Consider the following 57,671-nt stretch of genomic DNA (forward strand, 5'->3'; position numbering starts at 1 on the left):
CATAGACGGATCGACCTTCCTTCACTTCTACTATAAAAAAATAGTAGCACAAACCATGGCCTTGGTTTGTGCTACTAATGTTAGTATGTTTAAGCTTTTTTTAATACAAATTACGAATTAAGCGGAATTTCTCCCCCTATTAATCATTCAGGTGCTTAACCTGATCCCCCAACCGAGAAACTTTGATAAATAGACAAAAAGACGCTTGCCAAATCATACGTCATTTATGTGTCTTTTAATAAGAATTCACCCGAAAAAGGACCCCTTTTTAAAAACTTGGGCACCCTTATTTTGCAAATAATAACCCACTAACCTCTTAAGAAGCCCCCTTCAGAATTCAATACCTGCCCTGTAACCCAAGCTGCCTCTTCACTAGCAAGGAATGCAACGAGGCGTGCTGCATCTTCAGGCATTCCAATACGACCTAACGGAAACTTTGGCAAAATCCAATGCCTTATCTCTTCGTTCATCCATCCAGTATCCGTTGGTCCTGGGTTTACTGCATTAACTGTAATACCAAGAGGTGCAACTTCTGCGGATAAGGAAAGGGTAAACGCCGAAATGGCCCCTTTGGTTGCCGCATAAGCTAATTCACCAGGCATTGGCCCAAGTGCTTGACCGGATGTCAGGTTAATAATTCTGCCCGCACGCATGGAGGATTGTCTAAACCGACGGGCAAATTCTACAGATAATAGGAAAGTAGCTCTCATATTTACTGCGTAATGGTCATCTAGGGTTTTTGCGTCTAAATTCATATATCCATCACTTGTAGAATGAGCTGCATTATTAACTAGAATAGCAGGCAACCCCAATTCAGCAGTGACGATCTCCAGCACATTAAATGGTGCACCCGGATCAGCCAAATCTACTTCTATGTTTCCACATCGAACACCATACTCACGAAGACTGTCTTCAAATTTTTTTACCCAATCAGTATTGGCACCCCAATGGGTAAAGAAAATATCTGCACCTTCTGAAGCTAATTTTGTACATATAGCGGCTCCAATTCCATTTTCACGACTGACACCAGTAATTAATGCAACACTGCCATTTAAATGATAGATAACATAACCCCCCAAAAATGATTAGTACCAAAAAGCACATTAGAATGAAATCCAATGTGCTTTTAAATGTATAGTTTATTTTTTCAATTTAGCCCATGTTGCGTCAAGTGCTTTCATGGCTTCTTCTTTAGACTTTTGGCCGCCTACATATGCTTGAAGGGTTGCGCCAAACTCTTGACCTGCTCCATCAGGATATTTCATGAACTGCCATTGATATGCCTTACCTTCTTTAGAATATTTAAGAAGGTCCGCACCTAGAGCACCGATATCTTCAGGATTGGCGTCAATTGTTTTAAAGGCTGGAATGTACTTGAATTCCTTGGTTAAAGCTGTTTTTCCTTCTTCAGATGTAACCATCCAATTTAAGAAATCTTTTGCTGCTTCTTTGTCAGCATCTGGTGCTTTGTTGTAAATAACCCAGTTACTAGGAACGTCAATCATTAATTTATCAGATTGAGCCGGATCATCGCTAAGTGCTAACGGAATGAAACCAACTTCTAAGTTAGGATCTAATTTATCAAGCATTGGCTGAATCCAGTTACCTTGCTGGATCATAGCCGCTTCACCTGTAGCAAATAATGTTACTTGTGTATTGTAGTCAGTTGTTAAAGGATTCTTGTTGCCGTATTTCATTGTAAGATCTAAAAGCTTAAAGTAATTATCGAATTCTTTATTGCCTTCAATTTTAGCTGTGCCTTCATTTAGTCCTTTGATAAAAGCATCTGGATCTTCTTGATAAGCAAACGGTACGTTCATGCCGTGGTTTGCTAATACCCACCATTCAGCATAACCGATGGAGAATGGTGTAATGCCGGCAGCATCTAGCTTTTTCGCTGCTTCTTCTAACTCTGAATATGTGGTCGGAAGTTCCTTAATCCCAGCTTTTTCAAATAATTTTTTATTGTAGGCAAATCCGTACCCTTCCATATTAAAAGGCATACCGTATACTTTACCATCAAGGGTCATTCCGTCTAAAGTACCTTCAAAGGCATCCTTGATCCAAGGCTGATCAGATAAATCTTCAAATTTATCTTTCCATACTTGAGCTTCCTGGTCACCGCCGTTTGTAAAAATATCAGGTGCTTGGTTAGAGGCGAATTTTGCTTTTAGAGCTGCAGCACCATCCGCACCGCCGCCTACTGTTTCAATGTTAAAGGTAACATCTGGATGCTGTTTCGTGTATTCAGCTGTTAACGCTTTCAATTGGTCTGCAATTTCAACCTTCCCTTGGAAGATATCAACGACTACTTTATCGTCCTTACCACCGTTGCTTTTTTTATCTCCAGAAGTACTGTCGCTCGAACATGCGCCTAAAAGAAGTGAAGCGGATAGTACACCTGCAGCCAATGAATACTTTTTGATTGCCATTTGTTTTTCCCCCTAAAATATTAATTATATATTTTTAAATCCCTGCTGTCTGTATTTAGACAGCAGAGTGTGTTCCCCCTAAAGAAATCACTTGATAGAACCGCTGGTAATTCCTTGGATAATGTGTTTTTGCATAGTGAAGAAGAAGATTAATAATGGAATAATACCGATCACTAATGCTGCAAGTGCTAAATCCCATTGCTTTGTATACTGCCCAAAGAAGAAGAACGTTGCCAATGGAATCGTTCTTAATTCTGGATCCTGAAGCACCAAAGAAGGTAATAGAAAGTCATTCCATATCCATAAGCTGTTTAAGATAACAATGGTGACCGTAATTGGTTTTAATAGCGGGAAAACAATTCTCCAGAAAACGCCAAACCGTGTACAGCCATCAATAATTGCAGCTTCTTCAAGCTCTAATGGAATACCTTTGATAAAACCGTGATACAAGAAGATGGTCATACCCGATCCAAAGCCTAAATACATGAAGACAAGTCCCCACATGCTGTTTAATAGTCCCAAGTTACCAGCCGTTTTAATAAGTGGAATCATGAGCGATTGGAACGGAATGATCATCGCAGCCACGAATGTCATGAAAATAATATTGCTGATTTTCTTTTTTGTTCGAACTAACATGTACGCTGCCATCGAACAAAAGATAACGAGAACGATATTACTGCCGATGGTAATAATTAACGAGTTTTTAAATACAGTTAGAAAGTTTAATTTTTCAAATGCGTTAACATAGTTATCAAACATCAACACTTTTGGCAGGGCCGAAGTGTTGGTTAGAATCTCTGCAAATGGTTTCAAGGAGTTTGAAATCACATAATAGAATGGGACTAAAAAGACTAGACCGAGCAGGAGTGCAAGAATTTCAACGATTGATGTTCTCCATGTATACCTGTTCCCCATTAGGATTCAACCTCCTTTTTCTTCGAAATCGTAACTTGAAGGACGGTAATCGCTGCTACGACAATGAAGAAAATTAATGCTTTTGCTTCACCGATACCATATCGATTATTAACGAATGCTTCTGTATAAATGTTAAGCGCCAGCATTTCTGTTGATTTAAATGGACCGCCGTTTGTCAATGACAGGTTAGCATCAAAGACTTTAAAGGATGAAGCGGTTGTTAAAAATAAACAAATCGTTACAGCTGGTGCAACAAGCGGCATTGTAATATGACGCAGGACTTGGAACCTATTCGCTCCATCAATTCTTGCTGCTTCAATTAATTCCTGCGGTACATTCTGCAGTGCTGCAATATAGATAATCATAATGTAACCTGCACCCTGCCAAACACTGACAATGACGATTCCCCAAAACGCTGTCTTTGCATCTCCTAACCATGCCAGCTCAAAAACAGAAATTCCAGTTAACTGACCGATGGAAGCAAATCCTTTTACAAAAATAAACTGCCAGATAAATCCGAGTATTAATCCGCCGATTAAATTAGGCATGAAGAAAACGGTCCGCAAGACATTTTTAGTTTTCAACTTCTGAGCTACCAATAAGGCTAATCCGAATCCGATTAGGTTAGTTAAGATAATGGCTACGACTGTATATTTGGTTGTAAGAATGAAGGACGTTTGAAATTGCTTGTCCTCTGTAAATAAGTATTTGAAATTATCAAGTCCAACCCATTTGACGGATCCTGTTACCCCGTTCCAATCGGTAAATGCATAATAAATACCTGTAAAGAAGGGGATTAAAACAATTAGGATAAAAGCTAAAAGGACTGGCCCGACAAAAAGGGTAAATAATCCAGCTTCTTTCCATTTCTTCTTATTCAGAAAAGAAACAGAGTGAGAAACTTTCGTGCTTTTCTGATTTGTGAGGGCTGCCCCCTTAACTGTATCCAGCTTACTTTCGTTATTCATTCCCTGCACCTCCATAACCCTTATTTTAGTGATTATAGAAAATTATGAAACGGCTTACATTGACCACTAGGGTGGAAAATATTGAACACTCAAAAAAATGCTCTACAAAATTAAACTTGTGCTACAATGTTCTAAAAATGCTGCAAGGGAGGACAGGTTAGTTTTTTTCAATAAGACAAGACTAACCAGGATTATATGCGATGGGGTATTCGGAAAAAGCTTATTATCTTTTTATTACTTGTGACAGTTCTTCCTTTTGGGACAGCCATCACCGTTACTTATTTTTATACGACCAAGTCACTTAATGAACAATCTGTTTCAACGAATTATGATTTGATTGTGAAAGGCAAGGAAGAGCTCACGGTTTATTTGAACGATGTGGCACAAATGTCATCGGTCCCTTATCGATATACCCCTTTTATGAATGTCATGCGAAATGGGGTCTCCTCCAACTTGGCTGTTAATCAGGAAGAAGTGCGCAGAGTGCTTGCCTATTTATTTAATACTCGTCCCGAAATTGAACAAATGCACCTATATATACATGAAGGAAAGGAATCCTACACCAACTATCATTCAAGAATCAGCGGAAGGGCAACATATGAAAATATATTTTCTCACCTTTACTATGGGCCGTTAACAGCCATTGAGGGCTATTCCCTTATTGAACCGCCGCATGAGATTTATAGCTATAATAATATTTCTGTTATTCCAAATTCCCAGAAGGTGAATGTATTAAGTTTCCATAACGTGATTCGCGATGTCCCGTTAGCGGATGTTTTAGGCTTTTTATCGATCGATATTAATCTTTCTAGGATTAGTGCCATTGCCGATCGATTATATACCAAAGATGTCGAAGACCTTTATATCATGAATGAAAAGGGAATGATTATCTATTCCTCCAATGGAAATGAGATTGGAAAGGAAAATAAACAAAAGTGGTTTGAGCAAGTGAAGAGGGAGCCGGAAGGAGGGAAAAGCTTTGAGTGGAAAGATGAGCAGTTCTCGGGTGTCATCGTCCATGAAAAATTTACAGATTCGTTTAAAGACTGGTCAATCGTGAAACGAACCCCTTATGATGTCCTTTATAAAGGTGCTAGAGAAACGGCTATCATTAACATTTTGATTGGATTGGCTACACTTGTATTTGCTTTACTGGGGACCATGTTTGTTTCTTTTAAGCTTACAGCCCCTATAAAGTTGTTAATCGGCAACATGAAAAAAGTGGAGAAGGGTGAATTCAAGGCTGATTTCGAATCGTTAGGTACCGATGAAATTGGTATGCTGGGTAGGCATTTTAAATTAATGATTGCTAAAATAGAAGAGTTAATAGAGCGTGAATATAAATTGGAGATCGAAAATAAAGCCTCGCAGCTCCGTGTATTACAATCGCAAATTAATCCGCATTTCCTTTATAACGCCTTTCAGTCTATTGGTACATTGGCACTGAAATTGAATGCGGTTCCGGTCTATTCTTTGCTGACATCATTATCAACCATTATGAGATACAGTATGAATATGAAGGAAGATATAGTTCCGTTTGCAGCAGAGCTGAACCATGTGAAATCTTACCTATCCTTACAAAAGCAGCGATTTGACGAACAGTTTGAATTTGAACTGTATGTCGAGGAAGCGGTCAAGGAGGTACATGTCCCGAAAATGATTTTACAGCCTATTGTAGAGAATTGTTTTAAGCATGGCTTTGATCAGCGCATAGAAAAAGCATGGATTCAAATTGAGGCGTTCCACGAGAATGACAATAGGGTCCAAATCAATGTGAAGGATAATGGAATGGGTCCTAGTGAGGAGCAGCTTGAAAAAATCCGTCAGGAACTGTTCCATGGTATTTCAAAAGAAGACAAGCAAAGAGAAGCAATTGGGTTAAAAAATATTTATGACCGATTGCAGATTTATTATCATAATCAGGCAAATCTGTCCGTTAACCGGAATGAAGAAGGTGGTTTTACGGTTACCATCCTAATCCCAACGGTAATACCAAAAGAGGTGGAACATTCATGAAGGCGTTAATCGTTGATGATGAAAAACATGTGCGAGATGGAATTAAGATACTAGCCGACTGGGAACAAAATGGAATACGAGAAATATATGAGGCCGCAAACGGTGAAGAAGCTATTCAGCTTATTAAAACCATCCGTCCTGAGATCATTTTCTCTGATATGAAAATGCCAAAAATGGATGGAACGCAGCTTTTAGAGTGGATTAAAGAAAATCAGCCAAACAGTAAGACAATCGTGGTGACAGGTTACGATGACTATCATTATATGAGAAAAGCGATCCATTTTGGCAGTTCTGACTATCTCTTAAAGCCTATCGAACCAGAAATTTTAAATCAAACATTGGAAAAAGCGGTAAATGAATGGAACAAAGAAGAGGTTGACAGACAGAGAAAAGAAACTAGCTCACAGTTGATTAATGAAATGACTCCTGTTTACAGGGATCGTAAACTAACACAGTTAGTGAATAGTGATTATTCACAAAAAGATTTATTCGAAGAATTTGGCTGGTTAAAGCAGTCCCGAGATTATATAGCGGCTCTTGTCCGCGTTAATGGAAAAACAATCTCGGCTTTTCAAGGTGATCGAGATTTAACGTACTTTACAGTTTTGAATATTATTAATGAGATAATTAAGAAACAGCAAGGGTGTGGAATTGGTTTTCGTTACTTATCTAAAAAGGGTGAGATTGTTCTGATTTTTTGGGATAAGTTCGAGTTAGTAGAACAGATTTTAGTCGATATCTATAAGACACTAAAAAATATGTTAAATATCTCTTGTCCAATTGCGGCCGGGAAAACGGTAAACAATAGTTCCAAGTTGAAAGATTCTTATCACCATGCGAGAAAGGTTTTATTAAATAGAAATATTTTCACTGAAAGTGAAATAAGAGTCTATATGTCGGAAATAGAGACAGTTCCTTCATTAAAGAGTTTGATTGTATATTCTTCAGATATAGAAATGGCTATCCAAACGGGAGAAATTGGGGCTTTTGAAGAATTAATGGATCGAATCGAAAAGGACATTACAGAAAAGAAATATTTATCTGTAAAACAGGTGATAAATTTAGAAAATGAGTATATGGTGATTAGCAATAAATGGTTTAAGCATTACGATATTTTATTTAAGACACCAGAAGATATCGAAGAGCGGATTGATTTATTTTTCGATTCAAACGGCACGTTTAGTCTAGAAGAGTTTAAAAAGAGGAAAAAGCGTGAAATCACCATATTTTTGAAAAAGGTAAAGAAACGCACACTGCAAAAAGGTAATAATATCATTACCGATATTGAAAAGTATCTCCAGGAAAATTTTGACCGGGATGTGAAATTACAGGAGATTTCAGAACATTTTTATATCAGCAGAGAATATATCTCCAGGAAATTTAAACAGGAATTTAACGAGAACATTTCCGATTACATTGTAAGAATAAGAATGGATAAGGCAAAATCCTTATTGAAGAATAGTCAGTTAAAAATTTATGAAATTGCTAATATGATTGGCTATCAGGATGACAAGTATTTTCGAAAGGTATTTAAAAAGGTCGAGGGAATTACTCCAAATGAATATCGAGCAGAATATGTGAAACGGTGATAAGCGGAGAGGGGAAACATTTCTCTGCTTTTTTCAATGGGAAAAAGAACGGATTTTTTGTAAATTAAACTATGAATATTTCACTATGTTTATTTACATGACTTTAATCAAGTCTAAATGGTAACTACATATGTACTAAACAATTCTCCCTTACAATTTTAATTGTAGTATTAATAAAAAGGGAGATGGAGAAAAATGAAAAAAGCATTTGTGATTGGAGCAGGCCTGGCGTTTAGTTTATTATTTAGTCCTTTTCAACAGGCTTTTGCAGCAGAAACAACTGGGGAGTTACGAAAAGTAGATAATGTGGCTCACCGTGGTGCAACCGGTTATGCACCGGAAAATACGATTGCCGCTTTTGATAAAGGCGTCGAAATGAAAGCTGATTATATTGAAATCGATGTCCAAAGAAGCAAGGATGGGGAATTAGTTATCATTCATGATAATACGGTTGATAGAACAACAGATGGTACAGGGTATGTGAAAGACTTAACCTTTGAACAGATTAGAAGTCTTGATGCTGGCAGCTGGAAGGGCGAACAATTTACAGGTGAGAGAATTCCTACATTCGATGAGATTCTTGACCGCTATCATGGTAAAACTGGTATTTTGATCGAATTAAAATCACCTGAGCTTTATCCTGGCATTGAAGAAGAAGTAGCACAAAAATTAATCGAACGAAATCTGGATAAGCCTCAAAATGAAAAAATTATCATTCAATCGTTTAATTTTGATTCTATGAAAATAACAAACAGCTTGCTTCCAAAGGTGCCGATTGGTGTCCTTACATCCAATAGAGCCCACACAACAGAACAAGCTTTAAAGGATTTTGCCACTTATGCTGATTACTTTAACCCAAGCTACGGGATCGTATCAAAAGAATTGGTTGAACAAGTGCACGCACTGGGAATGAAAATTCAATCCTGGACGGTTCGCAGCCAAGCAGCTGCTGATTTCCTTTTAGAAATGAACGTAGATGGCATTATTACCGATTATCCTGATTACGTAGATCCAAGAAAATAGGACAAACTATCGCCAAAAGAGGGAAAGCTGTCATCCCTCTTTTTTCTAGTGTTCCAGACGTCTGTATACCCATGGAGCTACGCCATACCTCTTACGAAATATTACCGATTATCCGGATTATGTAGATCTGTGAAATTAAAATACTTCTAAAAAAAGGCAAATGAAGTGTTTACCATGGCACCTATGATTTGCTGCTAGCCGATCACACTTAGATTTATGCCTATAGATGGATGCTGGAAAAGGAAAAGGAAAAGGTGCTCGTCATTGCAAACCTATCCTATAGTTTTAAAACGGGCTCCATGCTATCTATTGGCAATGCAAGCTCCTACTAGCTAAAAGTTTTAGGCAGTACGTTAGAATGTGTAGTGGAAGATGCGACTAATTCTAAAAAAATGAAATAGGCTCACCGAACTTAGAAAAATATTAAAATAGCAAAATAAGAGATGTTTCAATTATATGATCTATGTTCATTGCAAGTCTCATATTGTAAGCTGAAATCAAATTAGTAATGTTTTTAATTTGAATAGAAATGAAGGACTGAGAAAAAATGAGGAGGAACATGAAGATGAGCACATTAAAAGTAGGAGTTATCGGGTGTGGAAGTATAGCAAAATTTCGTCATTTACCAGAATATATGGCAAATAAAAAAGTAGAGATTGTTGCGGTTTGTGATATTGTCGTAGAACGTGCGGAGAAAATGGCTGAGGAGTACTTTGCCCGAGCATTTACAGATTATAGGGAAGTATTGAAGCTGGAAGCCATTGATGCAATCAGCGTCTGTCTGCCAAACTATCTGCACGCACCTGTATCCATTGATGCTTTGAATGCGGGAAAACATGTTATTTGCGAAAAACCAATGGCTACTTCCAAAGAAGAAGCGGAAGCGATGATTGAAGCTGCGAAAATAAATGATAAAAAGCTTATGATCGCACATAACCAACGTTTCGTTGCTTCTCATCAAAAAGCTAAAGAAATTATTGAAAGTGGCAAGCTTGGAAAAATCTACAGCTTTAAAACTACTTTCGGCCATCCGGGTCCTGAAGGCTGGAGTGTTGATGGAGCAGGAAGTTGGTTCTTTAATAAAGAGAAGGCCTTTATCGGGGCAATGGGCGACCTTGGAGTTCATAAAGCAGACTTAATGCGTTATTTACTTGGAGAGTTTACCGAAGTAGGAGCATTCATTGAAACGAGTGCGAAGCAAAACACAGATGTGGATGACAACGCAGTTTGTATTTTACGTACTGAAAGCGGAATCATTGGAACGCTTGCTGCAAGCTGGGCTTATATGTCTGGTGGAGATAATTCGACCATTATTTACGGTGAAAAAGGCACCCTTCGTTTAGAAGCCGATCCGGAATACTCACTGATTGAAGAATATCGTGATGGAAGCGTCGTTTATCATAAGCTCGATAAGATCCAGACTAATGAGGAAGGCGGACAGTCTACATCACATGTCATTAACCATTTTGTTGAAAGCATTGTAGAAAATAAAGAACCACTTATCAACGGTGAAGAAGGTATGAAATCACTGCAGATTATTTTAGCAGCACTTGAATCACAAGAAACGAGACGAATTGTTTCCTTAAGGAAGAAAGTGTTTGCGTAATGAAATTTGGTGTCTTTACTGTTTTATTTGCCAATAAAACTTTTGAAGAAATGCTTGATCATATGAAATCTTCTGGGCTGGAGCAGTGTAATATGTGGTGGGTAATACAACTTCGTGGGAAGAAGTTTTGGGCAGCTCTAACCAATAAAGCCCAGTTTAGAAGTACTCACTCTATATTAGCTGGAAGGAAGAGGTAACAATTACAAGGCTAATTAAACAGTAAGATATAGAAATATCAATTTTGGACACAAATGGGTTGATAGGTGCACTTTCTTTTTCAGATAATTCTTATAATATTATTGTTAACGGTAAATTTATAGAAATGAGGGTGAAGTATTATTATGTTTGAATCTGTAACTTTTAAACGTACATCGCCATTAAGTCCTGAACAAGTAAAACAATATGAAGAAGACGGCTATTTAGTGATTAGGAATGGTTGTAGCAATGATTTGATTGAAGTATTTAATTCTCATATTTACACCATTCGTTCAGCTGAGAAACTTCCAGATTGGGCACATCCGCGAAAAGGGCATGAAATTAGTGACAAACTTCGTTTCTCGGTGCGTTTGTTTAACCCTCATTTACACGATGGTTTTTCATTACAAATGATGAAATTGCCAATAATTCGCGATACATTAGCACAGCTATTAGGAGATGAAGCGGTAGGTATTCAAAGTATGTACTTCTATAAATCTCCAGGCTCTCCGGGACAAGCGGCCCATCAGGATTATTATTATATTGATAACAAGCCTAATACGTTAACAGCTGCATGGATTGCGATGGAAGATGTTGATGAGGAGAACGGTTGTTTATGGGTCATTCCCGGAAGCCACAAGGAAGGATTACTGCCTCATGGAAGAGTAAAGGATGTTAGCGAGCATGAAGCATGGACTGACGAAACGGAAGGCGCAGATTTGTCGAAACAAATACCCGTTGTAATGAAAAGCGGAGATATCGTTTTCTTCCATAACTTACTGATTCATTCCTCTAAGAAAAACCGTACAGAAAACAGGTGGCGCAGATCTTATGTGTGTCACTATATTCGACATGATTCCACGATTGAAAGAGAAGATTTAAAGAATAAAATTTCTTTATTATAATTTAATTTTATCGAAAAGAAGGAATAGTATTAGAATTTATCAACCTTTTTCGGCTTCTATTTAGGTGTCAGTTGTCAATTATTGGAGGAAAAACGATGAAAATTAAACTAACTGAGCAAGAAAAAGAAACCAAGCAATTAAATCCGGAAACACTGGAAATTGCAGTGGAGCAAGTTAGAGCAAATGGTTACATCATTTTTGATAGCGTTATTTCGGTAGAAAAGATCAAACAAATTCGTAACAGCTTTGACCCATTGTTTGATGAATTCATTGATCGAAAAGGGTACAATACAGGAACAAATCGCGCTCAAATGTTTTTACCTTTTAAAGAGCCTTTTATTGATGAAGATATTATCTGTAATCCAATTGCCACATCCGTCATTGATCAACTTCTTGGTGAATGGAACCATTGTAATTACTTTGCGTCTGATACTCCAATGCCTGGATCAGATTATCAAAATTGCCACTGTGATATAATGCCGCTCTTTCCAGAGCTGGCCATTCCATTGCCGGTTTTCAGTCTAGTTTTAAACATCCCTTTAGTGGATGTAACCGAAGAGAATGGACCAATGGAAATTTGGCCTGGTGGAACGCACCAAAATCCGGATCGTTCCAATCATGACACATTGAATAACACTGTTAATCCGCATTTGCACATTGTGCGAGCGGCAGAACATATGTATTCCGAAAAAGTGTTTATGTCGGCTGGTTCAATCCTAATCCGAGATATTCGGATGTGGCACCGTGGCACACCGAATCTTTCAAATGACCGTCGGACCAATCTAGCGATGATTTTCAACAGAAGCTGGTATGGCGGAGGATCCACCATCCCAATTCCGCAAGAAACATATGACAGTCTATCACAAAAAGCGAAAGAGCTTTTCAGAATGGAGAAAATTGGCAGCTCTGTGAAAATGCCTTGGGAATGATATCAGATTCAGATTAATCTAGACCATATGAAGGGGAGGGATCACAAACATGATTCGTGTTGCAATTCTAAGCTTCTGGCACGTACATGCCAATGATTACGCTAAAGAAACTCTAAATCATCCAGATACGGAAATTGCTGCAGTATGGGACGAGCTCCCCTCGCGCGGCAGAGAGAGTGCAAATAAGCTCGGTGTTCCATTCATAAAAGATCTAGATGAACTTATGCAGAATCCAGACATTGATGCAGTCATTGTGACGACGCCTACTACTATGCATCATGAGGTCATGGTCAAAGCTGCGAAGGCGGGTAAGCACATTTTTACCGAGAAAGTGATCGCTCCTACAGTGAAAGAAGCCAATCAGATTGTAGCTGCCGTTCAGGAAACAGGAGTTAAATTAACCGTTTCCCTTCCAAGACTCAATGATAGTTATACTTTGGCAGTTCAAAATGTGATTCGCGAGGGTTTGCTTGGGGATCTAACACTTGTACGTGTTCGGTTAGCACATAATGGCGCGATTTCGGGCTGGCTTCCTGAGCACTTCTATAATTTAGAACAATGCGGTGGAGGAGCGCTTATTGATCTTGGTTGTCATCCGGTTTATCTCAATAGACTGTTCCTAGGTATGCCTGAAAGTGTAAGCGCTAACTACGGCTACATTACTGGAAAAGAAGTAGAGGACAATGCCGTATCGGTTTTCCGCTACGCCAATGGTTCTATTGGGATTGCAGAGACCAGCTTCGTCAATAGCTACTCTCCTTTTACTGTGGAAGTTCATGGGACAGAGGGCACCTTGATGTATGGTACGCCAGAACCAAAAATGTTCATCCGCAGTACCAAAAAGAATGCGGCCACTTGGGAAGAGATCACTTTGCCGCAGCCACAAGAATCCGCCTTCTGCCAATGGATAGGCCACATTCAGAATGGAACGGAAGCGGAGGAGAATATCAAGTTGGCTTTAGATTTAACAAAGCTGATGGATGCCTCCAACTTATCCATGAAAGAACAACGATCAATATTGATCAGTGAACTGTTAACTGCTTCGATCAGATAAGTACGTGAAATATGAAATGTGAAATATTCACTCCATAGTTTGTATACAAAAGGCATCCGATTGGGCACATTCGGATGCCTTTTGTCATATAAAAACTACCAAGATTTATCATAATCTTATTTTTGTCGGAGCAACCCCCATCCATTTTTTGAAGGTGCGATTAAAGTAAGCTTGATCACAATACCCAAGATATTCGGCCATTTCACCTATTGTCATTTCAGTATTTTCAAGCAAATTTACAGCAGTGTTAATTCGTGTTTGATGCAAATATTGAATAGGTGTACTGCCAATTACTTCTTTAAATACAACAGTTACATAATTAGGCGAGTATCCTGCTAATTCAGAAAGCTCTTCAATTGTAAGATTCTTGGTGAAGTTTTGAAGAATGTAACCCTGAATTTTTCGAGCAATTTGTTCTTTTGCAGGAGAGGATTTCCTCTCTGCAAGCTCCTGAGCAATTAAGGTCAAAAGTTCAAATAAAATAAACTGTGACATTTGCTCATAATAAGGTCTTTTTCCTAACCACTGAATAAACAAAAAGGCAAAGCGTTGTTCATAATAAGCTGCATTCCGTAGTTTCATTCGAGTGATTTTAGTTGGCTTTGCAAATGGGAGATCGTTTTCATTAGAAGTACGTGAGAATACAGCAGTATACTTTTGATGTGCGTTATCTGGATGGCTTTTCCATGCACGATCTAAACAAAATGGAATATGTAGTACTTCACCCTTTTGTACCTCTAACTTATGATCATCAATCCAGTAATAGAGTTTTCCCTCTGTAACAAAAACGATTGTATCGCAGCCTCGGCTTTTTCCAATATTCCATTTCGGATCAACATCATGATAAACCCCTTTAATATCGATCAAAAGTTCGCCACCCCTTAAAAAAATAATTGATGAAATATTCAAATAGCTTGTTTTTGTTAATTTTATCATTCTGGTTCAACAAATATAATAAAAACAGGGAAAAATAGTTTGCTAATCATTAAAAGTGGAGGTTAGAAAATGAAATATTCAATTGCTTCGTATTCTTTTCATGGAATGTTTAATGAAGGTAAAATGGACATATTTGGATATCTCGAAAGTGTTAAGTATCGCTATCATCTTAACAATGCAGACATTTGGAATATGATGCTGGCAAGTTTTGATGATGATTATTTGAAAAAAGTGAAAGAAGCTATGGATGAAAAAGACTTGTATTTAGCAAATCTGTGTGTGGATTGTGCAGAGGTATGGGATTGCAATCCAGAAGCAAGGAAGAAGTGGTATGAAAATGGGCTTAAAAATTTAAAAGCAGCTGAAATATTAGGTGCTAAAACTGTTCGAATTGATATGGGTGGCAGGGATTTAGACATGTCAGAAGAGCAGTTTGAATATACAGTCAAGCGCTATAGGGAATATGCGGACATTGCCTATAATTGTGGATTTATGGTTGGACCTGAAAACCATTGGGGCGCATCTAGAGTGCCGGAAAATATAAGGAAAGTTTTTGAAGCAGTAGATCACCCATCCTTTGGTATTCTTTTGCACTTTGATAACTGGGACGTTGATAAGGAAAATGGAGATCAGCTTTGTGCGAAATATGCGTTCCATACCCATCTGGCAGCATGGGTTATACCATATTGTGAAGAGAAACTTCAAATTCTAAAAGATGTTGGTTACAAAGGGCACCTGGGTATAGAACATCATTCAAGCAAGAATGAATACAGTCAAGTTGCATGGCAGTTAGCAACAGCCCGAAACACTTGGAATGCTATGAAAACTTGCAGTGAGATGGGGACTGTAGTTTTATGAGAAAAATTAGAATTGGAATCATTGGTGTAGGAATCATTGGTAAAGTTCACTTGGATAATTATGCAAAACTAGAAGGGGCAGAGGTGGTTGCAGCTTGCGACTTAAATGAAAGCGAGCTACAACAAGTTGCTGAAAAATATAATATCCCTTATACGTACACGAACTTTCGTGAAATGCTAAATCGTGATGATCTTGATGCAATCGATGTATGTCTTCATAATAATCTTCACGCTGAGATTACAATTGAGGCCTTAAAAGCTGGCAAACATGTATATTGTGAAAAACCAATTGCCGGTTCTTATATAGACGGCAGGCGAATGGTGGATATGGCGATTGAATGCGGAAAGAATCTGCATGTCCAACTTAGTTTTCTATACTCCTTAGAAACAAAAGCAGCTAAACGCTTAATTGATGAGGAAAAACTAGGGAAATTATATCACGCTCGCTCTACTGGATATAGAAGGCGCGGTCGTCCATTTGTAGATGGCTATGGAACGAAAGACTTTAACCAAAAGAAAATCGCTTCCGGGGGTGCCCTTTTTGATATGGGAGTATATCGTATCTCACAGCTGCTGTACTTAATGAACACGCCTCAAGTCAAAACAATTACAGGAAAAACATATCAAGAGATGGATATGGATGAAAAACGCAGACAAATAAGCGGTTTTGATGTAGAAGAGCTTGGTGTAGGTTTTGTAAGATTCGAGGATGGACTTACCCTGGATATTATAGAATCATGGGCCATTCATCTAAATGGATTTGAAGGAAGCAGTATTGTTGGTAATCAAGGGGGCATTAGATTTCCAAGTCATTCAAATGGAGTGAATGTACCATTCAGCTTTCATACATCTGTTTGTGATATGGATATGGACAGTACATTTGATTTAGGTGCAGCTGATTACCGTTGGCATCAGTTAGATGAAAATCCAGATGCTTATGATTCATCGCAGCATCATTGGATTGCGGCACTTCAAGGCAGGGTAGAATTATTGCCAACTGCAGAAATTGCACTTCAAACGATATTAATTAGCGAAGGAATTTATCTATCTGATCGGTTAGGAAGAGAAGTAACTGCCGAGGAAGTCGTCTCTATGTCAGAAACACATGCAATAAAAGTTTAAAAATAGACGACTTTCACACAAAGAGAAGCAATCTGCTAGAGAGTTTTTCTAACAAGAAAATTGTTTATGTAGTAAATGCAGGGCTGTCACTTAAAAAACTAGTGACAGCCCTGATTCCAATTATAATTATATTGGACTAGAATGTTAGGAAAGTATTATCTCCTGTTATATACCTGTGGATTCAAATGACTCGCAGCTAATTCACCTGGTTTAACATCTGGTAACCATTGGGCTAAGTCATTTTTACGAGCATTGCTGTCTGGCTCCGCAGCTATAGAATCGTCAGCATAATATATGATCGTCATGACCTCTCGCATACGGTCTGTTGGATTTCCAGGAGCATTGTGCATTGTCCAACCGGCATGAAATGTTGCGTCGCCGGCATCCATTGCACCATATGTCACTTTTTCGAAACCTATACCTTCAATATATTGCTCTAATGTCCGGTGAGATTCATCCGATATCTCTATTTTACTGACATACCCCGATTTGTGAGAACCAGAAGCGAAAGTCATAGATCCCATCTCTTCTGAAATAGGTACGATTGGCATCCACATTGTAATCGTTTTGTCTGTATCAAACGGCCAATAAATTTGATCCTGATGCCAAGGTGTGTGCCCCCCATTCGGTTCTTTAAACAATGCTTGATCATGATAAATTCGCACTCCATCAACACCCATCAATTCAGCAGCTACTTTTGCAAATCTTCGAGCCATGACAAAGCGTTGAACAATTTCACTTTTTTCCCACACGTTCCCTATCTGAATGAATGCTTTTCCATAAGTGGTCCGTTCGTGAATTGGTGTCTTTTGATAGTTTAGTTCTTTTACTACCTCCCGAATGGCTTGTCCATAAATGTTGACTTCTTCTGAGGAAGCTAGACCTCTCAAACAAACGTGACCGTTTTTTTGATATTCTTCAATTTGACCTGAATTCAATTCATAACTATCTTTCAAAGTTGGAAGCATATCAAGATTCTTCCCCATCTAATTTACCTCCGATATAATCAAATTTTTACAATGTGAGATAAATCTCATCAATTAATATCATTTTATAGAAAGACCGCCAACTTTTCCTTGTATCTCCTAACGAAATTTTTTGTCAAAAACAACTGAACTTTTACGTTTATACCCTTATATTAAGAGAGTTTTTTATCAAAAAAGACTGTGAAATTAATTTGATATTTGTTATGTTTGAATTCAATTGACCTAGATGGAGGTTGTAGAAATGAATTTAAACGAATTACTCCAGATTAATCCATTTTCACCTTATATTCGAGAATGCGATTATGCTGTCCGCCCTCCATGGTATTTCCCAGAAAGACGGCTGCTGGATTATTTGCTTGTATATTTTCAGGAAGGGAATTGTTTGTTTGAAATCGATGGAGAAGAATACCATTTTTCCCCTGGTGATTTTTGTTTTGCTCAACCAGGAAGTTTAAAAGTAATGCGCGGTCTGACTCCTACTGTCACCCCTTTTGCACATTTTGATATGTTTTATAACCCGCTCCGTGAAGAGAGCTTTCCTACTCGCGCAGGACAAACTGATTTAAAGGACTATTTGCATCTAATACAACCCTGTCTGAATGACATTGACGGAATCCACATTCCCGTTCGTTTACATCCGAAGGATCCTGAAAAATTTAGAATGACAATGTTGAGGATGGTCGAGAGCTGGCAAAACCGGGATCCATTACGACAAATGGAAGCACAATCACTCGCATCAGAGTTAATTGTCCGCATAATTTATGATCATAACGGTATTCGTTTCAGTGAAATGGAGACACTGCCGTCCTTTAATTGGTTTCCCTCCTATCTTTCTTTGCATCTATCTGAATCCGTCACCGTTGAGGATATGGCTCGACGTGCGAATTTATCTGTTTCTCGGTTTAGAGAAGTGTTTAAAAAAACTTTTGACATGCCGCCGCATAAATACTTGATGCATATACGCATACAGCATGCCAAGGAATTACTTATAAACACCGAATACTCCGTAGAAAAGATAGCCGAGTACTGTGGATTTGCCGATATTCATCATCTTTCCAAAACCTTTAAGAAAATGGTGGGTATCACTCCGAGTTTCTTTAGAAACAATCACAATACCACTACGAACCTAGCGAAATCGCGGTATAGTGAAAATCTTTTATAAATTGACTCTATATTCACCTGCAATTTTTGTGATTATAAAGAGGACTTTAGAATAACTGGAAAGTGATCGGAGGGAAAACTACCATTTATTTTACATCTATCCACAATGGTGTTATGTAACTGAACCTCTTTTGCAGCAAAGATGTAATCGATTGGATGGCCCTCTGTTTCACCTGAAAAACTATGAAAAGTAGAACCGATTTCACCTTCCAATATGGTATAGGCATCAACCAGCTTTTCTTTACTTTTTAAGTATGTAATAACACTATTTTCAGGCGTTGCATTCAAATCTCCTGTTAAAAAAAAAGGTCTTTCCTTTAGTTGATGAGTTCCTATTACATCCCATATCATTCGAATTCCTTGTTCCCTTGCTTCCTGACTAATATGATCTAAGTGAGTATTATAAATAAAGAATTCCTTTTCAGGATAATTTTTTAATTGAAAATGTCCCCATGTACATACACGCGGATAATCAGAGCCCCAACTTTTGCTGCCAGGAACAGAAGGTTGTTCGGATAACCAAAATTGTCCTTGATTAACAACATTTAGTATATCTTTTTTGTAGAAAATGGCTGAAAGTTCTCCCTCATTTCCAACATCACGACCACGCCCAAGATATTGATAGTTACCTAAACGGTCTTCAATGTCAGATAACATATAAGAAAGCCCTTCCTGTATACCGATAATACCCGGGTCATGTTTTTTGATTACTTCAGCAGCCCTATCTGCTCGGTTCTTCCATGAATTCTCATTGTCACTGGGGACATCAACACGTAAATTAAATGTCATTATTGTTATTTCCATCTTTCCACATCCCTGCCTTTTTGATATCTATTAAAATATTATATATCAAAATTGAATTATAGCCTCACCATCAGAGTTGGTGCACTGTTGAACTGCTGTAAGCAAAACAATTTTATTTTAAGTGGAAATTAATATGTTGGAAAATTAAAAAATCTTTATATTTAGTATTGAAAACGATTTCACTGGGGTTTATTATAAACTTAGTGAAACGTTTCGATTAAATCGTTTATTTTTTTTCTTTTATTTGAAACGTTTCAAAAAGGAATTTTCAGTAGAGATAATGGCAATGAAATCATGGAAAGATTGAAAATAATTGAAAGGGGATGGTTTTCTAAGTCACCAATAACTCTAGTAAATTGAAATACTACATTATAAAAATAGTGAGAGGGAGATTACAAAATGAAAAAGAAAATTACAATGTTAATGATAAGTCTTGTTTTAGTTTTAAGTGTATTAGGAGGTTGTTCATCTAAAAGTGAAGAGACATCAACAGATGGAAAAACGACGATCGAAGTTTGGGCAATGGGAGATGAAGGGAAACGGTTAAGCGGTGTAGTAAAAGACTTTGAAGCTAAAAACCCTAAAATAAAATTGAAAGTTACTGCAATTCCTTGGGATAGTGCACATGATAAATTGGTTACTGCAGCAGCAGCAAAAGAAGGTCCAGATGTAATCCAATTAGGAAGTTCATGGGTAACAGAGTTTGCAGCAGCAGGTGGATTATTAGACTTAAGTAAGTATGATAAATCAGAAGATTATCCAAATATTAATTCAGACAAATTTTTTACAGGAGCATCAGAAGGATCCAAATATGATGGTAACCTATACTCAGTACCATGGTATGTAGAAACACGTGTACTTTATTACCGTAGCGATTTATTAGCTCAAGTAGGATACAAAGAAGCTCCAAAAACACAAGCAGAATTAAAAGATGCAGCAGAAAAATTAGTGAAACTTGGCGGAAAGGATCATTATGGAATTGATCTTGCTATTACAGATCCTATGTACCCACAAGTATTCAGTTGGCAAAATGGAGTAGACCTTATTGATTCGAAAAATCGAAAAGCAAACTTTAATGATGCAAAAGCAATTTCTTCTATGGAATACTATGCTAGTTTTTTTAAAGAAGGCTTAGCTGCTGGCCCAGATGTTCAAATCGATATTACACAAGCATTTGCAGATGGGATTAAACCAATGTATATTAGCGGCCCATGGATGATTAATATTATGAATGATGCAAAGGCAACAACAGGTGAATTTGAATGGAATATTGCACCACTTCCAGCAGGGGATACAGACAATACTTCGTATTTAGGTGGGGCTGGATTATCAGTTTCTGCATACTCAGATAATCCAGAAGAAGCACTTACATTTATAAACTATATGGCTGACCCTGAAGTTCAAGTAAATTGGTATAAAACTGCTAACGGTTTGCCAGCAGTTACGTCAGCTTGGGAGGATCCAAGCTTAGCAGATGATAAAATATTATCAGTTTTTAGAGAGCAATTAGATCACGCCAAAGTACCACCAATGATTGTCGAATTAGAATCAATTAAACAAAATATTATAAAAATGGTTGAAGATGTTGTAGTAGGCGGAGCAGACGTAAAATCAGAAATGAAGAAACTAGAACAAACTGCACAAGAAATCTTGGATGGAAAATAAGATAGTTCAATTATAAAAAATAGAATATAACAAATTGGTAATATCGAAAATTATGACTAACTTTGGGTTGAAATATCACTTTGGCAAGGAAATCTACATGAGCTTATAGCTGCTCTTGTGGGTTTCCTTACAAGCTGAAAGTTGGAAGGATGGTAGTATGAAATTTAGATTTTTTTCAAATAGACCCTACATGATATTTATTTTGCCAGCCTTAATCATATTATCTGTATTTTCAATATTTCCAATCTTTGTAGCTCTTGGAGTTAGTCTGACAGATATGAATTTAATTGGTCTTCTAAATTGGAATCAAGTTCAGTTTGTTGGATTCGAGAATTATATGGACTTATTAGCAGATAAAGAGTTTAGACAGGCTTTTTTTAATACGATTTTTTACGTTGTATTTGGTGTACCATTAGTAGTAGTAGCTTCACTAGGTGTTGCCTTATTGTTAGATTATGGGAAGAATAAGTTCTTCACTGCAGCTCGTGCATTGTTTTATATGCCATCAGTAACTACATCTGTTGCAATAGCTGTAGTTTTTGGATATTTATATAATAATCATTATGGATTATTTAATTATGTGCTTTCCTTATTTGACCTGCCGAAGGTACCTTGGCTAACACATCCGATTATAGCGAAAATTTCATTAATTCTAATGGCAGCTTGGAAATCCATTGGATTTAATATGATCATATTTTTAGCAGCATTACAAGGAATTCCAAAAGATTATTATGAAGCAGCGGAAATAGATGGAGCAAAGAAATGGCAAAAACTATTATATATTAAAGTGCCATTATTAGGATTTGCAACATTTTTTGTTGCATCGACAACCTTAATCGGCTGGTTCCAATTTTTTGAAGAGCCAATGATTATGACAAAGGGTGGTCCAGTAGGGTCAACAAATTCAATCGCTTTATTCATCTACGATAAAGGATTTAAATTGAGTGAATTTGGATATGCGGCAGCAGGATCTTTTGTCTTGTTTTTAATTATTTTGGCACTTACTTTAATACAATTTAAATTGAGAAAAAAGGATAATGGATATAATTAATATCCCTTAGGAGGCAGGTTATATGAATCAACAAAAGTTGTCTGCAGAGCGACTCTTAGTTTATATCGTATTGCTAGCAGGTGGAATATTAATGACGTTGCCATTATTCTGGGCAATATTTACATCGTTTAAAACAGCTGCTGAAGCAATGCAAACACCACCATCTCTTTTTCCAAATGAATGGTTAATAGATAATTATAAGAAGTTATTTGTTGAATTGAATTTTGGTACATATTTAAGAAATACACTTGTGTTAGTGGCATTTTCCTTTCTCGGGTTATTTATTAACATGATGGCAGGGTATGGATTTGCAAAATTCAAATTTAAAAACAAAGAGAAGATTTTTTACTTAGTTTTAGCAACTATGATGATCCCGGGTCAAGCAACAATGATACCGAATTATTTAATATTAAATAAAATGGGACTAACAAATACAATGGCAGGAATTATATTACCAGGTCTGGCAGGAGCTTTTACAATATTTTTATTCAGACAATTCATGGAAACGATTCCTGACGATTTAATTGAAGCGTCAAGAATAGATGGAGCAGGGAATATTAGAATATTTATGCAAATCGTGGCCCCTATCTGTAAGCCAATAATAGCAGTACAAGCTATTTTAGGATTTATTCATGCATGGAATAGCTTCCTATGGCCATTAATTGTTGCAAACTCAGAGGATTTATATACGTTAGGTGTAGGGCTTTCACTTTTAAAGGGGCAGAACGTAAGCGACTTTGCTCTCCAAATGACTGGTTCATCATTGATGATTGTACCCGTAATTATTTTATTTCTATTTTGTCAGAAATATATTGTGGAAGGATTTACTACATCTGGTCTTAAATAATCTAGCAAAAGTAGTTACTACAAAAAGAAGTGATAACTTGGTGGGAAGTAACATGTACGGGGAAGGGGAATTCATATTATGAGAATGTTAGTTTTGGATTTAGATTCGTTGAGACCAGATCACTTAGGCTGCTATGGATATCATCGAGAAACATCACCAAATATTGATAAAATTGCAGCAGAGGGAGTTCGTTTTACAAATTATTATACGTCAGATGCCCCTTGTCTTCCGTCAAGAACAGCCCTAATGACAGGACAATTTGGGATTCATAATGGAGCAGTTGGTCACGGTGGTACGGCAGCGGATTTACGTCATGAGGGACCAAAACGTGCTTTTCAAGACCGCTTAGTACGTGAAAGTTTGCCTGGATTTTTACGTTCTGAAGGATTAAGAACTGTCCTTATTAGTCCTTTTGCAGAGAGACACTCTTCTTGGCACTTTAATGCAGGATTTAATGAAATTTACAATACTGGAAATTGTGGGATGGAATCGGCTGAAGAAGTAACGCCAACGGTTCTTGACTGGGTGAAACGAAATGCGAAAGAGGATAATTGGTGTTTATATGTAAATTACTGGGATCCGCATACGCCGTATCGTGTTCCATCAGATTTTGGAAATCCATTTGAAAATGATGCTATACCAGAGTGGCTTACTGAAGAGGTATTAGAGAATCATAAAAGATTAGTTGGCCCTCATAGTGTCCATGAAATAGATATGTATTGGAGTAATCCAATACCGCAATTTCCAAGATATCCGGTAGAAATCAAAAATATGATAGATATGAAAAAAATGATTGATGGATATGACTGTGGTGTTAGATACATGGATGAACATATAGGCAGGATTTTTAAAGAACTTGAAAATCAAGGATTAATGGAAGAGCTAGTCATTGTCATAACAGCCGACCATGGAGAGAATATGGGGGAATTAGGAATCTATGGTGAACATGGAACAGCGGACCATGGAACATGTCGAGTCCCGATGATTATTCGCTGGCCAGGAATGAATCAAGGTCATGTGGATAACGGCTTACATTATAGCTTAGACCTAGCCCCTACTTTAGCAGAAATGTTTAATAAACCAGCAAAAACAAGTTGGGATGGAGCTAGCTATGCATCCGTTCTTAAAAGTGGGGAAACTAGCGATAGAGAATTTTTAGTGATTTCACAATGTGCACATGTTTGCCAGCGTGGAGTTCGTTTTGGTGATTGGTTGTATATTCGCACATACCATGATGGTTATCATTTATTTGATAAAGAAATGTTATTCAACTTAAAAGAGGATCCTTATGAACAGAACAATATTGCGAGTGAACGAAAGGATATTTGTAAAGAAGCCGTATATTATTTGAACGAATGGCACGATGAAATGATGAAAACAATGGATTATGATATTGATCCACTATGGACGGTAATGAAAGAAGGCGGACCATTCCATGCAAATGGTCACTTGAAGATGTATGCTGAAAGGTTAAAACAAACGGGACGTGAAGATGCAATACCAAAATTAAAAAAACGTCATCCAAAAGAATTTGAATAATTTACATCGAGAGAGAGGTTGGCTATGACTTGTTTTACATCTAATCATGGAAGTATAGGTGTCATGTGGAAGACGGTTTCAGAGGCTTGTAATTTGGCTTGTGATTATTGTTATTACAGCCGCTGCGGAGGGAAACCTGGGAAGATCAATAGAATCGATGATGCGGTACTTGAAAAATTTATTAAGGAATATATGGCGATATCCAACGGTGCAGCAAAATTTGCCTGGCAGGGTGGGGAACCTTTATTGGCAGGGTTAGACTTTTTTGAAAAGGTTGTTGAACTTCAAGCTAAATATGCCCCTCCTCATACTATGATTAGCAATTCCTTACAAACAAATGGGACATTGTTGAATGATGAAATCGCTCGATTTTTAAAGAAATACAACTTTTTAGTAGGAGTAAGTCTAGACGGACCGAAAGGAATCAATGACGCTAGGCGGATTACTGGGTCTGGAGCAGGGAGCTTTGAACGAGTAATGCGTGGGATTGATTTTTTGCGTAAACATGAGGTTGATTTTAATATTTTAACGGTTATTCATGAGAACAATGTAAATATGGCAAAAGAGTTAATGGAATTTTACCAACGAGAGAAATTTACGTTTGTGCAATTTATTCCATGTATGGACTTTCGGGCACAAGAGACTGATGCTAAGGGTGACTACTTAATTACACCAGAAGAATATGGAGCATTTCTTTGTGAAGCATTCGATATCTGGTACAACGATGGGAATCCGATCACATCTGTCCGCTTTTTTGATAACATGCTGAATGTATATGTGCATCGTGAAGCAGAATTATGTGTTCACCGCAAATCATGTCCCAAAACACTAATTCTTGAGAAAAATGGTGACGCGTATCCATGTGATTTCTTCATTAATGACCAATATAAGATTGGCAATGTAGGAACTGATAGCTTAGTTGATATATTAAATAGTCCAGTTTACGAAGAATTTCTCAAGCTAAAACCCAACCTGCCGAAACAGTGTCAAAGCTGCCAATATATCGATCTTTGTCACGGTGGTTGCCCTCGTAATCGGACATGGAGTTTTGGAGAAGACGAAACGCTGGTTGACGTTGATTATTTCTGTCAAAGCTACAAACAAATCTACGCTTATGCTCATGAGAGAATGGAAATCGTTGCTGAAAATATCAAGAAACGCTGGCTGCAAGAGTATATAAATACGGGATTAAAACTGCCGAACAGAAATGACTTATGTATTTGTGGAAGTGGAAAAAAATTCAAAAAATGTTGTGAAGCTTTCCAAAATGTTATCGGAACAAAATAACAAAAAGCATCGGATCATCTCCGATGCTTTTTCTTTTCTTGTAATCTATTTAGAAGAATATTAGTTATTAAACTTCTCAGGTCGGTAACGGCGCTCTAATCTTTCTGCGGCAGCATGACGATTTTCTTTGCGAAGTTTATTCAAATATCCATCAAGGGCATAATCTCCTCTTGTATGGAATGGTCCACCCTCATGAATAACGTTCCACATTGGGTCAGATGGATATTCCGAAGATTTCAATTGTTCAGCGACCCATTGATCAAGTAGTCGCAATCCTTTACCGACGATATCAGGTCGTTCATCTACTAAATTCGTTGTCTCATGAGGATCAATTTCGATATCAAACAGCATCAATTCAGGGAATTCCTTCAATCCATCATGATAGGTACGAATTAACATCCAATTATCAAAACGTACTGCACGTTGACAAGCCCATGCCTGTTGACTAACGACAATATACTCACGTCCTGCCGATTCTCCATTTGTTAATGCAGGTAAAAAGCTGACACCATCCCATCTTTCGCTTACCTTACCGCCAACTAGTTCAGTGAACGTAGGGCCAAAGTCGATCTGATAGTGGAAGTCATCATCCACATGCCCTTGTTTAATACCAGGTCCTGCAACAATACATGGAATCCGGCTTGTGATGTGATCAGCGGTTTGATGATCTCCATACACATTCAGTTCACCTTGGTTTTCACCATGATCGGCTGAAATAATGATAATCGTTTCATTCAATATACCTTGTTCTTCAAGTGCATTTAATAGTTTTCCAACATGATCATCGACATGACGGATGGCTGTATCATACCCGTCAATCCATTTTTTGAAATCTTCACGAGAAGCGATTTCATCTGGAAGGCCAGGCCACTGTTTCACTTGTACTAAATCACGGGCCCCCATCGGTCCATAGCTTTCCCGATGCTTGGCAATTATTTCTTCCGTTAACCATTTAGGCGCGGGGTCATCCTTGAAAGGATTACCATATTCTGCAGGTGTGCGATACGGAGTATGCGGATCCCAGAAATTTAGATACAAGAACCAGTTTTCTTTTTCACTGCCTTTTTCCTTTATCCAGCGTACGGCTTCCTTTGCTACATCTCCTGCAGTTTCACCTGCATGTTTTCCTGTGTCGTGTACTTCAAGAAAACCTTCTGTTACGTGCCATGCAGCATGACGGCCTGGGAACGGGCTAATCATCGCTGTATGGAGACCTTTAAATCTTAATTTATCCACCCATGCTTGATACGGAGTATGGTGATGGTTAAAAGGTCGATTAGTACCAATCCTCCTCATGTCTCCTTCAGTTCCTCCATGATTTACTACACCATTATGTATACCATATCGAGAACTAAACAAGGCAGTTCGGGAAGGTGCACAAGGTGCATCTGATGCATAGTAATTGGTAAATCTTACTCCGCGTTCTGCAAGACTATCGATATTAGGTGAAGTATTGCGATGATATCCATAAACTCCTAAATGATCAGGCCTAAGCGAATCGACATCAATATAAAGAATTTTCATTTGATATTCTTCCTTTCTTAAATATATTTGTCTATTAATTAATGCGTGAAACAACGAAAAAGAGTAGATTTTTGTGACTTTTGTCATAATATGAATAATTTTTAAAAAAATTTTATTTTTTAATATTGAAAACGATTTCAAATAGAATTATAATAAATCCATTGAAACGTTTCAACAGAATTAGATTTGGTAGAATATATTTTTTTATCTATCTATTGAAACGTTACAAAAAAATTTAGTCTTTTTTTGAAACGTTTCAAAGAAGGGAGGATAGATGTGGTTAATTTAAAAGATGTAGCGAAGCGAGCGGGTGTAAGTGTTTCGACAGCCTCCTATTCAATAAATGGAAGCACATTAATCTCAGATGATACAAAAAAGAAAGTGTTAGATGCTGCGAAAGAAATTGGCTATCGCCCCAATGGCATGGCAAAAAATTTAAAAAAACAAAAGACTAATATTATTGGTTTGTTTTTGAGTGGTTTTTCTGGACCGTTTTTCACGGAAATGATGGAAGGCATCCAGGATGTGGTGATGAGTAAAGGATATGAACTTGTTGTGTGCGCATCTGCCGATAGACATCGGCTTCTTGTCGAAAGTTATGTGGATGGGGCAATCATTCTAAATTATCATATGGAAGATCATTTGCTAGAGTCCCTTGCAAATGAAAAGCTGCCAATTATCATGCTTGACCGAGAGCTAAAGGGTCCTTACATCAAAAATGTTTTGCTCCCAAATAAGAAAGGTTCTGCGATGATGGTTAATTATTTGATCTCAAAAGGCCACAAGAGGATTGGTTTTATCGCAGGGTCAATAGAATCGTATGATGGAGAATCTCGATTAGAAGGTTTTATTAAGGAGTTAAACAATCATAATATAAGCTTTTTAGAGCAGGACCTGCTTCGTGCGGAGTTCACAGAATTAAGCGGTCATTATCAGATGAGCAGCTATTTGGAAAAGATGGGCAATGATTTACCGACTGCAATGGTTTGTGCAAATGATGAGATGGCATTGGGTGCTATCAGAGCGATACAGGAAAATGGATTAAATGTGCCGGATGATATTGCAATAGTTGGATTCGATGATATTTACGCATCTCAAAATAACAATCCACCACTTACAACAATCAAAGTCCCGAGAAAACAATGGGGGACCATTGCGGCACAATCATTACTGCAAATGCTCGATAATCAATTTGACTTTGAACCGGAACAAATATTGGTTGAATTAATAAGCAGAACTTCAGGTTAACGAGGTGTATGATGATACTGATAAAGGATGAGAAAATATGCATTAATGGTAAGGATGTCCTCCTATTTGGCGGAGAGCTTCATTACTTCCGTGTACCGAAAAAGGAATGGAGAACCAGGATTCGTCAGGTGAAACAAGCAGGAGCAAACATGATTAGCACCTATGTTCCATGGATTTTTCATGAGATTGAGGAAGGTGTTATTGATCTAACAGGGGAGACAAGGCCAGAAAGAGATCTTCAAACATTTCTTCAACTCATTAGCGAGGAAGGGCTATATTGTCTTGTAAGACCAGGACCATATGTTATGGCAGAAGTTGTCGATCATGGTGTTCCAACATGGTTCATTGAAAATTATCCCGAAGCTGTAGCAAAAACAAATCAGGGAGAAAATCATCCTACTCGAGTGGTTAGTTATATGCATCCTGCTTTCTTAGAAAAATGTGAAAAATGGTATCAAGCGGTATGTGCCATTATCGAACCATTTCAGGTTTCAAACCATGGGCCAGTTATATTATTCCAACTTGATAATGAAGTAGGAATGTTCCATTGGGTAACCAATAAGCCTGATTACAATCAGGAAACGCTAGCACAATTCGAAGAATATCTAAGAAAACGTTATTCTCATGAAGAATTTGAAAAAACCTTTCGTATTCCCTTTGATGAAATAAATGAATTCGCTAGTTTAATGGTGAAAAAACCTGAATCGATTTATGCACATGCACTTCGAAATGAATTTGGATTATTTTTCCGTGAACATTACCGAATATTCATTGAGCATTTGAAGCATTCAGCGGAGGGCAAAGGGATTAACGTACCATTCGTGGTAAATATTCACGGTTTCCATACAATCGATCTGACAAAAAGAGGAACGATGTATCCTATAGGGATTTCTCAACTACTTGAAACTGCAAAAATTGAGAATGTCTTAATGGCTGGAGATTATTACATTGGCAATATTGAATACGATAACTACATTGATATTGTTCTGGCGAATGCCTTCACACGAGCGATTCAATGGAAAGAGCAGCCGTTATTTTCTGCAGAATTCCAGGGTGGAAGTATCCATGACAAGCCAAGGCTTCAACCGACCGCATTTGATTTAACAACAAGGCTGTGTATCGCTGATGGGATGAATGGTATCAACTATTACATGTTCGCTGGGGGAGAGAATTACGAAAACATAGGATTGTTTGGAAGACGTCATGAGTGGCAGGCACCTCTTTCAGCAAGTGGTGATAAAAGACCGCATTACTTCGTAATTCAGCACTTAGGTGAAATGATTAAAGCATATGAGAACACTCTCGTTAAGACAAAGCCAGTTGCCGACACTTCCATTGGGTTTTACCCCGATTATTACATGACTGAATTTTATGATGAGCATACCAAGAGCATGGTGGAAACCATTCAGCATGGAAGAGAGGCTTACTTATATAACGGTTTCGCAAAAGGACTAAGAACCAATAACATCATATTTGAAGGTATAAATGTAACGAGTGATGATGAGATTGATCCAGCAAAAGTTCCGACACTCTGGATGTTCACTACTAAATGGATGGATGAAAAGATTCAACAAAAACTTGTCACTTATTTAGAAAACGGTGGTCACCTGATTATGTTTCCTACCATCCCAGTTAAAACGATGAAAAATATTCCTTGTACCGTTTTGAAGGATTATATCGGTATCCATATTAAAGGACATAAATACCGTGGTTTTGCATGTATTGACGAGATTGATAATGTTCAAGTCGAATATATGGAAATGTATGAAATTGAAGATGGTGCCTTTGCATGGAGCGAGGATGAAGACCGAGACGTAATCGCTTTTGAAAAGCGACTTGGAAAAGGTAACTTGATTATGTTCGGAGTTGGCATGGATTTCAATTTTAATTACCAGTTTGACTGTGTTGCAAATCTTGCAGCAAGGTCTGGAATTAATAGTAGATTTTCACTGGAGGATGAACTGGATATCACTGTTCGGTCTGATACAGAGGGTGGGAAATTCTACTTCCTGAATAACTTTGATGAATACAAAAAGTTCACAACAGTGAATGATTCTGGACAAACCCTTTTCGGTGGAAAGAGGTTTGTTATTCCTCCAAAAGGCGGACTTATGCTGCCATATAACATTTCCTTGAGAGAGGATTTAACCATTTGTTATGGATCAGGAGAAATAAACAAAACGGAACAGGATAACGATAAGTTAGTACTTACCTTTAGAGTCACTCAAGCAGAAGAGGAATTTGTTTTTGAATCCTCTCAATGGATTCCATATGAAACTGATACAGCGTCTGTAGTGAAGTTGAATGGGAATCAATATAAAGTGGTGATTCAATCAAGGTTTGAAAGTGAAACCATCCTATTCCAACTAAAGCATTAATAGACAGGGTTACTGACTGCTGCAATAAAGGGATTAAGAACCATCACATGGTTCTATCTATAAAACTAGTAATTTATAAATCTTTTAAAAAAGAGGAGAGGTATTAATGAAAAAGTTTTTAGCGATTTTTGCAGTTTTAGCCCTACTTGTTTCTCTGGCAGCTTGTAGCAGCGCTACAGAAACAAGCGGTGAGAAATCTAAGGAGAAAGATAGTAAAAAAGAAGAAGTGATCCTTTCTTATGCAAACTGGAATTTAGGAACGGAAGAAGAGCAAAATCTAGAAAGGTTAATGATTAAAGCATTCGAAGAGAAATACCCGCATATCAAAGTTGAAATTAATGAAACAGTTAATACAAAAGATTGGAATGGAACATTAGCTACCGCGGCAAGCAGCGGCACAATGCCGGATTTATTTGCCTTACCGCAAATCCCGCTAGCACTATCTAATGATTGGTTACTAGATATATCGGAACTGGCTGCAAAGGATAAAGACTTTGCAAATATTCCTCAAATCGTTCAAGATTCTGCATCTTATAACGGTAAAATATACGCAGTGCCTTTTGGACAGCATTTTCTCGGTTACTTTGTAAACAAGGATTTATATAATGCAGCAAATTTAGATTATCCTGAATTTGGAACGCCTATTGAAGAATTCATTTCTGGAGTTAAAGAAGTTACAAATCTAAGCAAAGGTATTGCAGGTATAAACAATCCTTCAGCAGTAATTGATTGGTATCCTGCTGCTGTAAATACAGACATGGGTTGGTATACATTAAAAGATGGCCAATACTCATTAGATAGCACAGAGTTTATTAATGCGGTAAATCTAGCAAAAGAATTTAGTACAAACGGTTATGCATATGACACATTAACAGATGATCAAAAAGCGAATTTTAAAGGTAAAGATGGAAATGAAGTGTTCCTTCAAGGTGGACTCGCTATTAAGTGGGACGGAACATGGGCTGCTCCAGACTTAACTGAAAAAGCAACGTTCGACTGGGACTTCATTGGTCTTCCTGGCGGTGTAACAGCAGTAGCAAATGACTTTGTAGGGATTTCTAAATCAAGCAAACATACTGAAGAGGCATATCTTTTTGCTAAATGGATGTCATATGGTAAAGAAGGCTATTTGAAACGTTTAGAAATTGCCGACAAAGAAGGAATCGTTTTAAACACATTGCCAATCACCACTGATGAGGAAGTTCTTGATGAATTTTTTGCTTTGCTGGATGTACCTGGAATTCGTACAGCATATGACAACCTAGATAAGGCAATCATTGAACCTGTAAAAATGGTACCTGGATATGTTGATGCAAGATGGCAGGCACTTACTGGTGTTAAAGCTGGTGAAAAGGCTAATGCCACTACAGGGGAATTAGTGGATAGCTTTGTTAAAGGCGAACTTAAAGTTGAAGACTACGCAAAACAACTTGATCAATTAGCAGATCAAAAAAGTACTGAAGCGCAAGAAGCTTTAAAAAATAAGTAATCGAATGGTTTGAGGAGGTTGATAGTATGAAGTCTAGGATATTATTTTGGTCAGTTATTATACTGTTCTTCATCTTCCCACAAGGTTTTGCATCTGCTGAAAAAAATAACAGTGATAAAGGGCCGGCCGAAAATGTTGTAGAAGAACGCTATCATTCCGTCCTTGATAAGTGGAAAAAAGAAGGAATTAAGGGCACCTCAAAATTTGAGGTGTCGGTTCCTTCATCAATTGCCACTAATCTAGACAAACAGTATCTATTGCCGAAATCTGAAAGCAAAGGATATGGGGATAGTGTTTTCTATTGGCATAACCAGCAATCAATTTCCTATGAAATTGATGTACCTGAGGAAGGGTTATATGAACTTTCTTTTGATTATTATCCATTAGGCAATGGGGTTGTTCCAATAGAGGGCTCAATCCTGGTGAATGGTGAATTTCCTTTTTATGAAAGTAGACGAATTGTATTTCCGGTTACCTGGAAAAACAAAAAAAATACTTTTGATCAAGACAGATTTGGTAACGATATTATTCCTGAACAAATGACTGTCAAGAACTGGAGCAGTATCAAGGTCGAAGATGCAAGCCAACTTCAGCCTGAGCCATTAAAGTATGATTTGAAAAAGGGGAAAAACACAATTGAACTTTCCAACCTTCAGGGAGAAATGCTGGTTGGAAAATTAGAAGTCACCTCGCTCTCGAAGGCGCCTTCTTATAAAGAGTATTTAGAAAGAAATAAAAGTGAAAAGCTAGTTCATGATTTAATCATGAATGAAGCTGAAAGGAATTATACAAAGAACAGTTCCTACATAAGACCTTTTGCTTCTACTGATCCGTCATCCGTGCCAAGTAATCCTAAGAATTTATTATTAAACTCACTTGGTGGTGACTCTTGGAATACCAGCGGACAAGAAGTGAACTGGAACGTAAAAATCGAAAAAGATGGCTTTTACCAGCTGACCTTTAAAGTTCAACAGAATAAACAGACCGGAGCACCTGTCTTTAGAAAATTGTTAATAGACGGTGAGGTCCCTTTTTCTGAAGTGGCTCCTGTAACATTCGAATTTAATAAAAAATGGTCAAATGTTACGCTAAGTAACCAAGAGGGAGAACCATATTTATTCTATTTATCGAAGGGTGAACACCAAATCGGTCTGGAAGCGGATGCTTCACCAGTAGAAAGAGTAACAAATACAACAAATGAAGTTATGAAAGAAATTGAAGAGTTATCTCTTTCTATTAAAAAATTAACAGGAAACCAAACGGATCGTTCCCGCGGCTGGAAAATAAGTGAATTTATTCCGGATATTGAACAACGTGTGATTCAATGGGCTGAAACTCTTGAAAAAGAAAATGAGTATTTAAAGACTTTGAGTAAATCTGAAAAAAGTTCAAAAGAAATGGTTTCTCTACAAATGGCAGCTAAGAAACTAAGAACATTAAGTGAAGAACCAGATGAAATCCCAAATAGATTGACAGAACTTTCGGAAGGTTCTTCATCAGTAGCTCAATTGCTTGGAGACCTGCTGGTTGATTTACCAAAGCAGCCTTTACTGGTTGATCGCTTTTATATCCATGGAGAACAAGAATTGCCATCAGCAGAGATTGGTTTTTTTCAAAAAACGTGGGATGGAATTGAACGGTTTGTCCTGTCATTTTCAGCAGGAAATTATTCCGTATCAAATACCAATGATAAAGCCATAGAGGTCTGGGTGAACCAACCACGCCAATATGTAGAGCAAATCCAAAATCTAGCTGATCGAACCTTTACACCAGAAACAGGGATTCCTGTAAAGTTTTCTATCATGCCAGAAGAGCAAAAATTAATTTTGGCAAATGCTGCTAACAAACAGCCTGACGTTGCTCTTGGAATTAGTAACTGGCTGCCATACGAATTAGCTATCCGAGACGCTGCAGTAGATTTACATCAATTCGAAGACTTTGAGGCCTATAGTAAACAATTTTCTCCAGGAGCATTTTTACCTTTTATCATTGAGGATTCTGTATACGCTCTTCCGGAAACACAGGATTTCTATGTTCAGTTTTATCGAAAAGATATACTTGATGCTTTAAATCTTCCTGTACCGGATACCTGGGATGATGTTATTAGTATTTTGCCAGAGTTACAACGATTCGGAATGAATTACTACACACCTATTTCAGGAGCAGCAGGGTTTAAACCGTTCCAAGCAACAGCTCCATTCATTTATCAATTCCAGGGAGACCTTTATGAAAAGGATGGAATGAAGACTGCGATTGGCAGAGAAGAAGCCTTAAAAGGTATTCAATTCATGGCGGATCTTAATACCATCTATAGCTTACCTCTGCAGGTTCCAAACTTCTACAATCACTTTAGATATGGAACACTGCCTATTGGAATTGCAAACTTTACAACCTACATTCAATTGACATCAGCAGCACCTGAAATCGCCGGATGGTGGAATATCTCACCTTATCCTGGAGTGAAGCAGAAGGATGGAACGATAGAACGTTGGGCGACAGGTTCAGGTCGATCGGCAATGATATTTAAAGGTACAAAAGACCGTGAAAAATCATGGGAACTATTAAAATGGTGGATGTCAACTGAAACGCAAACAGAATTTGCTTCTAGTCTGCAAAACCTATATGGACCGGAATATATGTGGAATACGGCCAATCTTCAGGCGTTTAAAAATCTGCCTTGGCCTGAGGAACATAAAGATACGATTATTAAGCAGTGGGAATTTTTACAGGAAGTACCGAAAACACCTGGTACTTACATGATAGAACGTGAGTTAAGTAATATCTGGAATCGAATTGTTTTCGATGGAGAAAATACAAGATCTGCGGTTGATGACTCGATCATAGCCATTGATAGAGAGATGAGCCGCAAAATGGAGGAGTTTGGCTATATGAAAAACGGTAAAATGGTTAAGCCGTATCCAATTCCTACCATTGAACAAGTGGAAAGTTGGGCAGGCGAAGAAAATGACAAAAAATAAAAGAGATTTCAGTCAATGGTTTTTTCTTGGTCCATATATACTCTTTTTTACGGCTTTTATCGTGATTCCGGTTGGTGCAGGTATACTATTGTCCTTCACCTACTTCAATGCGATTGAGGCACCCACTTTTATTGGGTTAAGTAACTACGTGAGCCTATTAACTCAGGATGAAGTGTTTATGCAAAAGATTTTGCCAAATACTTTGACCTTTGCATTAATTGTTGGTCCAGGGGGATATATACTTTCATTTATCCTCGCCTGGTCTTTGGCACAGGTTCCAAAAAAAATAAGAACGGTGCTTGCTTTAATTATCTATTCACCTTCCATGACAGCCGGGGTTGCGATGGCAGTCGTATGGACCATTATCTTTAGTGGAGATCAAACGGGATATTTAAACAGTATGCTCATCACAATGGGAGTGCTGTTAGAGCCGATCCAGTGGCTTCAATCGCCTGAATATCTAATGAAAATTATGATTCTTGTTACTCTATGGGGCAGTATGGGGGTAGGATTTCTGGCGATGCTTTCTGGCGTCCTTAATATTAATAGTGAAATTTATGAAGCTGGTTATATTGATGGAATTAAGAATCGATTCCAAGAGGTAATCTACATTACCATTCCTTCAATGAAACCACAAATGCTGTTCGGTGCGGTTATGGCTGTAGTAGGAACATTTCAGGCTGGTGCTATTGGGGTTGCCCTTTCAGGAGCCAACCCTACACCACAGTATGCAGGTCAGCTGATGGTAAACCACTTAGAAGACTTTGGCTTCATCCGCTACGAAATGGGCTATGCGGCAGCGATATCGGTTGTGCTATTAATCGTTGTTTATGCATTCTCAAAAGTAGCTTGGAGGCTATTTGGAGAAAAGGATTAACAAGTAGGAGTGATTTGTATGTCAGCCTTTCATGGAACAAAAATGAATCCATCAAAGTTTCATAAAAGCCAGCTTAAGTTTTTTGTTTTTTTAATTCCGTTGGCAGTATTTATGGCTTTACCGATTGTTTATGTATTTTTCCATGCATTTAAACCAATTGATGAGCTGTTTGCCTACCCGCCGCGCTTTTTCGTCGAAAAGCCTACATGGCAAAATTTTGCTGACTTGTTTGGGCGGGCAAACGCTTCAGGGGTGCCAATGTCGCGGTACTTATTTAATAGTATTGTTATTACTCTAATAGTAGTCTTTTTAACTATTATTATTAGTACGATGGCTGGATACGCTTTATCAAAGAAAGAATTTAAATTAAAAAAGACAATCTTTGAGATTAATACGCTTGCGTTAATGTTTGTTCCTGCAGCAGTTGCAATCCCAAGATATTTAATAATAGATGAATTAGGATTAATTAATAACTTTTTAGTTCATATTCTTCCTTTGCTAGCTATGCCAATCGGACTGTTTCTAGTTAAGCAGTTTATCGATCAAATACCTAATGAACTAATCGAAGCAGCGAAATTAGATGGTGCATCGGATATACACATCTTTACAAAAATTATCATTCCACTAGTAAAGCCTGCTATAGCAACCATAGCGATATTATCGTTTCAGTTAGTTTGGAATAGTGTTGAAAGTTCGACACTTTATGTAAATGATGAAGGATTAAAAACCTTTTCTTTCTATATGTCGACACTAACTTCACAGGCTACGGGGAATGTTGTTGCCGGACAAGGCATGGCAGCAGCTGCATCATTAATCATGTTCGTTCCGAACTTAATTATTTTTATCGTACTTCAAAGTCAAGTTATGAATACAATGGCACATTCAGGTATTAAGTAACAGATAGGGGGAGGGACATGCAGCATTTCGTTAGAGTTATAGTATGCTTAGGTTTATTAATAATGCTTCCCTTACAATCAATTGCATTTGCTTCTGCTCCATATAAGACAGAAACATTATCATCTGATGGGGGATTAATTGAAACACAAACAGCATTTACACCTCTTGGTGAATTTTTATCAGGAGAAGAGGTGGTAAATCCTGAAGATATTTTCTCTGATACAAATGGTTTCATTTATATAGCCGATTCTGGAACAAAAAAAGTGATTGTGGCTGATGAAAACGGCAATATACAAGCACGAATTGGAGAAGGTGTACTTGAGAAACCAACAGGGGTTTTTGTTGACGATAATGGCGATATTTTTGTAGCAGACTATGCAAAGGAAAAGGTTTTCCGTTTTAATTCGATCGGAGAACTTAAAGGTGAATTCGGAAAACCGGATTCTCCGCTTTTCGGAAAAAGATCTCCTTATAAACCACAAAAGGTTGGTGTGGACCGCCGTGGAAATCTTTATGTAATTAGTGAAGGTTCAACAAATGGAATAATTCAGCTTAGTCAGGATGGTTCATTTTTAGGTTATTACGGTGTAAATAATACTGAGATTAGCTTTAAGTCAGTTATTCAGAACTTGCTTACTACGGAAACTCAAAAATCTAAAATGTTTATGAAAACTCCACCTGCCCCAGATAATATTGCACTCGATAAACAGGGACTTATATATTCTGTGACGGAAGGAACTGAAAATGAAGTAATCAAAAAACTAAATGTGGCCGGAAAGAATATGCTCGACCCGTTTATCTCTTGGGACTCAACCTATCAGGATATCACGGTTGATAAAGATGGGAACATTTTTACCTTAAATAGCACTGGTGAAATTCATGAATTTGATAGTTTCGGGAATTTGTTGTTTGTTTTTGGTGGAACAGATGATGGTTCAAACCGACTGGGATTATTTAAACAACCGACTGGAATTACAATTGACCAGAATGGCAAGCTTTATATAACTGATAAAGAACGCGGCATGATCACGGTTTTGGAGGCAACTGCTTTTGCAGGTCAAGTTCATAAAGGAATTGCATTATTTAAAGAAGGATTATATGTAGAAAGTCAACAATACTGGGAATCCGTTTTGGAATTAAACTCTTCCTTTGGACTAGCCCATACGGCAATGGGAAAATCCTATTATAAACAGCAAAACTACGAAAAAGCTTTAGAAGAATATAAATTTGCTGAGGATGTTTATGGATATTCAGATGCTTTCTGGGAAGTCAGACAAGCATGGATGCAAGAATACCTAAGTTCCGTTTTGCTCATATTAATCGGATTAATCGTAATTTATTATTTTATTGAATATCTTGATAAAAAGAGAAAAATATTAGATGTACCGAGAAACAAATGGAATGAATGGAAAACAAAAAAGCTTTTGTCAGAATTACTATTTTTATTTAAATTTTTTAAGCATCCGATTGACAGCTTTTATTATTTAAAACGGAAACAGTATGCTACTGTTTTGTCTGCAACGATTCTTTATATCATTTTATTTATTGAATATTTGATTGCAAAATTTCAAACAGGATTTATTTTCTCATACCATGGACTTGGCGAGAAAAGTTTGCTGGTGGAAATAGGAATTGTTTTTGTTCCGCTTCTACTATTTATATTGGTTAACTATATGGTAAGTACCATTAATGATGGAGAAGGAAGATTTAAGGATATATATATAGGGACAATCTATTCACTTGCTCCTTATCTTGTATTCATTATTCCTATTACCATCCTGTCTAATGTTCTGACGTATAATGAATCATTTATTTACATATTCTCAATCCGTATTATTTACGTCTGGTGTTTAATCATTTTGTTTATCATGATTCAGGAAATACACAATTACACCTTCTCAGAAACGGTACGGAATATTTTTGTTACTTTGTTTGGTATGGTCATCATGATTCTTGTTGTTTTCATCGTATTTGTTTTATTTGACCAAGTCTATGACTTTGTCTATTCCATCATGAAGGAGGTTATGATGCGTGTATAGGATACTACTAATAGCCCTTACCCTTACCCTTATGCTTTTGCCCATTCATGCAAATGCGGATTCGACTAAAAAATCAAATTCCGAACAACCTTCTGTACTAAATGAGAATGTTCATGATGAAATGAAATATAGTTCTGCTCAATTTACTAAACCAGAAGAAGCAAACGAGAAGCAAATGACACAATCACCATCTTTCGAAGGATTTGATAAGGCTGCGGAAAATGAGAACTTGATCCTTTATGTAAATAAAGAATCTCTCGCTTTAAAGATTCAGGATAAACAAACCAAATATGTCTGGAATACAGGAGTTGATAATCCTGATAACTATCGAATCAATAAAACGTGGGAAGAAATGATTCAGTCCGCCATTACAGTGGAATATGCTGATCGTAAAGGGAAGGTAAGAAGCGAGAGCATACTGACAAACAACTCCAAGCCTAAAATTGAAATGACCAAAAATGGCTTTACTGCCCAAGTGTTTATGAATCAGGCGAAAGTCCGTTTTCAATTAAATGTAGAATTAGAGAATGATAGTTTACAAGTTTCCATCCCAAAAGAAAAGATTGAAGAAAATAAGCGTACGAAGCTAATTTCTATTAAGATTTATCCGTTCCTAGGGTCAGTTAACCAGAATGATGTGAATGGATATATGTTTTTGCCTGATGGCAGTGGTGCTTTAGTTAGATATGAAAAAAGTGGAAAAAAAGCAGATACTCCATTTGTTGGCTCCATCTTTGGAAAAGATGAAAGTTTTAAGAAAACTGTAAAAGTCAATGAAAAGGTTTATCCAGTCCAACAAATCAAGATGCCTGTTTTCGGCGCTGTACATGGAGTAAAACAAAATGCTTTCCTAACAGTTATTGAAGAGGGATATACTTCTGGTGATATTGTGGCTTACCCCGCGGGGGTTTCAACTGATTTTAACTGGATATCTTCTCAGTTCCATTATCGCAATGAATATTACCAACCAACAAGTAAGAGCATGAATGGAATTAATGTATATCAAGAAAAAGCCAATAACTTCAATATTACACTCCGTTATATGTTTTTAAGAGATGCAGATGCTGATTATGTTGGCATGGCTAAACGATATCAAAAGTATTTAGAAGAAAAGGATCAATTGAAAAAACAAGATGACAAGGCTCAAGTACGACTTGAAATTCTTGGAGGTGAAGTAAAGGATGGATTAATTTGGGATTCAGTCATTCCGATGACAGAAATTAGCCAAATCCCACAATTCACCAAAGAATTGAAAAAAAATGATGTAGATAATATGTTTGTTGTTTATAAAGGCTGGTCAAAGGGTGGTTTAACAGGTACACTCCCTTCTAAATTTCCGATTGAGAAAAAGCTTGGAAATAAAGATGATGTACTAGATGCAACCGCTGCATTAAAAAAAGACAACATACCACTCTATTTTTATACTGACTATACAAAAGCATATGAGGGTGCATCTGGATATTCAGGAAGTAAGGATGTAGCTAAGAAAATTAGTTCAGAAACGATCTCACTTTTAGAAGGAAAAGAGAAGGTATTTTATCTTTCTCCTTTGAAATCTTTGGAGATGGCCAGGGATGACATTAAGAATTATAGCAAAAATGGAATATCCAATCTTGCGATAGATTCGACTGGTTTTACACTGTTTTCAGATTATAATAAGAGTTCATCTTCGGATCGTATGAAAACAATAGATACCTATAATAAACTTATTCATGAATTTAACAAAAAGATGGGAAATGTTGCTCTATATGAGCCGAATGTATATACATGGAAACAGACAAATCGTTATTTGGATATTCCAATGTATTCATCGAACTATGTTTTTGAAACAGATACGGTCCCTTTCTTACAGATCGTCTTAAAGGGGTATATCCCTTACTTCGCACCATTTTCAAATTTCAATGCTAATCCATCTGAGGATGTGCTAAGGATGATTGAATATGGAACATATCCGTCTTTCTTATTAACCGATCAACCGTCTCATTTATTGAAGGAAACACCATCTAATGGTGTCTATACTTCTGAATTTAATCTTTGGAAGGATGAAATTGTTGAACAATATAAAATGGTTGAAGAAAGTCTTGGACAAGTAGAAGGTGCAACAATTACAGCAAGGGAAATTCCGAAAGCTGGAGTTGTGGAAGTTACTTATTCCAACGGAAAAATGATCATTGTGAATTATACAGACTCGCCATATAGTGCACATGGAACTCAGGTGCAGGCACTAGACTTTGCTGTGATTGAGAGGGGGGAATAGCGGTGAAAGGGTTAAAGACAAAAAATAGTTTAGTAGGACTGTTATTTGTATCACCATGGATAATAGGGTTTGCAATTTTTACCGCTTTTCCTCTATTATATTCTTTATTTTTAAGCTTTCAAAAAGTGAAGATTACTACAAGTGGAATTCAAACTGAGTTTATTAGATTTGAAAACTTTCAATATGCCTTTGTTGTCGATGCGATTTATACTGAACGATTAACGAAGTACCTTGAGGAAATGATTATCTCTGTTCCAATTATCATTGTATTTTCATTGATCATTGCTCTGCTTCTTAATCAGAGGATTAAATTCCGAGGAATGTTTCGAACTATTTTTTTCCTCCCGGTTATTATTGCCAGCGGTCCAGTAATGAAGGAACTTATCGATCAGGGAATAACGACCATACCAACGATAGAGAAATATGCAATCTACCAAGCACTCACTGAAAGTCCGGATGGTTTTTTGAATGGGATCCTTTTGTATCTTATTAAAAATTTGATCATGATTCTTTGGTTTTCTGGAGTACAAATACTAATTTTTATTGCAGCATTACAAAAGATGGATAAGCAAATCTATGAAGCTGCGAAAATTGATGGAGCCTCAAATTGGGAATCATTTTGGAAGGTGACATTGCCAAGTTTATTCCCAATGATTATTGTAAACACCATTTATACAATTGTTATGTATTCGATGTTTTCTTTGAATCCGATTATTGAGCATATCCAGACAAATATGTTTAAAGTTGATACTGGTTTTGGATATGCATCGGCACTATCCTGGATTTACTTTCTCATAATTGCACTAGCGCTCGCTTTAAGTGTAGGAGCAATGACGTTAAAGGGGAAGAAAAATTACAATTAAAAAGGAAGGGTTCAAAGTGCAAAACTCAAAAACGCAGCAGCTTGATAAATATTATTTAAAATCAAAACGGTTTTTTCTTGGAATGCAAGGGACTGACGGCTTGCTCTTTAAAGTCCTGGTCTATGGATTGTTGGTAGGAATTGGGTTTGTGTATTTGTTTCCTGTAATTTATATGGGGATATTTAGTTTTAAAAGTCTGGATGATCTTTTAAATCCAATGATCAATTGGATCCCAACCCAATTTTATTTAGATAATTACACCAAAGCTAATCATGTACTTAATTTCTTTTCAACACTTATGGAAACGTTGTATGTGACGGTTCTTCCTGCTATAGCACAGACAGCTGTTGCAGCGGTTATTGGCTATGGATTAGCTAGATTTGAATTCCGTGGGAAAAAGGTTCTTTTTGTTCTAGTCCTAGCAACTTTTATTATTCCTCCTCAAGTCACGATGATTCCAAGATATATATTTTTTAATGAATTGAATATCCTTGGAAGTCTGAAGGCATTTATGCTTCCAGCGGCTTTTGGACAAGGATTGAATAGTGCTATCTTTATCCTGATTTTTTATCAGTTTTTTAGAATGGTACCTAAAGCACTTGAGGAAGCTGCTCAAATTGATGGTGCAGGTCATTTTCGAATATTCTTTACCATTGCTCTTCCAATGGCGGTTCCAGCCATCATTATTTCATTTCTATTTTCGTTTGTATGGTATTGGAATGAAACATATCTTGCCGCGATTTATTTTGGTGATGCCCTTACCACTTTGCCGCTGCAGCTGCAAAAGTTTGTTGCAACCTATGAGAAAATGTTCCCAGCAGAAATGGGGCTAGAGGGGAATCAACTGAACGAAGGAATTAAGATGGCAGGGACCATTTTATCAATCCTTCCTTTACTAATTGTTTATTTTATTACTCAACGCTGGTTTGTTGAAGGAGTAGACCGTTCCGGTATTACAGGTGAATAAAAATAAAGGGTGGTTTTACCACCCTTTATAATTGTTATAAAACGAAAATAGAAGAAAGGAAGGGTACGTTATGATTGAAATTAAAAATAAACAAATCATTATCGATGGTAAGCCCCAAATCATTATGTGTGGAGAAATTCATTACTACCGCCTTGACCGAAATGATTGGCAGGACAGGATTGATAAATTAAAACTTTCTGGCTGTAATGCTGTTGCGACTTATGTTCCGTGGCTCCTTCATGAACCAGTAGAAGGGGAAGTAGATTTACATGGGAAAACACGCCCAGAGTTAGATTTAGAAGGATTTATAGATCTTTGCGAGAAAAACGATTTATACTTTTTTGTCAGGCCTGGTCCATTTATTATGGCTGAAATGAAAAATGAAGGAATACCATACTGGGTTTATGATAAACATCCAGAAATCATTCCGATTTGTTGGAATAAAAATCCTGCTACAACGCCAACCCTAGACTACAATGCTCCTGGATTTTTAAAAGAGGTTCGTAATTGGTATGAGGCTCTTATGAAAATCGTCACACCTAGATTACATACAAACGGGGGTAACATCATTGCATTCCAGCTTGATAATGAAATTGGGATGCTTTCTTGGGTAAGTAATTGTCCAGATTTAACCGATTTTGTTATTGATGAGTTTTCGAATTGGTTATTGATTCGATACGATGAAGAGACACTTACTTCACGATACCCTTTTAATCTAAATGAAAAAGAAGAAAGAAACAATGCAATCCGATCACCTAAAGAAGAGTATGCGGCTGAATTAATGAAGGATCTCGGTTACTATATGAGACACCGTTTTGCTCAATATGTAGATACTCTTAGAGGCTTTGCAGAAGAATTTGGTGTGAAAGACATCCCATTTGTCGTTAATATTCATGGAACTGGCGCTGGCCGTGGCTATACTTTTCCAATTGGCATAAGCCAGCTATATGAATCCTACACACAAGCACCTGGATATTTATCAGGATCTGATATTTATTTTGGTGATCTAGATATCGTAACCTTCCAAGACTTATATATCATCAACGGTTTCATGGATGCGGTTCATAACCCTGATCAGCCATTGACTTCAGTGGAATTCAACTGTGGAGATGGTAATTTTGGTAATAACTTAGGTTCAAGATATGACGTATCTGCTGCAGATTTTAAAACGAGAATGTGCATCGCTCAAGGAAATCGCTTGATAAACTATTATTTGTTAACGGGTGGCAGAAATTATCGTCTTGATCAAAAAGTAGGAGACGGCAACGATCGAATCGCAAGCACAGGAGAACGCCATGGATTTGCTGCGCCTGTCAGCCCTGAAGGAGAGCTGAATTATACCTTCCCTCGTATGGCGAGAGCGATCAAAACAATGATGGCCGTTTCAGAAAAGATAGCATCGATGGATGAAGAACGCGATGATGTAGCATTTGCGTTTATTCCGGACTATTACATGACAGAGTACCATTATCCACATAGTGAAAAAATGAGAGAAATTCTTTCAAACATTGAAGCCCATCGTAATAGAGGGGCATGGGAGATAATGGGTAAATCAATGCTTCTTTCAGGCTATCGTTTCGGATCAGTTGATATTCAGAACAAGCCTTTATCAGCTAGTGAAACTCCTGTATTAGCACTACCTTCCGCAAGGTACATGGATAGTGGAATCCAAAGAAAGCTTGTGGATTATATGTATGAAGGCGGCGGTATTTTCTTATATGGAGAAGTACCTCAGTTTGATATGGAAGGTAAAGAATGCACAATCCTTGCAGATGCTTTTGGGGTAAAACCAAAAGAAATCTTTAGAGACTCACATAGGAATTTTTTATCGATCTATGCCGAGAACTGGGCTGCACCTCGTCCAGAAGTAAGGAGTCATTTTGCACAAACATTTGAAAACAGTCATGCTGTGCCGTTACTGAAGGTTTATGGAAATGGTGAAGTTTGTTCATTCGATGTGACAGTCGGTGATGGACGTGCAATCGTAATGGCCACTGCCTATTCATGTGATATCGCATTCTTTAAAGAAGGCTTTGAAAAACTTGGTGCAAAAGCGAAGCTCACCCATGATTGTAAGGAACATGGAATCTTTATGACATCCACTTCAAATCATGAAGGTGAGAGATTTATCCATATATTAAATCTTGATGGTTTTGATAAAGAACTGAAAATTTATGATAAGGGCGAAGCTTTATTTGGCGGTAAGTCGATTACTCTTCAAAGTAAAGATGGAGTAATGTTACCTGTCAATCTATTAATAAATGAAGGTAAGATTGTCTACTCCACAGCTGAAATTACAAAATTTACTGAAAATGCTATTCAGTTCCGTTTAACGCAAAGTCAGGATGTTATTGCTTTTGAAACCACCAAGGAAATTGCACCTAATGAGTACTACTCCATTGTGAAATTAGGAGAATTAACTCTGGTTAATAGTCATAAGCACGCAAAGGTTGATGACGCTCTAACCATCTATTTCAAGTAAGTGAAAGGAGATATGTAATGACTTTAGTTACAGAATTTTATAAGGAACTCCCAGTTAATGTAAAGGACTTTTTCGATCGACAGTATCATGATTCGTATGCGTTGTTTGAAGCTTGCCGTCACCCAAGAACAGGTTTATATGCTGATGCCTATATGACCTTCGATGAAAATCCTGATTACCGATGCTCGATTGCTGCTACAGGGGTTGGACTAATTAGTCTCGCTGTAGCGGAGATGGAAGGATGGGATGAGGAAGCCGCAGAAAAGGCATTGCTTACATTGCGGGCTTGTCTTGGTGAGGTGGAAGGTTGCCAAATAACACGCGACTCTTCAACTGGATTTTTTGCACATTTCGTTGATATGGAAACAGGTGCAAACCTCCATTCGGAGATATCAACAATTGATACTTCATTGTTAGTTGCTGGGGCACTTTTTGCTGGACAGCACTTTAAGGATAAGGCTCCTCAGATTGGTGATTTGGCTCAGAAGCTTTTACAATCAATCAACTGGCGTGTTGTTGTGAATGATAAAGAGAAGGGTGTCATCAATATGGTGGTGAAGGATGGTAAAGGTACTCTTCCACTTCCTGCCTACAATGAGTATGTCATGGTTTCATATCTTGCATTATTGTGTCAGCCTGAAGACCAAGATATCCAAGATTTATGGAATAATAATTTCGCGGAAGAGCAAATCAGTCATTTACCGCAAATCCATTATCGTGATATACCTGTTCTTACGGATCATGATGCAAAAGCATTCTTGTCATCCTTTGTACATCAATTTCCATTTTATCTTGTCCCAGAATATGCAACAAGTCCGACATACCGAGAGTTCTATAAGAATGCTTGTATGGCTGATCGCTTAAAATGGAAGGAATTAAGTGATGTTGCATCCTATGTATGGGGATACGGAGCCGGTCCGAATGACGGATTACATGGAGGATACCGTGCCGATAAAATTAATGATTCACCACATGATATTGCTTCCGCTTACATTGTAGCTGGGTTCTTGCCTGTATACCCTGCTGGAATTTATGACTTATATGCCTTATATCGTCTTCATATTCCCTATGATGTCTATACCAATCTAGAAGATAAAGAGGATGAAATGAAGTTTAGAGCAGCTTACAAGTATGGATTACATCGATACTCATGGTGGCATCTTGAACAGCCAAATCGTTGGTACCCAACGAAGGTTACGCTTATTGACTGGAGTTCAATGCTTTATGGGTTAACTGCCTTTAAACGAGGTATGTCCTTCTTTACGGAGCGACTTGTAAAATAAGTTAAAGGCACTCGTATACGATCAGATTTTTAAAAAGTGGAAGGAGAGATAGACATGGACTTTATTTTTGAGGATGAGATGCTGGCAGTTGAAGTTGTCAAGGCAATACATACGGGTGATGTCCTATCGTTGAAACGTCTACTTGCTGAAAATCCTGGTTTAGTAACAGCGAGAATTATAGGAAGAGATTATGTTGAAAAGTGTAACAACTTTGGAATGTCACGCACTCTGATCCATATTGTAACCGACTGGCCTGGTCACTTTCCCAACGGCGCGGCGACAGTGAATATGTTGGTTGAGGCAGGTGCTGATGTAAACGCTAGGTTCACCGGTCCACACACCGAGACACCACTTCATTGGGCTGCCAGCAGTGATGACATCGAAGTGATTGACGCTCTTCTTGATGCGGGTGCCGACATTGAGGCTCCTGGAGCAGTCATCGCCAGTGGTACGCCGTTAGATGATGCAGTAGCATTCGGGCAGTGGAATGCAGCACGCAGACTTGTCGAACGCGGGGCACAGACTAAGCTTTGGCACGATGCTGCGCTCGGATTATTGGATCACTTGAAAGAAAGCTTCATAGGCAGTACAGTACCGACTCCCGACGAGATTACCAAGGCCTTTTGGTGTGCGTGTTACGGAGGGCAGAAGAGTACAGCGGAATACCTCCTCGAGCATGATGCTGACATAAATTGGATTGGCTACGACAAGCTTCCCCCCCTAGATACTGCACGTCGTAGTAATGACTGTGAACTAGTTGAGTGGCTGCGGAGCCGGGGTGCTCTTTCCGCAGGTGACCTAGGATGATTAATTCGGTAGTTTTTCAATACAGTAAAGGTTTCTTCATCTAAAAAGAAGCAGGAACGCCAATTGGCGTTCCTGCTTTCCTTTAATTATGACCGTAACTGTTGCCTTTGGCTGACTCGCCTTCAAATAAAGTGACAAATATCTGTATGTTATCAAAGGGGTGATTCTCAATTAGTTTTAATAATTGCTCAGAAGCCAAAGCACCCCATTCTTGTTTTGAATAATCAATCGTTGTCAGACGCGGCTGTAAATACTGGGAAACCTCAATGTTATCAAATCCAATAATATGGAAGTGTTCACCGACACGATAGGGGGTCTTTGCTAAATAATTGTACATCCCAATTGCCATTTCATCATTTAAACAAAAAACTGCAACTGGATGTTTATAGTCACGAACCAATTTCTCGGCTGCTAGTTCGCCTGAGGATTTTGTGAAATCACCATCCATTTCAATTATGGTTAAATCTTTTCCTATTTCCCTAGCAGAATATAGACGTTGGTTGGAATCGTAAGATCCCTCGGGGCCTGTTAGGATAATAATTTCTGAAAAGCCTTTTTCAACTAAGTGTTGAATGGCTAATTGAGCGCCGCCTTTATTATCAAGCAGCACTTGCTTGATAGCTGGGTGATTTATTTCTCGATCAAGTACAACTAATTTATTCCCAAGGTCTGCATATCTAATTAGTTCTTCGTTGGAAAACGTTTCATCCAAAATAATGGCTCCATCAATCATACGTTCTGGCAGAAATCGGTGGGATTGTTCACCGCTGCAGACAATTAAATCATAACCATTCTGAGAAAGAGTTTCTCTCATACCTTTAAGGAGTTGCCCATAAAAAGCCCCGCTAAATTCTGTTAAATATACACCGATTATTTTTGTTTGCCTCTTCTTAAGTGATCTTGCAGCTGCATTAGGGATGTAGTTCAACTCTTTTGCAATTGCTAAAATTCTCTCCGAAGTTTCTTTTGTTACCTTTGAGCTTCCATTTAGTGCGTAGGAAACTGTTGAAATGGAAACACCAGCTATTTTTGCGATATCCTTTATACTGACCATAACTTGTTCTCCTAACGTTCATATACTTCTATTATATATTCCATTATAACAATAAGTTAAAGTTTCAATCATAAAAAAACGGCGGTATGTTTAACCGCCGTTCATTGCTATATAAATATTTCAATTACATTTTCGTTGTTGTTTAAGTGTTGTTCGAGTTCTTGACGATTAATACGAACTCCACCTTTACGATAACGGTTAGATAGGGACTCCAGCTTCGTGACCTGTCCATTAATCACAACTCTTCGTTCTTCCTGATTTGTTAAATGATAGACAAACGTAACAAGGAAGTCATTAATCATGAATTCGAAATTCAATCCATCAAAATGTTGTGGTAAAACTGGATCAATAACTAAATCTGCTGCTTCAAAGCGAATACCTAAGCAATTAGATATTAGTTGATTCATATAGATTCCTGGTCCGCTAGAATAGATACGCCAGCCGCCTTTTACCTGAACGGTCCCTTTTCGTAATTCATCAAAACGTTCCTGTGCTTCATACCGGGTGTTGAATTTTCCATCTGAGCTGCTGAAATAAGCATTGCTTTGGCGAATTTCTGCATTTGGAACAACAGCTTGAATACCAATGGGGTTAATAACCTGCAGGCCATTCCAAGCCTCGTCCACTTTTCCTAGCTTGGCCATCGCTTCAACGAAACGGATATGAGCATGAACATATTGAAGTCCGATTTCTCGCCCGAAATTAGCTGCTTGCTCAGCACGCTTGAAATGTGCGCTGACTCCACCTGCATACTTAGCAGGTCGGTTCATTAAGCGAACACCATCAGGGCAGAATAGCTTATCTTTAATGATTTCATAATGTGTTTCTGCTTGCTCAGGTGTTAATAATTCGCTAATCATGCTTCTCGTCATAGGTAATAAGCGATAGTTAATGCCTGTTTTTGTATCAGTTGGATGAAGCATTAATTCTGCTTCTTCTGGATTCTCCATATAAACAAACCCAGGTATGATTTCATTCTGCAGAATATACTTATTAAAATCACTTTCAATACCAGTTGCTAGTGTTCTTAATTCAGTTGCTATAACTGAATCTACTTTTTCCATTACTTTGGATAATTGATTCATCACTTGGTATGTTAAAGAAACGGTCCAGCTGCTTACCATGAATTGCTTCAACTGTGCGTTGGCTGGTTGAAGTGTATCGTCCCAATCACCATCACCATAGGAAGACAAATATGTATCGTGAAGGAAATTGTTTTTAATATAGCCAATCTCTTTTTTTGCATGTTCTAAAATAGAAGCGATATTTTCAGTGAACGTGTACGTTTGCGTAGATGTATAGGGTACCTGTTCTTCTAATATACTAAAATCATTTGTTACCGTTAAATAATCACTAAGCATTTTTAACGGCCAAACAATAACATCACCATGGCTTTCGTGGGCTTGAATAGTTACATAGTTATCAAACATAAACCATTGAGGCCAATTTCCTGTTTCTTCATATTGGTGTGAGAAAACGGTTTTAATAATTTCACGTACGGCATCATAATTCTGAGTTGCCATGAAATATTCTGTTGGGCCTTGGCAAACATCACGTGTTCCCCAGGCTGCTCCACCGTATTGCTCAAGACCATGTGGTACAGAGTAGTGGACTAACATATTGTGTGTATACCACCAAGTTAAAGCATTTACCTTTTCGAGTTCAGCAGGTATGTTTCCGTTTTTAGAAAGCTTGAATCCTTTCATTATCTTGCGATAGACTTCTCGGTAACTTTCAATTTCGATTTCAGCTTTGCGTTTAACAAATGGGATTGTTTCTCCATGGAGAAGTCCTTGCACAGTCATTTCCCATTCAGGAGTTTCGCTTAATTCTAATACAACCAATGAAGCCGATTGAGGAATCAGATTTTCTCCAAACTTCTGTTCATTATTCACATTATAATCTGAACCAGAAACTTGAATACGATAAGTAAGATTCGGATAAGCTTTAGCACTATCCGCTAAAGAATCAGCACGGAACGTAATGGTTTGATCATCTATTTCCATATGGAATGGTACAACATATTCATTATTGTTCATGGACACTTGGTTTGATACAAGATAACGATAGGATTTTCCGCTTAAAGAACGTACATGCAACTGTACTTCTGGTGTATCCACAGTCGTGAAATTTGTAATGATTAATGTCTCTTCAGCTGTTTTGTAATACCAACGTGCATAGTTAAAGCCCATTTCATACAATGAAGGCATAGTAAGCAGATGAAATACGCCATCCATTTCAATATAAATCCGCTGGCCAGATGTTTTCAGGATGTTTAATGCATTTCTAGTATTTGTTAACATTTTATTCATTGAAGTATTCCCGACAACAAGTTGTGCATTAAACACTCCGTACATATAAGAAGTGGTGGTTATGATATTCTCTTTCATCTTGCCATTTTGGCCAGTCATAATAATATGGCCATGCGGGCGTTCAACAAGCAGTTCCTTTTCTTTTAAAACAACATGCTCATACTTGTCAGTGAAGAAAGAAAGCAAGTTATCTCCTTCCCATTCCTCTTGATGCCGGTTCGGGAAAAGTTGATCAATTTCGTTTTTTTCCATCGATAAAGTTTTTAACGGCTCACCAATAATAGGGGAGATACTGACTTCATCGATAGCCGCAGCAGATGGGTTTAATCCTTTAACTTGATCCCAGACATCCATAAGTTCTTCTTTAAACTCTAATGTGGTGATTGCTTCAGGGTGAGTGTCTTTAAAGAGACCATAGAAAACAAATTGCCTTGATCCATTCAAATGAACACGTTCAGATTGAAGGGCAGTATATGCAAATTCATATTGGTATACATTATTCGCAAGCGATAACTGTGTTAATATTTCTGGTTGGTTGGTTTCTTTATAGGAAAGTCCAAAAAATTGGAAACCATCTGTTGAATAAGCTGCTGTTTTGGATAAGGAACCCTGTTGTAAATAAGGGAATCCTGCCGATTGAGGTTGGTTTTGACGGGAACAAACCACATATCCTCGAGAAGCATCTTCAAATACAGTGTGATCAATATATTGAGCCATATAAGATTCATTTGATCGAACTGCCCCCATATCAGCAAGACCTAGATCTTGTCCATAGATTACATCTACTTCAACATCTGTCCCTTCGATATTTACTTCCCAGAACCAAATTCCTTTATCAGACAGTCTAAATGTGACCTTATAAAATACCTGCTCCACTTTTCCTTCCCAAGATATGTGGGAATCAGAATAGTGTACGCTGCTTCCTGATTTGACTCCTAGAAGCGGGACCACTTTTATTTTATTGTTTTTATGAATCCTTAAATAAAGGTTATTTAAGGAACCATCAATCGGATTACCAATAATTTGATTGATCATGACGTTTTTATAGGTGATAGACGATACATCACCACTATTAAAAAACGAAAAGGACAAGTCTCCTGATTGTATCTGTAATGTTGATTTTTTTGCTTTTAACATGTTTTTTTCACCTCTAGTTTACTAGTTTACTAATTTAAAAGTAAGAGCAGATACATCTTGGCTGTTTCGGCCAACAAATGCGATAAACGTACCAGCATCACTTGTAAACTGAAGATTCTCATGATGGTAGCGAAGTTGTTCTTCTGTGATCGTGAAGGATGCTTCTTTCGTTTCATTCGGCTGTAACATAATCTTTTTAAACGCTTTCAATTCCTTTACAGGTCGGACAATTTCTCCAGCAACGTCACGTATATAAAGCTGTACGACTTCTTCTCCAGCAACATTGCCCGTATTCGTTATACTTACAGATAGAGTAATAGGTTGTTCAGAATTCATAGTATCGGCCGACAACATTGCATCGGTGTATGAGAAGGTGGTATAACTTAAACCAAATCCAAATGGAAGTAATGGTTCATTCGGAATATCCAAATAGTGTGTTACATATCGCACATATTCTTCAGAAGTTTTCGGGCGTCCAGTATTAAAATGATTGTAATATATTGGAACTTGTCCGACTGAATATGGGAATGTCATGGACAATCTACCAGATGGATTTGCATCACCAAACAGTAAATCAGCAATCGCTGCCCCACCTTCTGTTCCAGGATACCAAGCTTCTAACACTGCGTCTGCTTGATCAATCACACCATGTAAATCAAGAGGACGACCATTAAATAACACAGCTGCCATTGGTTTTTTCAGTTTTTTTACTTCAGCAATCAATTGCAGTTGAATATCTGGTAAACAAATATTAGCTCTACTTCCGCCTTCTCCGCTCATTGCTGAACTTTCACCTAAAGCAAGGATAATAACATCTGCTTCACTTGCCGCATTTATTGCCATATTCATTTCATTTTCAGTACCTGTCTCAATGTCACAGCCTTTTGCGACGGTGAGCAAAGCAGGGTCAATTTTCATTTTTATACCTTCGTCCATTTTAACGGCTTCCTCGTATGAACCTTGCCATGACCAAGGGCCTAAAATATCTCCATTTTGAGCAAAAGGACCAATTAACGCGATTTTCTGGTGCCTGTTTAACGGAAGAACAGATTGATTCTTTAATAGTACACATGACTTTGCCGCCGCTTCTCTTGCTGCCTTGCGATGCTCTTCGGATAGAATATATTCTTGCTCACGTTTTTCATCTGCACCACGATATGGATTTTCAAATAATCCTAGTTTTTGTTTTAATTTCAAAATTCGAAGTACCGCTTCATCAATTAGTGTTTCTTCTATAGTGCCATTTTCCACAAGCTGCTTTAAATTATCTACGTAACATGTCGTCATCATTTCAATATCTACACCAGCTTGAAGGGCTTTTACAGCAGCTTCTGAGGAATCTTCAGCTATACCATGAGGAATTAACTCCTTGACAGCACCCCAGTCGGAAATCATGACCCCGTCAAATCCCCATTCATCACGAAGTAAATCGCGCATTAACTTTTTATTTCCTGTAGCAGGTATACCATCTACGGTGTTAAAAGCAGTCATTACCATTTCACAGCCTTCATCTAAAGCGGCTTTATATGGTGGTAAATATGATTCACGCAGTTGTCTTTCCGACATATTAACAGTGTTATATTCACGTCCACCTTCAGGTGCACCATAGGCTGCAAAGTGTTTAACACATGCAGCTACACGATTTTGGTCATCTGTTAAATTCGTTCCTTGGAATCCTCGAACAAATGCGCGAGCAAATAAACTATTTAAATAAGGATCTTCTCCAGTAGACTCCATAACCCTTCCCCAACGTGGATCACGAACTATGTCAACCATTGGAGCAAATGTAACATGAACCCCAGAAACTGCAGCTTCTTTGGCTGCGATCTCAGCACTCTTTTCAGCTAGGTCCAAATCCCAAGAACAACCCATTGCAAGAGGTACAGGGAAGATTGTTTTAAATCCGTGAACAATATCAGCCATCATTAACAAAGGAATCCCAAAACGATTTTTCTCTAAATGGGCTTTTTGAATGTTCATAACTTCTCTCGCACCTGAGGCACCCAAGACCGAACCGCAATTTTGTGAGATCTCATCAGTAATCCCCATCCCTGTCATTGGTCCAGTTATCTCGCCTTTATCGGATGCACCTTTAAAGAAAGGTGTGGCTAACTGAATCAGTTGGCCAATCTTTTCGTTTAAAGTCATTTTCTGAATGATTTCATTCAATTGTTGTTCCACCATTTTTCTCCTCCATTTTCATAAAGTTCTTAAATCCAATTGAAACGTTTCAATAGAAATTATAATTGGATTATAAACGCTTTCAAAAAGAGAGTCAATGAAAAATCGAAACGTTTTTATTGCAAGGTTAAAAGAAGATGATAAAGAATTAGATAACAGCTACTCCATATCCAGACGTCGGTAAACTCCAGGAGATACGCCATATTTTTTATGAAATACCCTGTGAAAATAAGGATAGCTGCCGAATCCGCAATCATCCGCTATCTGCTCGAGTGTCAAAGTAGTATATTTCATCTGTTCAATTGCTGCGGAAAGCCTAATTTCATGTGCATATTCAATGATTGTTTTTCCAACATGACTTTTAAAAAGATGCACAGATCGAGAAACGCTAAGACCAATATGTCGTGCCACATCCTCTAGTTTAAAAGCGGTAGTGGCGTGTTCTTCAATATAACGCATCATCTGAGACACCGAATATGGGTAGATAAAGGATGGTACCGTTTCGTTTGCTGCCCGTTCTAAATATAAACAGAGCGCTCGCAGCAAATAGCCGGTCAGCTCTTCGTTTTGGCTGGAAGATGGACGGCGTTTTTCCATCATAATTTGGCGCCATAAAGTCAGAAGTTTGTCATCAACTCCGATTTGAGAAATATTATCTATGTCAGAACTGCGCCACCATGCGTTAATCCACGAGCCTTCACATCCTAGGTGATAGTCCCCGCAGTTTTGCCCCTCTTTTACAAGCAGTTCATAATGGTCACCAGGTTCTATTATCAAAAGGTCACCTTTCTTGATTTCTACTTTTCTTCCCTTCACCACCACTTCACTAAGACCTTCTGTTTGAAGACGGAATAGATAAACTGGATACCCGGATTTGTGTTGTGAATGATATCCATTTGTGTGATAGGAATAGCCGCAAAAAAATATATTGGTTTTCACAAGTTCCTCCTTAAAATATAGAAAAATAGCAAAATAGTGGATGTTTTAATTATATCATCTATGTTTATTTGTAAACATAGGATTTATGATGTAATCAAATAAGTAAGGTTAAAGGAGTGAGAGTTAAGGATGTCAAAAATTCCAATAGCTGTTCAAATGTACACATTGCGGGAAGAAAGCGCCAAAGATTTTACGGGTACTTTGAGAAGAGTGGCCGAACTTGGCTTCGATGGAATTGAATTTGCGGGCTTTGGTGGATTAACAGCAAAAGAGGTAAAAGTATTATTAGATGATCTTGGCTTAAAAGCTGTGTCGAGCCATATACCTCTTGAAGAATTAGAAAATAATCTGATTCAAGTGATTGAAGATCAGAAAATAGTAGGAAGCGGCTTTGTTGTCTGTCCTTACATAATGCCTGAACGCCAGAGTGAAGAGGATTACATTGCACTTATTTCATTTTTAAATCAAACTGGTGAAATTTTAAGACGTGAAGGGATAACACTTTGCTATCATAATCACGATTTTGAACTAGAACGACTGTCGGATGGCAGAACGGTGCTTGAAGCTATTTATGAAGGTACCAATTCAGAAAATGTAAAGGCTGAGTTCGATATTTATTGGCTGACAAAGGCAGGAGAAGTACCAGCTGAGTGGATCAGTCGTTATCAAAATAGAACACCTCTCATACATTTGAAAGACATGACAACAGATGAGGAACAATTTTTTGCTGAACTTGGTACAGGCGTCGTCGATATTGAATCAGTTTTAAGAAAGGGAGAGGAAGCTGGTGTTCAGTGGTGGATAATAGAGCAGGATGCAAGCCGCCTAACACCATTTGAGAGTATAGAAATCAGTATCAATTATTTGAAAAGAAAGCTTAAGCAATATTAGTGGTAAAGCATAGTATAGTTCAATATTTTACACCCTATACGTCAATGTAAGCCGTTTCATTAAGTGTCTTATCCATTAAAATAATAGTTAGAGTTAGAGTAAATTAAAATGGGAGTTGGTTATTATGGTTAAAGTAACAGTATGGAATGAAAACCGGCATGAACAAAAAAATCCAATAGTAAGAGATATATATCCTAACGGAATTCACGGTACAATAGCGGAGTTTTTAAATGAAAATGGTCATGAAGTAATGACAGCTACTCTAGACGAGCCGGAGCATGGCTTAACGGATGAAGTTCTAGCCAATACTGATGTACTAGTTTGGTGGGGGCATTTAGCACATGGTGAAGTAAAGGATGAAATTGTACAAAAGGTTCAGCAGCGTGTCCTTGACGGCATGGGTTTGATTGTTCTTCACTCCGGTCATTTCTCAAAAATCTTCAAAACCTTAATGGGAACAAGCTGTGATTTAAAATGGCGCGAAGCAGACGAGAAAGAACGACTTTGGGTCGTAAGCCCAAGTCACCCGATTGTAGAAGGTATCTCAGAGTATATTGAATTAGAAAAAGAAGAAATGTATGGGGAGCATTTTGATATCCCACAGCCAGACGAACTGATTTTTACAAGCTGGTTTGAAGGAGGGGAAGTGTTTCGCAGCGGATGTACATACAAACGGGGGAACGGGAAAGTATTCTACTTCCGTCCAGGTCATGAAACCTATCCTACTTACCACAACAAAGACATTCAACGTGTGATTAGCAATGCCGTAAATTGGGCAGAGCCGGTAAAGCGCGAACGTCCAGTCTATGGAAATGCTAAACCACTTGAAGTAATTGGAGGAAAGTAACATGGAAAAATTAAGAGTAGCGGTAATTGGCTGTGGCAGCATTGCCCAGCACCGTCATTTACCTGAATATAAATCAAATAAAAATGTAGAGATTGTTGCTGTTTGTGATATCAATGAGGAGCGCGCCCAAGCTGTAGCAGAAAAATATGGTGTAAAAGCCTATACGAACTATGAAGAGTTGTTAAGCAGCGATTCAGTCGATGCAGTTAGTGTTTGTACTCCCAACTATCTTCATGCCCCAATTTCCATCGCAGCCTTAAAAGCTGGAGTTCACGTACTCTGTGAAAAACCAATGGCAACGTCCAAGGATGAAGCTGAAGCGATGATTGCAGCA

Annotated in this window: 44 protein-coding genes (1 of these 44 running past the window's edge); 32 read left to right on the forward strand and 12 right to left on the reverse strand. The window is 37.8% G+C overall.

All coding sequences use genetic code 11. From position 1 onward, the window contains the following. Positions 1-308: 308 nt before the first annotated feature. The 4 genes from F4694_RS23500 to F4694_RS23515 all read right to left on the reverse strand — a co-directional run bounded on the left by F4694_RS23500 (position 309) and on the right by F4694_RS23515 (position 4,315). Positions 309-1,064 carry an SDR family oxidoreductase gene (locus F4694_RS23500; protein ID WP_179602529.1) on the reverse strand — a complete coding sequence of 252 codons (756 nt, stop codon included), beginning with the start codon at positions 1,062-1,064 and terminating at the stop codon, positions 309-311. 75 nt (positions 1,065-1,139) lie between these two features. After that, positions 1,140-2,432 carry an ABC transporter substrate-binding protein gene (locus tag F4694_RS23505; protein ID WP_179602351.1) on the reverse strand — a complete coding sequence of 431 codons (1,293 nt, stop codon included), beginning with the start codon at positions 2,430-2,432 and terminating at the stop codon, positions 1,140-1,142. A gap of 87 nt (positions 2,433-2,519) precedes the next feature. After that, positions 2,520-3,347 (reverse strand): carbohydrate ABC transporter permease, encoded by an 828-nt coding sequence (locus F4694_RS23510; protein WP_179602352.1) that lies wholly within the window; start codon positions 3,345-3,347, stop codon positions 2,520-2,522. Further along, the gene (locus F4694_RS23515) at positions 3,347-4,315 is read right to left on the reverse strand and encodes a carbohydrate ABC transporter permease (protein WP_179602353.1); all 969 of its coding nucleotides are present in this window, start codon (positions 4,313-4,315) and stop codon (positions 3,347-3,349) included. Before F4694_RS23515 ends, F4694_RS23510 begins: the two co-directional genes overlap by 1 nt. Before the next feature lie 195 nt (positions 4,316-4,510). On the opposite strand from F4694_RS23515, the gene F4694_RS23520 reads away from it, so the two are divergent. From F4694_RS23520 to F4694_RS23555, 8 genes are all read left to right on the forward strand, one after another. Continuing rightward, complete coding sequence (locus F4694_RS23520) at positions 4,511-6,331, forward strand: sensor histidine kinase (protein ID WP_179602354.1); 1,821 nt, start codon at positions 4,511-4,513, stop codon at positions 6,329-6,331. Then, positions 6,328-7,920 (forward strand): response regulator transcription factor, encoded by a 1,593-nt coding sequence (locus F4694_RS23525; protein ID WP_179602355.1) that lies wholly within the window; start codon positions 6,328-6,330, stop codon positions 7,918-7,920. Before F4694_RS23520 ends, F4694_RS23525 begins: the two co-directional genes overlap by 4 nt. A 195-nt stretch (positions 7,921-8,115) precedes the next feature. Further along, on the forward strand, positions 8,116-8,943 hold the full coding sequence (locus tag F4694_RS23530; RefSeq protein ID WP_179602356.1) for a glycerophosphodiester phosphodiesterase: 828 nt from the start codon (positions 8,116-8,118) through the stop codon (positions 8,941-8,943). A 565-nt stretch (positions 8,944-9,508) separates the two neighbouring features. After that, a complete protein-coding gene (locus F4694_RS23535) occupies positions 9,509-10,549 on the forward strand; it encodes a Gfo/Idh/MocA family protein (protein ID WP_179602357.1) in 1,041 nt (346 codons plus the stop codon). Then, positions 10,549-10,746 carry a hypothetical protein gene (locus F4694_RS23540; RefSeq protein WP_179602350.1) on the forward strand — a complete coding sequence of 66 codons (198 nt, stop codon included), beginning with the start codon at positions 10,549-10,551 and terminating at the stop codon, positions 10,744-10,746. Before F4694_RS23535 ends, F4694_RS23540 begins: the two co-directional genes overlap by 1 nt. A 144-nt stretch (positions 10,747-10,890) precedes the next feature. After that, positions 10,891-11,649 (forward strand): phytanoyl-CoA dioxygenase family protein, encoded by a 759-nt coding sequence (locus F4694_RS23545; protein WP_179602358.1) that lies wholly within the window; start codon positions 10,891-10,893, stop codon positions 11,647-11,649. 95 nt (positions 11,650-11,744) lie between these two features. After that, a complete protein-coding gene (locus F4694_RS23550; protein WP_179602359.1) occupies positions 11,745-12,578 on the forward strand; it encodes a phytanoyl-CoA dioxygenase family protein in 834 nt (277 codons plus the stop codon). A gap of 49 nt (positions 12,579-12,627) precedes the next feature. Then, a complete protein-coding gene (locus F4694_RS23555; protein WP_179602360.1) occupies positions 12,628-13,632 on the forward strand; it encodes a Gfo/Idh/MocA family protein in 1,005 nt (334 codons plus the stop codon). A gap of 108 nt (positions 13,633-13,740) precedes the next feature. On the opposite strand, the gene F4694_RS23560 is transcribed toward F4694_RS23555, so the two are convergent. Beyond that, the gene (locus tag F4694_RS23560; protein ID WP_179602361.1) at positions 13,741-14,499 is read right to left on the reverse strand and encodes a helix-turn-helix domain-containing protein; all 759 of its coding nucleotides are present in this window, start codon (positions 14,497-14,499) and stop codon (positions 13,741-13,743) included. 138 nt (positions 14,500-14,637) lie between these two features. On the opposite strand from F4694_RS23560, the gene F4694_RS23565 reads away from it, so the two are divergent. After that, complete coding sequence (locus F4694_RS23565; RefSeq protein WP_179602362.1) at positions 14,638-15,426, forward strand: sugar phosphate isomerase/epimerase family protein; 789 nt, start codon at positions 14,638-14,640, stop codon at positions 15,424-15,426. Next, complete coding sequence (locus tag F4694_RS23570; protein WP_179602363.1) at positions 15,423-16,547, forward strand: Gfo/Idh/MocA family protein; 1,125 nt, start codon at positions 15,423-15,425, stop codon at positions 16,545-16,547. Before F4694_RS23565 ends, F4694_RS23570 begins: the two co-directional genes overlap by 4 nt. Positions 16,548-16,702: 155 nt before the next feature. On the opposite strand, the gene F4694_RS23575 is transcribed toward F4694_RS23570, so the two are convergent. Then, positions 16,703-17,533, reverse strand: coding sequence for a phytanoyl-CoA dioxygenase family protein (locus tag F4694_RS23575; protein WP_179602364.1), 831 nt, complete (start codon positions 17,531-17,533; stop codon positions 16,703-16,705). A 241-nt stretch (positions 17,534-17,774) separates the two neighbouring features. Here F4694_RS23575 and F4694_RS23580 point away from each other — a divergent pair, with 241 nt between their 5' ends. Next, entirely contained in the window at positions 17,775-18,695 is a 921-nt protein-coding gene (locus tag F4694_RS23580) for an AraC family transcriptional regulator (RefSeq protein ID WP_218895812.1), read from the forward strand. 32 nt (positions 18,696-18,727) lie between these two features. Here F4694_RS23580 and F4694_RS23585 read toward each other — a convergent pair whose 3' ends face one another. Beyond that, positions 18,728-19,498: an endonuclease/exonuclease/phosphatase family protein gene (locus F4694_RS23585; RefSeq protein WP_179602365.1), complete on the reverse strand. Its 771-nt coding sequence runs from the start codon at positions 19,496-19,498 to the stop codon at positions 18,728-18,730. Between the two features lie 399 nt (positions 19,499-19,897). Between F4694_RS23585 and F4694_RS23590 the strand changes: the two genes are divergently transcribed. The 5 genes from F4694_RS23590 (at position 19,898) to F4694_RS23610 (ending at position 25,887) form a co-directional block, all read left to right on the forward strand. Continuing rightward, entirely contained in the window at positions 19,898-21,163 is a 1,266-nt protein-coding gene (locus F4694_RS23590) for a sugar ABC transporter substrate-binding protein (RefSeq protein ID WP_179602366.1), read from the forward strand. A 157-nt stretch (positions 21,164-21,320) separates the two neighbouring features. Then, a complete protein-coding gene (locus F4694_RS23595) occupies positions 21,321-22,214 on the forward strand; it encodes a carbohydrate ABC transporter permease (protein WP_179602367.1) in 894 nt (297 codons plus the stop codon). Between the two features lie 22 nt (positions 22,215-22,236). Next, entirely contained in the window at positions 22,237-23,061 is an 825-nt protein-coding gene (locus tag F4694_RS23600; protein ID WP_179602368.1) for a carbohydrate ABC transporter permease, read from the forward strand. A 78-nt stretch (positions 23,062-23,139) separates the two neighbouring features. After that, complete coding sequence (locus F4694_RS23605; protein WP_179602369.1) at positions 23,140-24,600, forward strand: sulfatase family protein; 1,461 nt, start codon at positions 23,140-23,142, stop codon at positions 24,598-24,600. 24 nt (positions 24,601-24,624) lie between these two features. After that, positions 24,625-25,887 carry an anaerobic sulfatase maturase gene (locus F4694_RS23610; RefSeq protein ID WP_179602370.1) on the forward strand — a complete coding sequence of 421 codons (1,263 nt, stop codon included), beginning with the start codon at positions 24,625-24,627 and terminating at the stop codon, positions 25,885-25,887. A gap of 60 nt (positions 25,888-25,947) precedes the next feature. On the opposite strand, the gene F4694_RS23615 is transcribed toward F4694_RS23610, so the two are convergent. Next, a complete protein-coding gene (locus F4694_RS23615) occupies positions 25,948-27,411 on the reverse strand; it encodes a sulfatase family protein (protein ID WP_179602371.1) in 1,464 nt (487 codons plus the stop codon). A gap of 276 nt (positions 27,412-27,687) precedes the next feature. On the opposite strand from F4694_RS23615, the gene F4694_RS23620 reads away from it, so the two are divergent. The 13 genes from F4694_RS23620 (at position 27,688) to F4694_RS23680 (ending at position 47,976) form a co-directional block, all read left to right on the forward strand. Next, positions 27,688-28,659: a LacI family DNA-binding transcriptional regulator gene (locus tag F4694_RS23620; RefSeq protein WP_179602372.1), complete on the forward strand. Its 972-nt coding sequence runs from the start codon at positions 27,688-27,690 to the stop codon at positions 28,657-28,659. An 8-nt stretch (positions 28,660-28,667) separates the two neighbouring features. Then, complete coding sequence (locus tag F4694_RS23625) at positions 28,668-31,037, forward strand: beta-galactosidase (RefSeq protein WP_218895813.1); 2,370 nt, start codon at positions 28,668-28,670, stop codon at positions 31,035-31,037. A gap of 106 nt (positions 31,038-31,143) precedes the next feature. After that, the gene (locus F4694_RS23630; RefSeq protein ID WP_179602374.1) at positions 31,144-32,526 is read left to right on the forward strand and encodes an ABC transporter substrate-binding protein; all 1,383 of its coding nucleotides are present in this window, start codon (positions 31,144-31,146) and stop codon (positions 32,524-32,526) included. A 26-nt stretch (positions 32,527-32,552) separates the two neighbouring features. Next, on the forward strand, positions 32,553-35,504 hold the full coding sequence (locus F4694_RS23635) for an extracellular solute-binding protein (RefSeq protein WP_218895814.1): 2,952 nt from the start codon (positions 32,553-32,555) through the stop codon (positions 35,502-35,504). Continuing rightward, positions 35,491-36,381 (forward strand): carbohydrate ABC transporter permease, encoded by an 891-nt coding sequence (locus F4694_RS23640; RefSeq protein ID WP_179602375.1) that lies wholly within the window; start codon positions 35,491-35,493, stop codon positions 36,379-36,381. Before F4694_RS23635 ends, F4694_RS23640 begins: the two co-directional genes overlap by 14 nt. A gap of 18 nt (positions 36,382-36,399) precedes the next feature. Beyond that, positions 36,400-37,278, forward strand: coding sequence for a carbohydrate ABC transporter permease (locus F4694_RS23645; protein WP_179602376.1), 879 nt, complete (start codon positions 36,400-36,402; stop codon positions 37,276-37,278). Between the two features lie 17 nt (positions 37,279-37,295). Continuing rightward, a complete protein-coding gene (locus tag F4694_RS23650; protein WP_179602377.1) occupies positions 37,296-39,317 on the forward strand; it encodes a YIP1 family protein in 2,022 nt (673 codons plus the stop codon). After that, positions 39,310-41,574, forward strand: a complete 2,265-nt coding sequence (locus F4694_RS23655) for a DUF5696 domain-containing protein (protein WP_179602378.1) — start codon at positions 39,310-39,312, stop codon at positions 41,572-41,574. The genes F4694_RS23650 and F4694_RS23655 overlap by 8 nt, the downstream gene beginning before the upstream one ends. Positions 41,575-41,576: 2 nt before the next feature. Then, positions 41,577-42,437, forward strand: a complete 861-nt coding sequence (locus F4694_RS23660; protein ID WP_308806600.1) for a carbohydrate ABC transporter permease — start codon at positions 41,577-41,579, stop codon at positions 42,435-42,437. 16 nt (positions 42,438-42,453) lie between these two features. Next, positions 42,454-43,404 carry a carbohydrate ABC transporter permease gene (locus F4694_RS23665; RefSeq protein ID WP_308806601.1) on the forward strand — a complete coding sequence of 317 codons (951 nt, stop codon included), beginning with the start codon at positions 42,454-42,456 and terminating at the stop codon, positions 43,402-43,404. Positions 43,405-43,474: 70 nt separating this feature from the next. Then, a complete protein-coding gene (locus tag F4694_RS23670) occupies positions 43,475-45,886 on the forward strand; it encodes a beta-galactosidase (RefSeq protein WP_179602379.1) in 2,412 nt (803 codons plus the stop codon). Between the two features lie 17 nt (positions 45,887-45,903). After that, entirely contained in the window at positions 45,904-47,169 is a 1,266-nt protein-coding gene (locus F4694_RS23675; RefSeq protein WP_179602380.1) for a hypothetical protein, read from the forward strand. Between the two features lie 216 nt (positions 47,170-47,385). Then, positions 47,386-47,976: an ankyrin repeat domain-containing protein gene (locus F4694_RS23680; RefSeq protein ID WP_374757445.1), complete on the forward strand. Its 591-nt coding sequence runs from the start codon at positions 47,386-47,388 to the stop codon at positions 47,974-47,976. A gap of 82 nt (positions 47,977-48,058) precedes the next feature. Here F4694_RS23680 and F4694_RS23685 read toward each other — a convergent pair whose 3' ends face one another. The 4 genes from F4694_RS23685 to F4694_RS23700 all read right to left on the reverse strand — a co-directional run bounded on the left by F4694_RS23685 (position 48,059) and on the right by F4694_RS23700 (position 55,599). Next, the gene (locus F4694_RS23685) at positions 48,059-49,030 is read right to left on the reverse strand and encodes a LacI family DNA-binding transcriptional regulator (RefSeq protein ID WP_179602382.1); all 972 of its coding nucleotides are present in this window, start codon (positions 49,028-49,030) and stop codon (positions 48,059-48,061) included. Between the two features lie 107 nt (positions 49,031-49,137). Then, positions 49,138-52,479, reverse strand: a complete 3,342-nt coding sequence (locus F4694_RS23690; RefSeq protein WP_179602383.1) for a GH36-type glycosyl hydrolase domain-containing protein — start codon at positions 52,477-52,479, stop codon at positions 49,138-49,140. Between the two features lie 21 nt (positions 52,480-52,500). Continuing rightward, entirely contained in the window at positions 52,501-54,663 is a 2,163-nt protein-coding gene (gene bglX, locus F4694_RS23695; protein WP_179602384.1) for a beta-glucosidase BglX, read from the reverse strand. Between the two features lie 156 nt (positions 54,664-54,819). Continuing rightward, the gene (locus F4694_RS23700; protein ID WP_179602385.1) at positions 54,820-55,599 is read right to left on the reverse strand and encodes an AraC family transcriptional regulator; all 780 of its coding nucleotides are present in this window, start codon (positions 55,597-55,599) and stop codon (positions 54,820-54,822) included. A 129-nt stretch (positions 55,600-55,728) separates the two neighbouring features. Here F4694_RS23700 and F4694_RS23705 point away from each other — a divergent pair, with 129 nt between their 5' ends. The 3 genes from F4694_RS23705 to F4694_RS23715 all read left to right on the forward strand — a co-directional run. Next, positions 55,729-56,490, forward strand: a complete 762-nt coding sequence (locus tag F4694_RS23705) for a sugar phosphate isomerase/epimerase family protein (RefSeq protein ID WP_179602386.1) — start codon at positions 55,729-55,731, stop codon at positions 56,488-56,490. Positions 56,491-56,614: 124 nt separating this feature from the next. Further along, on the forward strand, positions 56,615-57,337 hold the full coding sequence (locus tag F4694_RS23710) for a ThuA domain-containing protein (protein WP_179602387.1): 723 nt from the start codon (positions 56,615-56,617) through the stop codon (positions 57,335-57,337). 1 nt (position 57,338) lies between these two features. Then, a protein-coding gene (locus tag F4694_RS23715; protein ID WP_179602388.1) for a Gfo/Idh/MocA family protein crosses the window boundary here: on the forward strand, positions 57,339-57,671 show its 5' portion. It continues 702 nt past the right edge of the window; only the first 333 of its 1,035 coding nucleotides appear in the window; the start codon lies at positions 57,339-57,341; its stop codon lies off the right edge, out of view.

Source organism: Neobacillus driksii (assembly GCF_013409995.1).
Lineage (GTDB): Bacteria > Bacillota > Bacilli > Bacillales > Cytobacillaceae > Neobacillus > Neobacillus driksii.

What these genes read in the sequence shown, in the direction of transcription:
- F4694_RS23545 (WP_179602358.1), top strand. Translation starts at nt 10,891, where the DNA reads ATGTTTGAATCTGTAACTTTTAAACGTACATCGCCATTAAGTCCTGAA.
- F4694_RS23590 (WP_179602366.1), top strand. Translation starts at nt 19,898, where the DNA reads ATGAAAAAGAAAATTACAATGTTAATGATAAGTCTTGTTTTAGTTTTA.
- F4694_RS23670 (WP_179602379.1), top strand. Translation starts at nt 43,475, where the DNA reads ATGATTGAAATTAAAAATAAACAAATCATTATCGATGGTAAGCCCCAA.
- F4694_RS23540 (WP_179602350.1), top strand. Translation starts at nt 10,549, where the DNA reads ATGAAATTTGGTGTCTTTACTGTTTTATTTGCCAATAAAACTTTTGAA.
- F4694_RS23630 (WP_179602374.1), top strand. Translation starts at nt 31,144, where the DNA reads ATGAAAAAGTTTTTAGCGATTTTTGCAGTTTTAGCCCTACTTGTTTCT.
- F4694_RS23555 (WP_179602360.1), top strand. Translation starts at nt 12,628, where the DNA reads ATGATTCGTGTTGCAATTCTAAGCTTCTGGCACGTACATGCCAATGAT.
- F4694_RS23650 (WP_179602377.1), top strand. Translation starts at nt 37,296, where the DNA reads ATGCAGCATTTCGTTAGAGTTATAGTATGCTTAGGTTTATTAATAATG.
- F4694_RS23680 (WP_374757445.1), top strand. Translation starts at nt 47,386, where the DNA reads ATGTCACGCACTCTGATCCATATTGTAACCGACTGGCCTGGTCACTTT.
- F4694_RS23690 (WP_179602383.1), bottom strand. Translation starts at nt 52,479, where the DNA reads ATGTTAAAAGCAAAAAAATCAACATTACAGATACAATCAGGAGACTTG.
- F4694_RS23605 (WP_179602369.1), top strand. Translation starts at nt 23,140, where the DNA reads ATGAGAATGTTAGTTTTGGATTTAGATTCGTTGAGACCAGATCACTTA.
- bglX (WP_179602384.1), bottom strand. Translation starts at nt 54,663, where the DNA reads ATGGTGGAACAACAATTGAATGAAATCATTCAGAAAATGACTTTAAAC.
- F4694_RS23595 (WP_179602367.1), top strand. Translation starts at nt 21,321, where the DNA reads ATGAAATTTAGATTTTTTTCAAATAGACCCTACATGATATTTATTTTG.
- F4694_RS23685 (WP_179602382.1), bottom strand. Translation starts at nt 49,030, where the DNA reads ATGGTCAGTATAAAGGATATCGCAAAAATAGCTGGTGTTTCCATTTCA.
- F4694_RS23575 (WP_179602364.1), bottom strand. Translation starts at nt 17,533, where the DNA reads ATGGGGAAGAATCTTGATATGCTTCCAACTTTGAAAGATAGTTATGAA.
- F4694_RS23625 (WP_218895813.1), top strand. Translation starts at nt 28,668, where the DNA reads ATGATGATACTGATAAAGGATGAGAAAATATGCATTAATGGTAAGGAT.
- F4694_RS23505 (WP_179602351.1), bottom strand. Translation starts at nt 2,432, where the DNA reads ATGGCAATCAAAAAGTATTCATTGGCTGCAGGTGTACTATCCGCTTCA.
- F4694_RS23520 (WP_179602354.1), top strand. Translation starts at nt 4,511, where the DNA reads ATGCGATGGGGTATTCGGAAAAAGCTTATTATCTTTTTATTACTTGTG.
- F4694_RS23580 (WP_218895812.1), top strand. Translation starts at nt 17,775, where the DNA reads ATGAATTTAAACGAATTACTCCAGATTAATCCATTTTCACCTTATATT.
- F4694_RS23515 (WP_179602353.1), bottom strand. Translation starts at nt 4,315, where the DNA reads ATGAATAACGAAAGTAAGCTGGATACAGTTAAGGGGGCAGCCCTCACA.
- F4694_RS23550 (WP_179602359.1), top strand. Translation starts at nt 11,745, where the DNA reads ATGAAAATTAAACTAACTGAGCAAGAAAAAGAAACCAAGCAATTAAAT.
- F4694_RS23610 (WP_179602370.1), top strand. Translation starts at nt 24,625, where the DNA reads ATGACTTGTTTTACATCTAATCATGGAAGTATAGGTGTCATGTGGAAG.
- F4694_RS23535 (WP_179602357.1), top strand. Translation starts at nt 9,509, where the DNA reads ATGAGCACATTAAAAGTAGGAGTTATCGGGTGTGGAAGTATAGCAAAA.
- F4694_RS23565 (WP_179602362.1), top strand. Translation starts at nt 14,638, where the DNA reads ATGAAATATTCAATTGCTTCGTATTCTTTTCATGGAATGTTTAATGAA.
- F4694_RS23530 (WP_179602356.1), top strand. Translation starts at nt 8,116, where the DNA reads ATGAAAAAAGCATTTGTGATTGGAGCAGGCCTGGCGTTTAGTTTATTA.
- F4694_RS23585 (WP_179602365.1), bottom strand. Translation starts at nt 19,498, where the DNA reads ATGGAAATAACAATAATGACATTTAATTTACGTGTTGATGTCCCCAGT.
- F4694_RS23635 (WP_218895814.1), top strand. Translation starts at nt 32,553, where the DNA reads ATGAAGTCTAGGATATTATTTTGGTCAGTTATTATACTGTTCTTCATC.
- F4694_RS23705 (WP_179602386.1), top strand. Translation starts at nt 55,729, where the DNA reads ATGTCAAAAATTCCAATAGCTGTTCAAATGTACACATTGCGGGAAGAA.
- F4694_RS23615 (WP_179602371.1), bottom strand. Translation starts at nt 27,411, where the DNA reads ATGAAAATTCTTTATATTGATGTCGATTCGCTTAGGCCTGATCATTTA.
- F4694_RS23645 (WP_179602376.1), top strand. Translation starts at nt 36,400, where the DNA reads ATGTCAGCCTTTCATGGAACAAAAATGAATCCATCAAAGTTTCATAAA.
- F4694_RS23640 (WP_179602375.1), top strand. Translation starts at nt 35,491, where the DNA reads ATGACAAAAAATAAAAGAGATTTCAGTCAATGGTTTTTTCTTGGTCCA.
- F4694_RS23600 (WP_179602368.1), top strand. Translation starts at nt 22,237, where the DNA reads ATGAATCAACAAAAGTTGTCTGCAGAGCGACTCTTAGTTTATATCGTA.
- F4694_RS23675 (WP_179602380.1), top strand. Translation starts at nt 45,904, where the DNA reads ATGACTTTAGTTACAGAATTTTATAAGGAACTCCCAGTTAATGTAAAG.
- F4694_RS23570 (WP_179602363.1), top strand. Translation starts at nt 15,423, where the DNA reads ATGAGAAAAATTAGAATTGGAATCATTGGTGTAGGAATCATTGGTAAA.
- F4694_RS23525 (WP_179602355.1), top strand. Translation starts at nt 6,328, where the DNA reads ATGAAGGCGTTAATCGTTGATGATGAAAAACATGTGCGAGATGGAATT.
- F4694_RS23710 (WP_179602387.1), top strand. Translation starts at nt 56,615, where the DNA reads ATGGTTAAAGTAACAGTATGGAATGAAAACCGGCATGAACAAAAAAAT.
- F4694_RS23510 (WP_179602352.1), bottom strand. Translation starts at nt 3,347, where the DNA reads ATGGGGAACAGGTATACATGGAGAACATCAATCGTTGAAATTCTTGCA.